At 33.8% G+C, this 57,671-nt stretch carries 53 protein-coding genes and 1 tRNA gene (1 of these 54 only partly in view); 36 read left to right on the forward strand and 18 right to left on the reverse strand.

The annotated features are described in order from the left end of the window. The first annotated feature begins 144 nt into the window (after positions 1-144). Complete coding sequence (locus BM289_RS12770; RefSeq protein WP_091494013.1) at positions 145-1,455, forward strand: hydroxymethylglutaryl-CoA reductase, degradative; 1,311 nt, start codon at positions 145-147, stop codon at positions 1,453-1,455. Positions 1,456-1,547: 92 nt separating this feature from the next. Continuing rightward, positions 1,548-2,456: a GYDIA family GHMP kinase gene (locus BM289_RS12775; protein WP_091494015.1), complete on the forward strand. Its 909-nt coding sequence runs from the start codon at positions 1,548-1,550 to the stop codon at positions 2,454-2,456. 25 nt (positions 2,457-2,481) lie between these two features. Here the strand turns inward: BM289_RS12775 and BM289_RS12780 are convergent, their stop codons facing one another. The 7 genes from BM289_RS12780 to BM289_RS12810 form a co-directional block, all read right to left on the reverse strand. Then, positions 2,482-2,931 (reverse strand): hypothetical protein, encoded by a 450-nt coding sequence (locus BM289_RS12780; RefSeq protein WP_091494018.1) that lies wholly within the window; start codon positions 2,929-2,931, stop codon positions 2,482-2,484. Positions 2,932-3,212: 281 nt separating this feature from the next. Continuing rightward, positions 3,213-5,312, reverse strand: coding sequence for a peptidylprolyl isomerase (locus tag BM289_RS12785; protein WP_091494019.1), 2,100 nt, complete (start codon positions 5,310-5,312; stop codon positions 3,213-3,215). 107 nt (positions 5,313-5,419) lie between these two features. Further along, positions 5,420-6,676, reverse strand: a complete 1,257-nt coding sequence (locus tag BM289_RS12790; protein WP_091494022.1) for a hemolysin family protein — start codon at positions 6,674-6,676, stop codon at positions 5,420-5,422. 2 nt (positions 6,677-6,678) lie between these two features. Beyond that, positions 6,679-6,873 carry a hypothetical protein gene (locus BM289_RS12795; RefSeq protein ID WP_091494024.1) on the reverse strand — a complete coding sequence of 65 codons (195 nt, stop codon included), beginning with the start codon at positions 6,871-6,873 and terminating at the stop codon, positions 6,679-6,681. 8 nt (positions 6,874-6,881) lie between these two features. After that, a complete protein-coding gene (gene lptC / locus BM289_RS12800; RefSeq protein WP_091494027.1) occupies positions 6,882-7,436 on the reverse strand; it encodes an LPS export ABC transporter periplasmic protein LptC in 555 nt (184 codons plus the stop codon). 51 nt (positions 7,437-7,487) lie between these two features. Further along, on the reverse strand, positions 7,488-8,717 hold the full coding sequence (locus BM289_RS12805; RefSeq protein WP_091494030.1) for a BamG family beta-barrel-assembly machinery protein: 1,230 nt from the start codon (positions 8,715-8,717) through the stop codon (positions 7,488-7,490). Beyond that, the gene (locus tag BM289_RS12810) at positions 8,710-9,444 is read right to left on the reverse strand and encodes a type III pantothenate kinase (RefSeq protein WP_091494033.1); all 735 of its coding nucleotides are present in this window, start codon (positions 9,442-9,444) and stop codon (positions 8,710-8,712) included. The genes BM289_RS12805 and BM289_RS12810 overlap by 8 nt, the downstream gene beginning before the upstream one ends. Positions 9,445-9,547: 103 nt before the next feature. Here BM289_RS12810 and BM289_RS12815 point away from each other — a divergent pair. After that, positions 9,548-9,620 (forward strand) — tRNA-Phe (locus BM289_RS12815). Positions 9,621-9,871: 251 nt separating this feature from the next. Here BM289_RS12815 and BM289_RS12820 read toward each other — a convergent pair. Beyond that, positions 9,872-10,501 carry a hypothetical protein gene (locus BM289_RS12820; RefSeq protein ID WP_143102078.1) on the reverse strand — a complete coding sequence of 210 codons (630 nt, stop codon included), beginning with the start codon at positions 10,499-10,501 and terminating at the stop codon, positions 9,872-9,874. Between the two features lie 167 nt (positions 10,502-10,668). Here BM289_RS12820 and BM289_RS12825 point away from each other — a divergent pair, with 167 nt between their 5' ends. Then, the gene (locus BM289_RS12825) at positions 10,669-12,162 is read left to right on the forward strand and encodes an MFS transporter (RefSeq protein ID WP_091494039.1); all 1,494 of its coding nucleotides are present in this window, start codon (positions 10,669-10,671) and stop codon (positions 12,160-12,162) included. Positions 12,163-12,172: 10 nt separating this feature from the next. Continuing rightward, the gene (locus BM289_RS12830) at positions 12,173-12,397 is read left to right on the forward strand and encodes a DUF6814 family protein (protein ID WP_091494042.1); all 225 of its coding nucleotides are present in this window, start codon (positions 12,173-12,175) and stop codon (positions 12,395-12,397) included. A gap of 110 nt (positions 12,398-12,507) precedes the next feature. Here BM289_RS12830 and BM289_RS12835 read toward each other — a convergent pair whose 3' ends face one another. From BM289_RS12835 to BM289_RS12850, 4 genes are all read right to left on the reverse strand, one after another. After that, positions 12,508-15,378 (reverse strand): alpha-amylase family glycosyl hydrolase, encoded by a 2,871-nt coding sequence (locus BM289_RS12835; protein WP_091494044.1) that lies wholly within the window; start codon positions 15,376-15,378, stop codon positions 12,508-12,510. Positions 15,379-15,459: 81 nt separating this feature from the next. Then, positions 15,460-16,203 (reverse strand): SusE domain-containing protein, encoded by a 744-nt coding sequence (locus BM289_RS12840; protein WP_091494047.1) that lies wholly within the window; start codon positions 16,201-16,203, stop codon positions 15,460-15,462. 10 nt (positions 16,204-16,213) lie between these two features. Then, entirely contained in the window at positions 16,214-17,779 is a 1,566-nt protein-coding gene (locus BM289_RS12845; RefSeq protein WP_091494049.1) for a RagB/SusD family nutrient uptake outer membrane protein, read from the reverse strand. Between the two features lie 15 nt (positions 17,780-17,794). Next, positions 17,795-20,863: a SusC/RagA family TonB-linked outer membrane protein gene (locus tag BM289_RS12850; protein WP_091494052.1), complete on the reverse strand. Its 3,069-nt coding sequence runs from the start codon at positions 20,861-20,863 to the stop codon at positions 17,795-17,797. Positions 20,864-21,098: 235 nt separating this feature from the next. On the opposite strand from BM289_RS12850, the gene BM289_RS12855 reads away from it, so the two are divergent. The 13 genes from BM289_RS12855 to BM289_RS12915 all read left to right on the forward strand — a co-directional run bounded on the left by BM289_RS12855 (position 21,099) and on the right by BM289_RS12915 (position 38,070). Further along, on the forward strand, positions 21,099-22,130 hold the full coding sequence (locus tag BM289_RS12855; protein ID WP_091494055.1) for a LacI family DNA-binding transcriptional regulator: 1,032 nt from the start codon (positions 21,099-21,101) through the stop codon (positions 22,128-22,130). 174 nt (positions 22,131-22,304) lie between these two features. Next, positions 22,305-23,660, forward strand: a complete 1,356-nt coding sequence (locus tag BM289_RS12860) for an MFS transporter (protein ID WP_091494057.1) — start codon at positions 22,305-22,307, stop codon at positions 23,658-23,660. Between the two features lie 18 nt (positions 23,661-23,678). Next, a complete protein-coding gene (gene pgmB / locus BM289_RS12865) occupies positions 23,679-24,332 on the forward strand; it encodes a beta-phosphoglucomutase (protein ID WP_091494060.1) in 654 nt (217 codons plus the stop codon). Positions 24,333-24,408: 76 nt separating this feature from the next. Continuing rightward, positions 24,409-26,712 carry a glycoside hydrolase family 65 protein gene (locus BM289_RS12870; protein ID WP_091494063.1) on the forward strand — a complete coding sequence of 768 codons (2,304 nt, stop codon included), beginning with the start codon at positions 24,409-24,411 and terminating at the stop codon, positions 26,710-26,712. 212 nt (positions 26,713-26,924) lie between these two features. Beyond that, a complete protein-coding gene (locus tag BM289_RS12875; RefSeq protein WP_091494065.1) occupies positions 26,925-29,039 on the forward strand; it encodes a glycoside hydrolase family 97 protein in 2,115 nt (704 codons plus the stop codon). A gap of 144 nt (positions 29,040-29,183) precedes the next feature. Further along, positions 29,184-31,043: a glycoside hydrolase family 13 protein gene (locus BM289_RS12880; RefSeq protein WP_091494068.1), complete on the forward strand. Its 1,860-nt coding sequence runs from the start codon at positions 29,184-29,186 to the stop codon at positions 31,041-31,043. A 267-nt stretch (positions 31,044-31,310) separates the two neighbouring features. Then, positions 31,311-32,972, forward strand: coding sequence for an alpha-amylase family glycosyl hydrolase (locus BM289_RS12885; protein WP_091494070.1), 1,662 nt, complete (start codon positions 31,311-31,313; stop codon positions 32,970-32,972). Between the two features lie 230 nt (positions 32,973-33,202). Beyond that, positions 33,203-33,880, forward strand: a complete 678-nt coding sequence (locus BM289_RS12890; RefSeq protein ID WP_091494073.1) for a glycerophosphodiester phosphodiesterase — start codon at positions 33,203-33,205, stop codon at positions 33,878-33,880. A gap of 200 nt (positions 33,881-34,080) precedes the next feature. Next, the gene (locus tag BM289_RS12895; RefSeq protein WP_091494076.1) at positions 34,081-35,289 is read left to right on the forward strand and encodes a BaiN/RdsA family NAD(P)/FAD-dependent oxidoreductase; all 1,209 of its coding nucleotides are present in this window, start codon (positions 34,081-34,083) and stop codon (positions 35,287-35,289) included. A gap of 6 nt (positions 35,290-35,295) precedes the next feature. Then, positions 35,296-35,943 (forward strand): HAD family hydrolase, encoded by a 648-nt coding sequence (locus BM289_RS12900; RefSeq protein ID WP_091494079.1) that lies wholly within the window; start codon positions 35,296-35,298, stop codon positions 35,941-35,943. Between the two features lie 4 nt (positions 35,944-35,947). Then, positions 35,948-36,520 carry a Crp/Fnr family transcriptional regulator gene (locus BM289_RS12905; RefSeq protein WP_091494082.1) on the forward strand — a complete coding sequence of 191 codons (573 nt, stop codon included), beginning with the start codon at positions 35,948-35,950 and terminating at the stop codon, positions 36,518-36,520. A gap of 61 nt (positions 36,521-36,581) precedes the next feature. Then, on the forward strand, positions 36,582-37,256 hold the full coding sequence (locus BM289_RS12910; protein WP_091494084.1) for an MBL fold metallo-hydrolase: 675 nt from the start codon (positions 36,582-36,584) through the stop codon (positions 37,254-37,256). A gap of 73 nt (positions 37,257-37,329) precedes the next feature. Continuing rightward, positions 37,330-38,070, forward strand: coding sequence for a hypothetical protein (locus BM289_RS12915; protein ID WP_091494087.1), 741 nt, complete (start codon positions 37,330-37,332; stop codon positions 38,068-38,070). Positions 38,071-38,088: 18 nt separating this feature from the next. On the opposite strand, the gene BM289_RS12920 is transcribed toward BM289_RS12915, so the two are convergent. Then, positions 38,089-38,565 (reverse strand): TspO/MBR family protein, encoded by a 477-nt coding sequence (locus tag BM289_RS12920; RefSeq protein WP_091494091.1) that lies wholly within the window; start codon positions 38,563-38,565, stop codon positions 38,089-38,091. Positions 38,566-38,829: 264 nt separating this feature from the next. Between BM289_RS12920 and BM289_RS12925 the strand changes: the two genes are divergently transcribed. From BM289_RS12925 to BM289_RS12950, 6 genes are all read left to right on the forward strand, one after another. Then, positions 38,830-39,930: a diphosphomevalonate decarboxylase gene (locus BM289_RS12925; protein WP_091494094.1), complete on the forward strand. Its 1,101-nt coding sequence runs from the start codon at positions 38,830-38,832 to the stop codon at positions 39,928-39,930. Between the two features lie 45 nt (positions 39,931-39,975). Next, entirely contained in the window at positions 39,976-40,230 is a 255-nt protein-coding gene (locus BM289_RS12930; protein ID WP_091494097.1) for a hypothetical protein, read from the forward strand. A gap of 40 nt (positions 40,231-40,270) precedes the next feature. Further along, a complete protein-coding gene (locus BM289_RS12935) occupies positions 40,271-41,209 on the forward strand; it encodes a mevalonate kinase family protein (protein WP_091494099.1) in 939 nt (312 codons plus the stop codon). Between the two features lie 140 nt (positions 41,210-41,349). Next, positions 41,350-41,940 (forward strand): DUF502 domain-containing protein, encoded by a 591-nt coding sequence (locus BM289_RS12940; protein ID WP_091494102.1) that lies wholly within the window; start codon positions 41,350-41,352, stop codon positions 41,938-41,940. A 60-nt stretch (positions 41,941-42,000) separates the two neighbouring features. Next, positions 42,001-42,957 carry a geranylgeranylglycerol-phosphate geranylgeranyltransferase gene (locus BM289_RS12945; RefSeq protein ID WP_091494104.1) on the forward strand — a complete coding sequence of 319 codons (957 nt, stop codon included), beginning with the start codon at positions 42,001-42,003 and terminating at the stop codon, positions 42,955-42,957. Positions 42,958-43,529: 572 nt separating this feature from the next. Then, positions 43,530-44,438, forward strand: coding sequence for a pseudouridine synthase (locus BM289_RS12950; RefSeq protein ID WP_091494107.1), 909 nt, complete (start codon positions 43,530-43,532; stop codon positions 44,436-44,438). Between the two features lie 60 nt (positions 44,439-44,498). Here BM289_RS12950 and BM289_RS12955 read toward each other — a convergent pair whose 3' ends face one another. Further along, a complete protein-coding gene (locus BM289_RS12955; protein WP_091494110.1) occupies positions 44,499-45,101 on the reverse strand; it encodes a DUF937 domain-containing protein in 603 nt (200 codons plus the stop codon). 292 nt (positions 45,102-45,393) lie between these two features. Next, a complete protein-coding gene (locus BM289_RS12960; RefSeq protein WP_091494112.1) occupies positions 45,394-45,894 on the reverse strand; it encodes a DUF456 domain-containing protein in 501 nt (166 codons plus the stop codon). A 46-nt stretch (positions 45,895-45,940) separates the two neighbouring features. Between BM289_RS12960 and BM289_RS12965 the strand changes: the two genes are divergently transcribed. Continuing rightward, positions 45,941-46,324 (forward strand): hypothetical protein, encoded by a 384-nt coding sequence (locus BM289_RS12965; RefSeq protein ID WP_091494115.1) that lies wholly within the window; start codon positions 45,941-45,943, stop codon positions 46,322-46,324. 34 nt (positions 46,325-46,358) lie between these two features. Next, positions 46,359-46,844, forward strand: coding sequence for a hypothetical protein (locus BM289_RS12970; RefSeq protein ID WP_091494243.1), 486 nt, complete (start codon positions 46,359-46,361; stop codon positions 46,842-46,844). A 112-nt stretch (positions 46,845-46,956) separates the two neighbouring features. Here BM289_RS12970 and BM289_RS12975 read toward each other — a convergent pair whose 3' ends face one another. Further along, positions 46,957-48,060, reverse strand: a complete 1,104-nt coding sequence (locus BM289_RS12975) for a glycosyltransferase family 2 protein (RefSeq protein WP_091494117.1) — start codon at positions 48,058-48,060, stop codon at positions 46,957-46,959. After that, positions 48,057-48,998, reverse strand: a complete 942-nt coding sequence (locus BM289_RS12980) for a lysylphosphatidylglycerol synthase transmembrane domain-containing protein (RefSeq protein ID WP_091494120.1) — start codon at positions 48,996-48,998, stop codon at positions 48,057-48,059. Before BM289_RS12980 ends, BM289_RS12975 begins: the two co-directional genes overlap by 4 nt. A 201-nt stretch (positions 48,999-49,199) precedes the next feature. On the opposite strand from BM289_RS12980, the gene BM289_RS12985 reads away from it, so the two are divergent. The 10 genes from BM289_RS12985 to BM289_RS13030 all read left to right on the forward strand — a co-directional run bounded on the left by BM289_RS12985 (position 49,200) and on the right by BM289_RS13030 (position 56,636). Further along, positions 49,200-50,909 (forward strand): WG repeat-containing protein, encoded by a 1,710-nt coding sequence (locus tag BM289_RS12985; RefSeq protein WP_167365422.1) that lies wholly within the window; start codon positions 49,200-49,202, stop codon positions 50,907-50,909. Next, complete coding sequence (ruvC, locus tag BM289_RS12990; protein ID WP_091494125.1) at positions 50,906-51,460, forward strand: crossover junction endodeoxyribonuclease RuvC; 555 nt, start codon at positions 50,906-50,908, stop codon at positions 51,458-51,460. The genes BM289_RS12985 and ruvC overlap by 4 nt, the downstream gene beginning before the upstream one ends. Before the next feature lie 148 nt (positions 51,461-51,608). Further along, positions 51,609-51,986, forward strand: a complete 378-nt coding sequence (locus tag BM289_RS12995) for a four helix bundle protein (protein WP_091494128.1) — start codon at positions 51,609-51,611, stop codon at positions 51,984-51,986. A gap of 123 nt (positions 51,987-52,109) precedes the next feature. Then, positions 52,110-53,237, forward strand: coding sequence for a radical SAM family heme chaperone HemW (gene hemW / locus BM289_RS13000; protein WP_091494131.1), 1,128 nt, complete (start codon positions 52,110-52,112; stop codon positions 53,235-53,237). A gap of 117 nt (positions 53,238-53,354) precedes the next feature. Beyond that, entirely contained in the window at positions 53,355-53,732 is a 378-nt protein-coding gene (locus BM289_RS13005) for a GxxExxY protein (RefSeq protein ID WP_091494133.1), read from the forward strand. Between the two features lie 51 nt (positions 53,733-53,783). Then, a complete protein-coding gene (locus tag BM289_RS13010) occupies positions 53,784-54,551 on the forward strand; it encodes a cyclase family protein (RefSeq protein ID WP_091494136.1) in 768 nt (255 codons plus the stop codon). 172 nt (positions 54,552-54,723) lie between these two features. Then, positions 54,724-55,125, forward strand: coding sequence for a GNAT family N-acetyltransferase (locus BM289_RS13015; RefSeq protein WP_091494139.1), 402 nt, complete (start codon positions 54,724-54,726; stop codon positions 55,123-55,125). After that, positions 55,122-55,472, forward strand: coding sequence for a DUF4260 domain-containing protein (locus BM289_RS13020; protein ID WP_091494142.1), 351 nt, complete (start codon positions 55,122-55,124; stop codon positions 55,470-55,472). The genes BM289_RS13015 and BM289_RS13020 overlap by 4 nt, the downstream gene beginning before the upstream one ends. Before the next feature lie 6 nt (positions 55,473-55,478). Then, the gene (locus tag BM289_RS13025; RefSeq protein WP_091494144.1) at positions 55,479-55,850 is read left to right on the forward strand and encodes an MmcQ/YjbR family DNA-binding protein; all 372 of its coding nucleotides are present in this window, start codon (positions 55,479-55,481) and stop codon (positions 55,848-55,850) included. A gap of 72 nt (positions 55,851-55,922) precedes the next feature. Next, positions 55,923-56,636 (forward strand): PH domain-containing protein, encoded by a 714-nt coding sequence (locus BM289_RS13030; protein WP_091494147.1) that lies wholly within the window; start codon positions 55,923-55,925, stop codon positions 56,634-56,636. 132 nt (positions 56,637-56,768) lie between these two features. Here the strand turns inward: BM289_RS13030 and BM289_RS13035 are convergent, their stop codons facing one another. Further along, positions 56,769-57,671, reverse strand: partial view of a DUF4407 domain-containing protein gene (locus tag BM289_RS13035; protein WP_091494149.1) — the 3' portion only. 198 nt of this gene lie beyond the right edge of the window; 903 of the gene's 1,101 nt are visible here — the last part of the coding sequence; its start codon lies off the right edge, out of view — the gene reads right to left on this strand; its stop codon occupies positions 56,769-56,771.

Here is a 57,671-nt window from a genome sequence, read left to right on the forward strand (position 1 = left end):
TAAAAAAAATAAACATAATACACATTTTAAGTGTTAAATGTTAAAAAAAATAACGATTGCGCAGACTCCATTTTTAAAATACATTTTAAACAAAACTCTTAAAATGGTATATTTGCCGCAACATTATTATTTAATATACTGAGAATGAACAACGCTGTTGCTGGATTTTCTAAATTATCCAAAAAAGAAAAAATCAACTGGATTGCAAATGAATATTTTTCGAACCCTGATGAGGCTCAAAATATTATAAGAAATTACTGGAATTCAGACGAAAAGCTTCAGCAATTGCATGATGAATTTATTGAAAACACCATTACAAACCTTTATATCCCACTTGGAGTTGCTCCCAACTTTTTAATCAACGGAAAATACAAAACCATTCCGATGGCTATTGAAGAAAGTTCTGTGGTTGCCGCAGCTTCTAAAGCAGCAAAATATTGGTCCACAAGAGGCGGTTTTAAAGCAACAATTATCAATACAGAAAAAATTGGACAAGTTCATTTTACCTATAATGGTGATGCCGAAAACCTAAAAAGTTTTTTTGACGAAATAAAACCAAAGTTTTTTTCAGAAACTCAAAACATCACCAAAAACATGCAGCAGCGTGGCGGTGGTATTTTGGATATTAAATTAAAAGACAAAAGAAGTTTATTAGAAAACTATTATCAGCTTCATGCTACTTTTGAAACTAAAGACAGCATGGGAGCAAATTTCATAAATTCTTGTTTGGAGCAATTTGCTTCCACCTTAAAAGAAGAAGTTCAAAACTCTGATTTATTGAAAAATGACGAGCTGGAGGTTATCATGAGTATTTTGTCTAATTATGTTCCAAACTGCCTTGTCAGAGCTGAAGTTTCTTGTCCGATTGAAGATTTAGCCGAAAAACATATTACAAATCCACAAGAATTTGCAGAACGTTTTGTGCGGGCTGTTCAGATTGCAGAGGTTGAACCTTTTAGAGCGGTTACCCATAATAAAGGAATTATGAACGGTGTTGATGCCGTTGTCTTAGCGACAGGAAACGATTTTAGAGCCGTAGAAGCCGGCGTTCATGCGTATGCTTCAAAAAACGGCCAATACTCAAGTTTATCTCATGCTAAAATCGAAAACGGAATTTTTACTTTTTGGCTTGAAATTCCATTGGCATTAGGAACTGTTGGTGGCTTAACTTCTTTACATCCTTTAGTAAAACTGTGTCTAGATATTTTAGAAAAACCATCTGCGCAAGAATTAATGGAGATTGTTGCCGTTGCTGGCTTAGCACAGAATTTTGCTGCTTTGCGTTCCTTAACGACTACAGGAATTCAGGAAGGACACATGAAAATGCACCTGAACAATATCATCAATCAATTTGAAGCTACCGACGAAGAGCGTCATTTAATTAAAACGCATTTTAAGAAAACAGCCGTTTCTCACAGCGCTGTGGTAGATTTTATTGAAAACTTAAGAAAATAAATCAATAAATTCCAACATTGTAAATTCCAAATTCCAATGTTGCGGATTGGAGTTTAAAATATTGGAATTTTTATAATACTATAAAGACAATTATGTCAACAACCTTTTACAGTAACGGAAAACTTTTTATCGCTGGAGAATATCTAGTTTTAGATGGAGCTGATGCTTTTGCATTGCCAACAAAATTTGGCCAAAATTTAGTTATTGAAGATCATGAAAACAATCAAATTGAATGGAAAAGCTATGATTCTGATGAGCATTTATGGTTCGAGGAAACTTTTACATTTGAGGAAGTTACAAAAGGTTCAAACACGCAAGTTGATACTGTAAAATCGACTTTAATTAACATTCTGCACGAAGCTTTTATTCTTAATCCAAAATTTATTGATAACGCTAAAGGTTACAAAGTAAGCACACATTTAAGTTTCCCAAGAAATTGGGGACTAGGAACTTCTTCTACCTTAATCAATAATATTGCACAATGGACAGAGGTTAATGCTTTTACGTTATTAAATAATAGTTTTGGAGGAAGTGGCTACGATATTGCCTGTGCACAAAATAACACTCCAGTATTATACCGCATTAAAGACAATCTTGTAGAACAGGTTGAATTTAATCCAGATTTTAAAGACCATATCTATTTTGTTTATTTAAATAAAAAGCAAAACAGCAAATCGGCTATTTATGCTTACAACAACAATAAAAATAATCATTTAGCCCAGAGCGTTGCTGAAAACAACAAAATCACCAATGCCATCCTTAATGCCAAAACATTAAAAGAATTCGCGTCGGCTGTACAGAAACATGAAATTCACTTGAGCAACATTTTAGAAATGCAAACTATAAAAGAAGCTGTATTTCCAGATTTCAAAGGTGTAATTAAAAGTCTTGGAGCCTGGGGAGGCGATTTTGTAATGGTGGTTTCTCAAGAAAATCCGAAAGAATATTTTGCTAAAAAAGGTTACGAAACAATGCTGACTTACGAAGAAATGATTTTATAATGCGTAAGCAATTCAAACAAAAAGATCAATAATTTACTTTCTTGTTATTATTCTTATCCGATTTTGTTTCTAGTCGACGAACAGACTTACTGTCTTGTTCGTTAGATTCTATAAGTCTATTATGTAGACGTTCAGCCATTTTCTCGATGCTGTTGGTTATCGAATCATAAACCACTTCCATTCTGCGGTGTTTTTCTTCTTTTACAGCACGTAAAACATCCTCAACAAAAAACTTATCATATTTCTCTGCTACAGAATCGTGGGTATTTGTTAATCGGATGACGTAATCGTTACTTAAGATGGTAACTTTAAAATGCTGTTCTTCGTTACTCAAATAATACTTCCCTCCCAATTCATCTACGTTGATGTCGGTGCTGGCAACTTTTAAAAGCTCCGTAATAATTCCAAAAATATGGCTTTCTATTTTGGTATAAACTCTTGGCTTCTTTTTAAAAATTTTTAAAATAAAAAACATTAAATGTTTGATGTTTAGGTATTTGATTTTGGGTCCAGTTTTTTGAATTTACTCTAACATTTTGGAAATCAGAAAGAAATGTTAAATTAAAAATTCGGACAAATTAACTGCAATATTTTGAATATCACAAATTTTTTAGATTAAATCTCTATTTCCCCTACAGAGTATCAAAAAATTAACTAAAAAATATTACAAAGTGAAATTAATTATTCGGGGGAATAAAAAAGAAAACCCGAAACATCAAAGACGTTTCGGGTTTTTATGGTATTGATTACTGTTTCTTAGTAATTGAACTGCAATCTGTTATCTTCTATTTTTGCATTGTTTTTTAACGCTGGCAATACTCTGCTTGCATCATTTGCACTTTGAGCTTTTACTTTTTCTACATAAGCAGCATGATTAGCAATTGCAGGAGCTTTTACAGTTTTAGTGTTTTTCACCACATAAACTCCAGTGTTACCTTCAATTGGAGCAGAAACTTTGTTTGCAGCCAAAGCAAATGCATTACCTACAACTCTTGGCTCTTGTCCAACTCCACCAGGTAAAACTGGATTATCTAAAGTTACGTCTGTAGCTTGTTGAACTGCAACACCAGCAGCTTTAGCAACAGCTTCTAGGCTTGATCCAGTCATTTTAGCTTTTAACAATTCTGCTTTTTTCTTGTTTTTCAAGATTGGTTCAACATAAGGTCTTGCCATATCAACAGAAACTAAACCTGATTCGTTCTCTCCTTTATATTGAGCGATAACATGTCCAATGTTAGCGATTTCAAAACGTTTTACATCACCTTTATCAGTTTCTTTATCAAAAGCCCATCTTACGATGTTACGTTGATTTCCTAATGGACCAAATGCCTCATCCATAGCTTTAGCATTTACAACAGGAGCAACTTTTAATCCTAATTCTTTAGCCGCCGCTGCAAAATCTTTATTAGCAGCATCCATTTCGAATTTAGTTGCCAAAGTAAATACTTTATCAGAAGTAGCTTCAGATGGCTCAATTTTCTGAGCAATTGTAGCTAAACGAATTCCGTCTTGTTTGTCAGTAACTTTAATAATATGGAATCCGAAAGGAGTTTCTACTAAACCAACTTTTCCAATTCCGTTATTGAATACAAAATCATTGAATGGTTTTACCATTTGACCTTGACCAAAATATCCTAAATCACCACCTTGTTGTGCAGATGAATCATCAGAACTTGTAAAAGCCAACATCATAAAACTATCTGGATTAGCTTGAACTTGAGCTAAAATTTCTTCAGCTTTAGCTTTAGCTTCTTCTTTAGTTCTTTTTTCTTTTTGGTTTGGAGTTTGAGATCCTTCGTAACCAATTAAAATGTGGCTTGCTTTTGCATTAACTCCAGATTTAAATCCTTGAGATTTAGAAATTGCATAATATCTTCCGTAAACATATGGTCCGTAGATTGCACCGGCTGGTAAGCTGAATAATTTATCAGCATCAACTGCTGGCAAAGCATTTTTTGGAACATAAGTAGAATCGTAAGGAACATCAGAATTTGCGTTTACAAATTCAGCAATGTTTGTTGCGTTTCTAAATCCTGGCAATGTATCATTTTTACCAGTTTTTGCATTGTAAACAACACTTCCTGATAACAATGCAGTTAACTTAGCTTTAATTTCAGCCTCATCTTCTTTAGAAGCTTTGTCTTCTACTAAAACATATTGAATTTCACGAGTTGCATCCGCTTTGAATTTTTTCTCGTTTTTCTTCATATAATCTACGATATCAGAATCAGAAATTTTCACTTCACTGTCTTTGATAGAAGAATATGTAGCTGCAGCATAAGCAAAGCTTACTTTGTTAGCTTCCATTTCGTACTTTAATTTTCCTTCACTAGCAGTTGTGTAAAGTCCTGACTTAATTAAAGTATTATAGATTTGAAATTTAGCATTCAATTCAGCATCTTTCTCTTTTTGAGCGATGAATTCTTTTGCTTCTGGATTTGAGTTGAAATAGTCGTTAAACTTAACTTCATCAAAAATTCCTGCTGCATTTAAGAACATTGGGTTTTTACCAATATTTGGATCTGATTTTAAAACCTCAAGTAAGTGTTTTTTACCTACTCTCAATCCTAATTTTTCAAATTGAGTTGACAATAAAGCGATTGAAACTTCTTGATCCCAAACTCTGTTTGCAGCTTCAGTGGAAGTTATGCCCTGCCCACTTTTTTCAACATTACTAACTTTAATTCTAAAGTCTTCAAATGAAATATCTTTTCCGTCGATGCTTCCTACATCTTTTGAACTTTGACTAAATGTTCCCTTACCGATTAAGTCTTGTATTATAAATGCAAATAATGCAAGTGCAATAACTCCTATCAATAAAGCGGAACGCTGTCTAATTTTTGCTAAAACTGCCATTTTATTATCGTTAATTTTATATTCAGTTTGCGAAAATACAATTATCTAGTTAATAACAATACAACTAGCGTTTTATTTTACACATTTTTTTTTATTAATTTAAAAAATCAATCTTTAATTGTCAATTTGACTAGTTCTATTTTCTTATTTGACGCCTCTTTTATAAAAAAATGATACTTATCAATTACAATTCTATCTCCTTTTTGCGGTATTTCTTTGGTATGATTCACAATAAAACCTCCCAATGTTCCATACGAATCTTCTTCGGGAATCATTAATTTGTAGGTTTCATTCAAATACTCCACATCTAAGCGTGTAGAAAACAAATATTTACCTTCGCCTATTTCTTCTTCTATTAATTCTTCGTCAAGATCGTGTTCATCTTCTATTTCTCCAAAAAGTTCTTCTACAATATCTTCAATGGTAATAATCCCAGAAGTTCCACCATATTCATCTAAAACGACCGCTACATTCTTACGTTTTTTAATTAATAAGTTCAACACATCTTTTATCAAAATGGTTTCTGGAACAAATTCCACTGTCATTAAAACCGATTTTATTGTCGATGGTTTTTTAAACAAATCAAACGAATGCACATAACCCACAATATCATCTAAAGAATTCTGGCTTATAATGATTTTAGAATATCCTGTTTCAATAAACATTGCTTTAAGATCATCAACAGTATCAAAAAGATCCATGTCAACAATTTCTGTTCGCGGTGTCATAATATCTCGTGCCTTCACACCCGAAAATTCTAATGCATTTTGAAAAATTTGAATTTCAGAATCTACTTCTTCATCTTCTTCAACAGTGCTCATCTGCTCCGTAATATAGTTTCCGAGTTCAATCCTGCTGAACAAATGAATCTGACTTCCTTCTAACTTAAAAAATTTACTCAACACAAAATCAGCAATCCAGATAAAGAAAGAAGAGATATAATAAAACAATCTGTAAAACAAATATGCAGGAAGCGCCAAAATTTTGATTAATGAATTGGCGTAGATTTGAAAAAATACTTTCGGAAAAAATTCTGAAGTCAATAAAACTATAGAAGCGGCAAGAAGTGTTTGAATGAGAACATCCCACCAATCTGGAACAAACAAACCCAGACGAGTCATCCAATTTAAGATTAGATCACCCATAAAAAAACCGTAAATCACCAAAGCCACATTGTTGCCAATCAGCATGGCAGCAATAAATTTGGATGGATTTTCGGTAAGTTTAGTTAAAATTCGAGACAAGAAATCGTCTTGTTTCTTTTCTATTTCAAGATAAATTTTGTTTGCGGAAATAAAAGCGATTTCCATCCCAGAAAAAAATGCAGCTAGTATTAAACATATTATTATAATACTAATTTCCATTTTTACTGATTTTTGTTTCTATTATTATGTTTATTGATAAATCGCCTTCTAAAGAAAAACATAAAAGCCGACATTCCTGCAATTACAAAATAGAAAGGATAGCTTTCGTCGCCTTCATTTAATTTCACTATAGCATCGTAAGTAAAAAAAAGTGCTATAATAATGTAAACGTATTGTGTATATTTTAAATACCCCATAATCTTATTTATTCTTCATCAGATTCAATTTCACCGCTTATTCGCTGTGAATTAATCACTTTAAAATCTTTACTAAAATCTATTCCCTGACCGTGAGAAACACCTTTTGCATCGGTAAGTTTAAATTTTCTCTCCGTATAAAACCATTCGTTTTTCTGATCAAAGTATAATTGCTCTGTTTCCAAAACCTGTCCTGCCTCAGAAGTAATTTTGACTTTTCCAATCAAATCAATGATTCCGGTATTTTTATACGAAACGGCATAATTGCCTTTTATAAAAGTACGTTTTTGTTTTTTATCGTATAAAGTAACATCTATTCCTTTAGGAAATTCTGTAAAAGGAAAATCAAGATTAGCATAGTCCAGCATTTTAGGACTAATCAAAACACCTGTAATACGACCAGAATCTGTGTACTTAATATTGATTGTATCAGCATCACTGGCAGGAACAAACTCAGAGAAGTTAATTTTCTGAACTTCTTTAAAATTACTTTCGCATCCAAAAAACAGTGTCACAGCAAAAACTGTGACAACCATTAGACTATATCTCTTTGGTAAATTCATTTGCCAAATGTAGTAAATTGTAATGAGCTTAAAAAAGATAAAATATGATGTTTATTGGAATTTGCTCTTCACAAACCATTTATCGTTGAAAGAGAAACTCAAACTAAAATTCACATAGTTTTCTTGTACTAAATTTGAAGAAACGGTACCGCGTTTACCAAATTCAATTCCAAAATTCACATTTGAAAAAGATCCTGGGATAGGAATTCCTGCCCCAAGTGTCATTCCCACATCTTTAATAGATTCGTTATTTACTATCAAACCTATTTTTTCATATTTAATACCGGCTCTATAGGTAATTCTGCTCATATAACTTGTAAAAGAGTTGTAATTAGGAAGATAATATCCTCCAAGAGCAAATTTTGAATAATTTTCGTAACTCACATTATCAGCAGAATTATAGTAATTTGCTAATTGCCCATCACCTTGGAAAGTCATATTAGCTCCTACCAACCACTTTCTGGCTTCTCCAACTCCTAAACCAATACTTAATTTATTTGGAAGTTTTAAATTTGTTGAATTAGCTGGATAAGCATAAGGATCTGGATCTCCTTGAACCGATATTACCCTTGTATTATCTGAGCTCAAGTTACTCGCAAAGGAATAGCTCAAACTAGAAAATATACTCATTTTTTTATAGATTTTTCTTTGATACATGGTTCCAAAGCTAAAAGCCATTCCAGAAATTTCTGAAGTATTTACTTCTGCAGTACTGTTTTGAACACCTGTTATACTTTCTAAACTTGTCGTTGTGATTTTTCCGAAGTTATATTGTGCATCTGCACCAATATTCCAGTGACGCGTAATTTTATAACCTAACCCGAAATATACCTTGTTCACCCCACCTTTTCCATCAAGTTGCGAACTTGTAGCTCCTTCTGTAGCGGTATTATCATTAAGAATTTTATATCCTACGGAAGAAACTGGTATTAAACCAAATGAAGCACCAAATTTTCCCATCGGAATTCCTAATGCCAAATAATCAAAAGTAGTACGTTGCGCTTTTTCTGATTGAGAACTTGTTTTTAAATTAGAAGTTGCAAAAGTTCCCCCAACAGTAAAGGTTGTTTGTATCAAGCTGGCGTAACTAGCAGGGTTTTCTAAATTTAAATGAATCGTATCCTGCTCCACTGCAACTCCGGCCATTGATCTGTTTTCAAGAGTTCCCTTGAATCTCACATCTCCTATTCCGAAAAAAGAATATGGAGAAGCTGTACCTTGTTGCGCGAATGAAACGAACGATATAAGCAAACAAGCGCTTATTAATACTTTTTTAATCATTGTCGATTTTATATTGATATGTTTGGTTCAAACTCTCCAGAAGGAAATTTGAATTGGCAAATATGGTATTTTTTAATCGTTTAGCCAAAAAATCTGCATCGCCTCCCGTTAAAATTATGATAAAATTTGAAAAGTCCCTGCGATAATCATCGATAAAACCGTCAATCTCATAGACGAAACCGTTGACAACACCAGAGTGCATGGCTTGTGCCGTCGAGTTTCCAATATAAGATTCAGGCACTTCTAATGTCAGCAAAGGCAGTTTGGCAGTGTAATTATGCATTGACTCATAACGCAAACGAAGCCCTGGAGAGATTGCTCCTCCTAAATAATTGTCGTTTTCGTCGATAAAATCGTAGGTAATGCAAGTTCCTGCATCAATAACCAATCGGTTTTGTTTTGGAAATTTCAAAGTGGCTCCCGCCGCTAGAATCATGCGGTCTATCCCTAAAGTTTTTGGGGTTGCATACTTATTATGGAATGGGAAAACATCTTCGTGTGTAAAAAAATGCACATTGAGTTGATTTTCGAATGTTAAAAAAGCTTGTTTTTCGATATTCCCAACCGAAGCAACCACCAAATCGGAGCAATTTGGAAACTTTTCTAAAATATTTTTAATTTTTTCTACAAGCTCTTTTTTCTCAAAAATGAAATTCTCCAGAGCAGTACTTCCCTCAAAGACAGACGCTTTAATTCGAGTGTTTCCAACATCAACCGTTAAAACCATTTTGCATTTTTGTTTTTGCGAAGATACGAATTGATTTTTTTTCTAAAATGTTTTGGAGAAACGGAAAATGATTCTATCTTTGCACCCGCAATACGCACAAAACGGTACCTTAGCTCAGATGGTAGAGCAATGGACTGAAAATCCATGTGTCCCTGGTTCGATCCCTGGAGGTACCACAAAACCCGAATAGAAATATTCGGGTTTTTTGTTTTTTAATATTTTTTTGTTTTTTAAACCGCAAAGAGGATCAGGTTCAAAAGTTGGGGATTAAGCAAAAAGATTGGATAATCTGAATAAGAAAAAATGGATCAGGTTCAAAAGTTGGGGATTAATCAAAAAGATTGGATAATCTGAATAAGAAAAAATCTATATTCCTGACTCCTCTGAAAAGAGCGCAAAGATTTAGATTTACAAAGGTTCGCAAAGCTTAATTTTTGCGAACCTTTGCGATTTTATTTGGTTTAAAATCTTTGTATAAAGCTTGATCCATTATACTAAAGATTTCCTGAATTAAATAAATATTACTATCAGTTGTTTTTATCTCATAAGGATGATTCATTGGAGAATAATACTGCGCTTTCATTTCATCATTACACCTTACAACCAATATATATAAAATGGCATGACCATGATCTTTCCTACATCTCTGATAATAACTTTTCTTCTCTAAAATCTCCGAAGCAAACTTTAATTTCTTTTGATCTCCTACTAAGAAATTTACTTCTTTGCTTAATTTTTCCGTTTTCAATATAGCACTAAAGTTTTTATCAAAATCGACAATTAAAAACTGACCTCTTTCATGCCCTTCCTGCCATTTATAAAGCAACACTCCATTTTTTATTTTAACAAAATTGGCAAATTCACTTTTATAATAAATTGAATCTTTTCTCATATCAATATACTGCCACTGCAAAACTTCTGAAGCAATGGGAACTGCTAAACATTCACTTTCACCAGAAACATTTACTTTCTGGCTTTGACAAACTACAAAACTCAAAAAAAGAATTAATCCAAAAATCTGCTTCATATAATTATGTTTGACAAAAATAGATTTCAAATATAAAGATTCCTTTACTTTTAAAATTCAGCAAAAACCTCAATTCAAAATGTCAACAAATAATTAGTTTTTGTTAAAAAAGTATTGACTGAATAAAAAAATATCTTCTATATTCGTAAAACTATAATTTTATCTTTCATTTACTAATAAGATTCCAAAGCAGTTTTATGAGCAAAACTTCGACTAAAGGCATTTGGAAAGTAATTTCTGCCTCTTCTATGGGGACCATGATCGAATGGTACGATTTTTATATTTTTGGCAGTTTAGCCGTTGTTATTTCAACAAAATTTTTCCCCAGTGATAATCCCACCGCAGCATTTTTATCGACTTTAGCCACATTTGCAGCCGGATTTGTTGTTCGCCCATTTGGCGCTTTATTTTTTGGAAGGCTTGGTGATATTATTGGCCGTAAATATACTTTTATGGCTACTTTATTATTAATGGGAGGTTCTACTTTTTTAATTGGCTGTATTCCGAGTTATGAAACAATTGGTTTTTTAGCTCCTTTGTTGGTTTTGATTTTACGCTTACTGCAAGGACTTGCTCTTGGAGGTGAATATGGTGGCGCAGCGACTTATGTTGCTGAGCACGCTCCTGCAGGCCAAAAGGGCTATTGGACTTCTTGGATTCAGACTACTGCTACTGTTGGTTTGTTTATTTCTTTGATGGTTATTCTTGCTACAAAAAGCATGCTTTCGCCGGAAGCTTTTGATCTTTGGGGATGGCGTGTTCCTTTCTGGGTTTCGGTTGCTATGGTTGGTGTTTCGTATTTGATTCGAAAAAATATGGATGAATCACCTGTTTTTGCAAAAGCGAAAAAAGAGGGAACAACAAGTGCAAATCCGTTAAAAGAAAGTTTTGGAAACAGATACAATTTAAAGTTTGTTTTACTAGCTTTATTCGGTGCAACAATGGGACAGGGAGTTGTCTGGTATACAGGACAATTTTATGCGATGAGTTTTATGAAAACGGTTATGAATGTTGATTCTTCTCAAGTAGATGAATTATTAGGAATTGCTCTTTTGATTGGAACTCCTTTTTTTATTATTTTTGGATGGCTGAGCGATAAAATTGGTCGTAAATATATTATGATGTTTGGGATGTTACTGGCGATTCTATCGTACAGACCTATTTACAAAATGATGTACGATACTACTGATATTACCAAAAAAACTGAAATTGTAGAAATACCACAAGTTACAACTGAAAAAAAGGCTGATGGAAGTTCTGTTGCCACAACACAAAAAAAATATACAGATGGCACATCCGTAGTGGAGAAAAAAACGTACATAGACAAAAAAGATGCTCAAACGAGCATTTCAATAACAATCAATTCAAGCGATAAATGGACCTTAATTTTTCTAGTTTTTATTCAAGTACTATTTGTAACAATGGTTTATGGTCCTATTGCCGCTTTCTTAGTCGAAATGTTTCCAACTAAAATTAGATATACTTCTATGTCGCTGCCTTACCACGTTGGAAACGGAATTTTTGGAGGTTTACTTCCTGCTATTTCTACTTATTTTGTATCTCATGCCAAAACAGCTGGCAAAACCGATTTTTATCTTGATGGATTATGGTATCCTATTATTATTGCAGGAATCTGCTTTGTAATTGGAATGATATATATTGACAACAAAAACGAAACTACTCACCTTTAAAATTTAAAAAATGAATGCGATTAAACAAGTTTTAGGGGCTTTATGGATTGCTTTAGCGGCGGCTGCAGCTTATTTTTGTGTGTTTGAATTTGGTTTACCCAAACTGCTTTCAGACCAGCAGGACGATTTGGTATTTGGTGCAATTATTCTATTTATATTAACCCCGCTCATTGTTATGGGTTTGGGAACATTTGGATACTATTCCTTAATTGGAGAATATAATAAAAAGAAATAAATGAGATAGAAAACTACTTAATCAAAAAGGCTGCCTACAACAATGTAGAACAGCCTTTTCTCATTACTAACCTAACCAAACTTTTTATCCGTTAAGATTTTTTTTTCAGTTTATTTTTTAATAAACTTCATAATCTGTGTTTTACTGTTTTCATTAGAAGCTTTTACTATATATAGCCCTGCTTGTAATTCGCTTACGCTGAATTGAAAATCTGGGTTGCCCTTTGAAGCAAAACTTTTGACTAATTGCCCTGAAACGGAATAAATTTGAACTTTTGTGAAACCTTCATTCAGCGTAAAGTAATCTGCAACTGGATTTGGATATAAACCCACTGTATTTCCTTTTTCAAACTGGTCTATTGCTAAGTTTGCCGTTTTATTTCCATAAATTCTATATTCTCCAGCCGGCAGATTTATTGGAGCGTTTACATCTGTAACATTAATAGTACTATTGTCCATTAAATTGTACCAAGTTCCTGTATACGGAAAACCTGTCGCAACGTTTTGAGCCGTCGTATCGAAATTTGCCAAGATTAAAACATCTTTTAATTGTGATGAAGACAAATTGGCATCTGTTATTTTGATGTTTACAATTTTTGAATTTGCATTTGTTATAGTTGAAGTTCCTAAGAAAACCGGTTCTGCTTTTTTAAGTGTAATCATTTTTGCCCAATCGTTATAAATTTTATTACGATTGGAATCTCCCAACCAGTTTTCCGTCCATTGAGGCTGAGGCTTTGTATCTAATTTACAATCTCCTGGAGTTGTACCTGAAGTATCGTTTACCGTACCATTGTTGCAAGTATAAATAGAGTCATCCATACCTAACTCGCCAAAATGCCAGATCATTTTTGGCCCAGGAACTAATAACGAAACTGCTCCAATTGCCGACATTCTCGACAAGGCTGTATTTAATGTTTTTACGTTGTAAGCTCCATTTGTTGCTCCATATTGTACATTTTTATACATCAGTCTTTCTTCATCATGACTTTCAGCATACCCAATCAAACGATTAGCTGTAAATCCTCTGCTTGAACTAGACATTCTGGTAATATTACTACTATATCCCATCGACAATTCATTGTAAGGATCAGTCATTTTTCCCCACATCATAATTCCTTTGCTTGGCGTTTCTGCAACTCTATAATCTGCCCATTGTTTTTCTTCATTGTCAGTTCCTAAATGCTCAAAAATGGTATAATGCGTCGGGTCTAAACTCCAAGAATAATCAGCATATTTCTTCAAAATATCTACTCTATCCTGCTGATATGCATTGGTACAAGATTCATCTGATGCTGTACAATTTTGTGTAAATCCTTTGGTTAAATCCCAGCGGAAACCGTCAATTTTATATTCTTGAATCCACTGTTTAATCACTCTTTCAACGTAATATTGTGTTTTTGCTGATTGATGATTAAAATCTTCTCCAACACTGTAAGTATGTTTTGCTACTGTATTGAAATAAGGATTTTCGGTAGTTGGCGATCCAAAACCATCTCCATCAGGATCATTCATCCACATCCTCACCATCGGATTTCTTCCGAAAGCATGATTTAAGGCTACGTCAAGAATTACTGCGATTCCGTTTTGGTGGCATAAATCAATAAATTCTTTTAACTTATCCGAAGTTCCATAAAACTTATCCAACGCCATATGAAATGAGGTATTGTAGCCCCAGCTTTCATTTCCTTCAAATTCCATAACCGGCATTAATTCGATTGCATTAATTTTTAAATTCTTAAAATAATCCATTCTATCAATTAAGTTTTGATAACTTTTGCCTGCATCAAAATCACGAACCAAAACTTCGTAAATGACCAATTTTTCTTTTTCAGGTTTTACAAAATTAATTACCTGCCAATTATAAGGAGTCTGACCTGTTTTTAAAACAGTCACTTCAAAACTCTGTCCTGTTGGATAAACTGGCATGTTAGGATATTTTGAAGTAGGAATCCAAGGATCATCATAAGGAGACAAAACTAAGGTTGAATAGGGATCGGCCGTTTTTACCATTGCGGGTGAATTGGCAAGAGGCGTTGTATCTACAACCCAATATTGATACATATTATTTACACCCGAAACCAATCCTGTTAATTCCAGCCAGAATTTTCCCGAAACTGGATCTTTTTTCATGGCATAAGCCGATGTTGGTAGCCAATTATTAAAGCTTCCTGCCACATAGACAAAGTCTTTTAAAGGTGCATCTAAAACTAAAGTTGCTCTTGTGACATCTGCCGAATTATAATTAATACCATCCACTAATCCCGCAGGCATAGTTTCTGAAACGGTATTTGGATTTACAACAACCGAGAATTTCTTAGAAATTGTAGTCGCCCCCTGTGTTGCAATTAGCTCATAACTTTGATTTCCCGTAATATTCGTATGTGTATAAGAATAATTCGAGGTACTTGCATTTGTATTGATTGTGATACCATTTGCTTTTAAAGTATAACTCCCTGCGCCACCAGTATTTGTTGCAGTAACAGTAAAATTTGATCCTGAATTAATAATCGTAGTACTATTTTCGGCCGGAGAAGTTAATGAAACTTGAAAAATTCCTACTTCAACCAAAATATCTTGCGATTTCTTATCGCCTGTTCCATCTTTCGCTTTAACCAAAAAACCAATTCTTCCTATTCCGTTTCTTGCGAAATACGTAGAAGGGGTAATTGTTTTAGTATAAGTATCGGTTCCTGCGTTATAGGTAAATTTACTTGCTTCGTTTGATGATGTCCAAGTTCCATTAGAAGGACTATCTGATTGATTAGTATCGTTTACATCATAAGACCAAGACCAAAGATATAATGCATGAGTAGCATTAATTCCCCATGAAGTCTCATTAACACTATTCCCATTAATGGTAATAGTAATAGGCGTCGTATCTTCAAAAGTAGAAGGATTTATTGAATAAGTAACCGTTTGCTGCTGGGCAAAAACGGTCACTGCCATCAATAAAAATATTGATAGTAAAGTTTTTTTCATAATAGTGTGGTTATCTGGTTTAGTTAGTCGATTAAAAAAGGGCTATCTGGAGATAGCCCTTTTTTGGTTATGCAAAAAACATTAGTTTTTAGTAATCGTGTATTTTTTCGCAGCAAAGTCTACAATGATTGTATAGTTTCCTGCTACTGTTACAGGAATATTAGCTCCTCCGGCTTCTAATGTTAAATCATTACCATCATCACCATAGTTAGTATCCCATTTATCATCCAGTCTGAATTTGTATTCTCCAACTAATAACGGTCCAGTATAAGAGTACTTTTTAGTTGCTATATCGTAGTCTAAATTCGTATCTGGATCGTTCCATCCGTTAGGTGTTGCAGAACCAATTAATCCCCAGTTATCCCAAGCTGAATATGCTGTAACCGTTAATTTAATAACATTAGAATACTGAACAATTCCATCTTCTCCAAGATATGATTTGATACGAATATCTGCATCCTGAGGCACAAATGGTGTTAATCCGCAGTTCATGGCTGCCGAATTAAGTTCACCAACAGTCAAAGCTTTTGTAACATCTGTTGTTACAGCTACTACGGCAGCATTTTGAAAATTTGTTCCTGATTTTGCCATTTCAATCTCGTAATTTACAACAATTGGCGCACCATCATATTGTGCAGCCGACCATTTAAAAGTTGCCGCAACTTCAGTAGCTTCTGTTTTATCAAAAACAAAAACTGTTCCTTCTGCAGGGGTAGCCAATACAGCTGCTTTTGACGGTTTTAATACCGTAATATCATCTGAATTACATGCTCCTGCCGACATTAACAGCATCGCAAAGATGCCTAGTTTGAATATATTTTTCATGTTTCTGATATTAGTTTGAGAACCCAGGATTTTGAGTTAATTTTGGATTAGCCTGTAATGCACTTGTAGGTATTGGATACAGTTTGTAAGTATCTGGAATTGCAACTCCATCTTTTACCCCACCTTTCCATGGCCATAAATAAGATCCACCAGTAAATTTTCCAAAACGGATCAAATCTTGTCTTCTGTGTCCTTCAAGATTCAGCTCTCTAGCTCTTTCATTTAAAATGAAATCTAAATTTAATTGCCCCGCAGTAATTGCTCCTCCATGAGATCTGTTTCTAACAGCATTCACATAATCCAAAGCTAAACTTGCAGATCCGCCAGTAGCTCCTCTTAGTACACACTCTGCATACATTAAATAAGCGTCTGCCAATCTGAATAATGGGAAATCAGTATTGGAGAAACTTGTTGAGTTAGATGTTCCTACGAAATTTTTATTTCTAAATTTGATACTAGGATACCCATCTACCCATTTCTTATAATCATTCATTTCGTATGAATGACCAGTTGTCCAGAATAATTTTGCTCTATCATCTGGAGAAGCTACCAAATTACCATTATTAAATAGACCATACCAAGCTTTAGTCGCTCTGTGTCCTCCCCAACCGTCAGTAGCACCAAAATCATTAGGATTCATAGTCTCTGTACTTAGGTTTCCATTAACAATATAAGTGGTATTACCATATGCCTGACTCACAACTGCATCTGCAATTAAAGTGTAAATAATCTCTGGTGAGGTATCATTATCTCCAGAAAAAACACTCACAAAATTTGGAGCAAGCGTGTAACCGCCTTCATCGATTACTTTTTTAGTATACGTTAATGCATCATCATATCTTTGCGTTCCTGTATAAACTTCTGCATTCAAATATAATTTTGCCAATAACATTCTAACAACATTTCTATCTGCTTTACCATAAGATTTTGTTGGAGTAATAACCCCTTCAATATCTTTTAATTCAGATTCTATAAAATTGAAAAGCTCAACCCTTGTAGATTCGTTCTTTGGTGTTGGCGTATTAATATCATCTTCAGTTGTAATAGCACCTTTACCAAAACAATCTGTTAAATAATAATAAGCTAATGCTCGTAAAAAACGCAACTCTGCAATATGATTTTCACGGTTTGGAATATTAGCCGATGATGTTTTTAAAACTTTAATCAAATTGCTTGACTGAGAAATAGTATAATAAGCTCTATCATATAAATATCTGAAAAACTTATTGTTTGGTGTCCATCCGCTTGTTGTAGTCAACTGATCTAGACCATCATCTCCCCAACGGTTTTTCATACCATCAGCAGAAAAATCCTGTAGGTTTATGATTGCTCTAAGAAAAGCAGCTTCTCCCGGGTCTGGCGTAACTATATCTGTAGAACCTGGCCCATCTGGTCCTGAAAGAGCAAAAGTTCCATAAATTTTAGAAACTAAACCATCTACAGCATTTGGATCTTGCTCTAAAAGCTTATCCAAGGTCAATTCAACTTTTGGTTCTGTATTCAAATCATCCACACAAGAGGCGAAAAAGAATAGAACTAAAAATGCTCCTATAATCTTAAATTTAAACTGATTCATCTTTATATTTTTTTATTAAAAATCTAAGTTCAGACCAAAACTGAAAGTTCTAGATCTTGGATAGAAATTATTATCAATTGCATTGAAATTCTCTGGATCTACTCCTGTATAATCTGTTACAATAAATACATTGTTAGCTGCTGCATATAATCTTAAAACGGCACCTTTAATAGCATTATCAAAATTATACCCTAGAGTGATGTTTTGGCAACGTAGGAAACTAGCGTCTTCTAAATAAAAATCAGAAAAAGGAACATTTCCGTTGATGGTTTTAAAATCAAACTCTGTATCCAAAACATTTGTCAAACTTATTGAGTTAGCTGGTAATGCCTTATCAATAAAACCTGATTGTAATTTTCTTGCATTATATACTTTACCTCCAATTTGTCCATTAAAAGTTGTTGATAAGTCAAACTTTTTATAGTTTGCCGTAAGTCCAAAACCGTAAGTCCAGTTTGGTCTTAAAGCCACATAAGATCTGTCGCTGTCATTAATAACACCGTCCCCGTTTTTGTCAACAAAAGCATTTTCAATTGGTCTATTGTTTGAATCATAAACTTGTTGAAAAACCCATGCAGAATATGGTTGCTGTCCTACAGTATTGTAAGCAATTTTCTGACCTGTTCCAACTGGAATATTAGATGCATTATCCACATTTGTTGTTCTATTGTTCAAGTCTGTAATTTTACCAATGTTATAAGCTATGTTTCCATTAACAGATAAATTGAAATCTTCTTTTCTTATTACTTTAACATTTAAGTTTGATTCGAAACCTCTGTTTTTCATACTTCCCACATTCGAAACAAATTCATTTGTCAATGCTTGACCTGGAGAAGCCGAAACTACAGAAAGCAAATCTTTTGTATATTTTTGATAAGCATCGATAGAACCTGTAACGATATCATTTTCGAATAATCCGAAATCAATTCCTACGTTATAAGTAGTGGTTTTTTCCCAAGTAAGATCTTCGTTGTAAGGTTTTGCATAATATCCGTTAACTCCTGGAATGTATGTACTTGATGCACTAGTTGGTGCAAACAAAGCACTGTATGGATAAGATCCTGCAACTCCTGTAATATCCTGTTGACCAGTGATACCATAACCTAATCTTAATTTTAAATCATTGAATGTTTTTGAGTCTTTCAAGAATGTTTCATCTTTAACTCTCCATGCAAATCCAGCAGCTGGGAAATACCCCCATCTTTTATCTTCACTAAATAAAGACGATCCGTCTGCTCTTAAAGTCAATGTAAATAAATATTTATCCAATAAATCGAAATTACCTCTACCAAAGAACGACTGTAAGTTTCTCTCGTTATAATATCTATTGTTTGGGTTTGAAGGATTTGGCGTAACCTCTCTTAAACCATTTGAAGTATTATATCTAAAAATTTCTTTATTTCCGTCTGTAACAAAGTTTTGATAAGAATATCCAGCCTGGGCATCTACTCTGGTAACAAATCCGCTTAAACTTTTGTTGTAAGCAAAATAAGCGTCTAAAGTTTTGTTATTAACTGTCTGATTTTCGGCATAATTCAATCCTGGATTAAAAACATAAGTTGGCGGATTTGTTCCTGCAGAGTTATCTATTTGATACGTCTGAATAGCATTATCACTGTAAACTTCTCTAATTTTCGATTTAGAAACTTCAAGACCTCCATTAACAACAGCTCTTAAACCGTCTACAAATGGTAGTTTATAATCTAATTCAATATTTCCTAATAATTTCTGAACTTCCTCAGGACGAGATCTCTGATTTAAAATTGCAAGTGGATTTTGTGCACCACTAATAGAATTATTAGCATTAAGCAATTGATAATACCCTCCAAATATATTGCTTGACGCTCCTGGATTATCATAAGCAGGTTTCGTTGGATCCATTCCTAATGCGCTACCAATAACAGCATCGGCATCAATGGCATTCTTTTTAACAGAAATACCTTTCGCATTAAAATCAATTTTCAAACTATTATTAAATAAAGTTGGCGAAAGTTTAATAGATCCAGTATATCTTTCCAAATCATTCGTTTTAACAACACCTTCATTTTTAGCGTATCCAACCGAAGCTCTGAAAGGAACTTTACCAAATAAGTTAGCTCTTGCGCTAAAGTTATTGTCTGTAGAAATTGATTGTCTGTAGATTAAGTCCTGCCAATCTGTATTATATAATGTTCTACCTTCGATTTCAGGAGTTGCCGGATTATCAATAACAGCAGTACCGTTTGGCACTCCCAATAAACTAGTATATCCTGGGTGGTACTTTTGCATGAAAGCTGTAAATTGTGGCCCTGACATCATATCAACAGGATTATTTACTTTTCCAGTTGTAATAGTTGATGAGAAGTTGAATTTTGGAGCACCACTAACACCTTTTTTAGTCGTAATGATAATTACACCATTTGAAGCTCTAGAACCATAAATAGCTGTAGCAGATGCATCTTTCAAGATAGCAAACGTATCAATATCATTTGGATTGATTAATGTTAACGGGTTAGCAATTCCCGCTGGATTAGTGTTATCAATTGGTACTCCATCAATAATAATCAATGGATTGTTATTTCCAGATAATGAACTTCCTCCTCTAATTCTAATATTTGGATTAGCGTCTGGCTGACCACCATCGGTAGTGATTCTAACTCCGGCAGCCCTACCTACAAGCAGCTGATCTGCCGAACCTACTGGTCCTTTATTAAGTTGATTTGCAGATAAAACGGCTACCGCACCTGTAGCATCCTTTTTCTTAACAGTACCATAACCTACTTGAACTACAACTTCTTGTAATTGATTTGTATCTTCGCTTAAAGAAACAGCTAAGTTTTTTTGACCATTAAATGCGATAGTCTCTGTTTTGTATCCGATAAATGAAACTAAAATTTTGTCTCCATTTTTCAGATTAGGTAATTGAAATTTACCATCAAAATCAGTAGAGGTACCTCCTACAGCACCTTGTACATTTACATTTACTCCTGGAATTGGCTGACCCGTGGCACGATCAGTTACTGTTCCACTTAAAGTGCTTTGAGCTAACACAGTAAACGGAAGCAGAAGGAATAAAAATAACAACTTTTTGTAAATTGTTTTCATACTTTTTGTTTAAATTAGTTTGAGTTTGTGAACGTTAGTTAAGTTTTTAATTTTACTTCGAATTTCAAAATTATGAATTTATTAACATGCTCAACCACAGACAATTTTTATTGCGTTACGAAAACGTGGTAGTGTTGAAAACTTTCTATTTTTTGTAATCTTTTCGTATGAAAATTGTCAATTGTAAAAAATTAGGATACCTTTATTATTAATTAGATTTTTTTTAGATTCCCACATGAAACGTAAAATAACCCTAAAACAGATCGCAAAGGAACTTGATGTATCGATTTCAACTGTCTCAAAATCACTTAGAAACAGCCTTGAAATTGGCGAAGAAACGAGACTAAAAGTTCAGGCTTTTGCTAAGTTTTACAACTATAAACCAAACAATATTGCTCTTAGTTTAAAAAACCGAAAAACAAAGAGTATCGGCATCATTATTCCCGAAATTGTACACTACTTTTTCTCTACTGTAATCAACGGAATTGAGCAGGTTGCAAACGAATACGGATACAGTGTTGTTATTTGTGTATCAGACGATTCTTTTGATAAAGAAGTCTTAAATATGGAGATGTTAGCCAACGGAAGTATCGATGGATTTATCATGTCACTTTCCAAAGAAACTCAGTTTAAAGGCGACTTTCATCATATAACAGAAGTTATCAATCAAGGGATGCCGGTTGTGATGTTTGACCGTGTTACGAACGATATATTATGTGACAAAGTAATTATTGATGATAAATCTGCAGCGTATGAAGCCGTTCAGAGTTTAATTGACAGCGGACGTAAAAAAATTGCACTCGTAACTACAGTTGATTATGTAAGTGTCGGGAAACTAAGAACTGATGGTTATGAAAAAGCTTTATTGGATAACGGATTACCTTTTAATGAAGATTTAATCATAAAAATTGAAGATGTAGATACCTGCGAAATTACCATCAGTCAGCTCTTACATGATCGTGCTTTTGATGCTGTTTTTGCTGTAAATGAGCTTTTTGCTGTTACGATTATCAAAACAGCCAATAAAATGGGATTAAAAGTTCCCGAAGATTTAGCTGTAATTGCTTTTACTGACGGAATTATCTCTAAATATTCGACTCCAACTATTACAACGGTAAGCCAGAGCGGCGAAAAAATGGGAAACAAAGCGGCTAAAATGCTTATAGAAAGAATTGAAGCCGAAGAAGATGACGACGAAGAACATAACGAGAACTATATAACAGAAGTCATAGAAACTCATCTTATAAAACGAGAATCTACTGACTAATTTTCTAAATATCAATACATTCTAAAGCCGTAAAAAATATTTATGGCTTTTTTATTAGCATAAATAAAAAAATAATTTATAATTTTACGCCCGTCAAGGCTTTTTAGTTTTACTTCGAAAGAAACAAAGTTTTGATAAGCAAAGCGCTTATCGTATAATTTTCAAATTACGATAATGGAAAAGCGTAAATTAAGTTTCTGGGAAATTTGGAACATGAGTTTCGGTTTCTTGGGAATACAAATGGGATTCGCACTTCAAAATGCAAATGCCAGCAGAATTCTTCAAATTTTCGGTGCCGACGTACATGAACTCTCATGGTTTTGGATTATTGCTCCTTTAATGGGATTAATAGTGCAGCCTATCATTGGTCATTACAGTGATAAAACCTGGGGAAGATTCGGCAGACGAAAACCTTTCTTTTTAGTGGGAGCCGTTTTAGCTTCGGTAGGATTAATTCTAATGCCGCAAGCTAACATTTTCATTTCTGTTTTACCTGCCTTATGGGTTGGAGCTGGGATGCTAATGATTATGGATGCCTCTTTCAACATTGCGATGGAACCTTTCAGAGCACTTGTTGGAGACAATTTAAGAACAGATCAGCGTACTGCAGGATTTAGCATCCAAACTTCTTTAATTGGTTTTGGAGCCGTAATTGGTTCTGCATTGCCATACATTCTTACGAAATATTTTAGCGTACCAAATAGCACAGTTCCTGGAAGCGTTCCATTAAACTTGACGTTATCATTTATCATTGGCGCGGCAGTTTTAATTGGTTCAATCTTGGTTACGCTATTTACAACCAAAGAGTATTCGCCAGAAGAATTGGCAAAATTTGAAGATCCTCAAAATGATGCGATTTCCGATTCTGAAGAAAAATCAAAAATTACAGACATCTTTACCGATTTTGCAAAGATGCCTGTTACAATGCGCCAATTAAGCTGGGTCCAGTTTTTCTCTTGGTTTGGGTTGTTCGGAATGTGGGTTTTTACTACTCCAGCCATCGCGCACCACATTTACGGATTGCCATTAGAAGATACTTCAAGCCAGCAATATCAAGACGCTGGTGACTGGGTCGGAATCCTGTTTGGTGTTTACAACTTAGTTTCTGCCATTGTCGCTTTGTTTTTCTTGCCTTATATCGCTAAAAAAATTGGAAGAAAAGCAACACATTCTCTTTCATTGGTTATTGGAGGAATTGGTTTAATCTCCATTTATTTCATGCCAAATGAAGACTGGGTTGTACTGCCAATGATCTTAATCGGAATTGCTTGGGCGAGTATCCTAGCAATGCCTTACGCTATTCTTGCGGGTTCAATTACACCTAAAAAAATGGGAGTTTACATGGGAATCTTCAACTTCTTTGTTGTTATTCCTCAAATTGTAAACGCTCTAATTGGTGGTCCAATTGTAAAATACCTTTACAATGGAGACGCTATTTACGCCTTAGTTACTAGTGGAGTTAGCTTTCTAATTGCTGCTGCTTTAGTATCTAAAGTGAAAGACGTAGACGACTTTACTCAAAAATCATAATTAAGAATTTTCCATACAATGAGCAAAAAAGCATTCATCTTCGATCTTGACGGCGTGATCGTTGATACCGCTAAATACCACTTTTTAGCTTGGCAAAAAATTGCCAAATCGTTAAATATAAATTTTACACACGAAGACAACGAACTTTTAAAAGGCGTAAGCCGCGTTCGTTCCTTAGATATTATACTTGGATTAGGAAATGTTCAGGCTTCTCAGGAAGACAAAGACAAATGGTTAATCCAAAAAAACGAAGATTATTTATCTTATTTAGTTGACATGGATGAAAGTGAGATTCTTCCAGGGGTTTTAAAAATTCTAAAATTATTAAAAGAGAAAAATCAAGGAATTGCATTGGGCTCAGCGAGTAAAAATGCAAGACCAATTCTAGAAAAAACAGGAGTTCTATCTTACTTCGATGTTATTGTTGACGGAAACGATGTCAGCAATGCAAAACCAGACCCTGAAGTATTCTTAAAAGCGGCTCAATTATTAAACATTGATCCAAAAAATTCAATTGTATTTGAAGATTCTGTTGCCGGAATTCAGGCAGCAAATATTGCAGAAATGGTAAGTGTGGGAATTGGTGAGGAAACAATTTTACATGAAGCTGACTATATTTTTAAAGATTTTACCCAAATCACAGCAGACTTTATAGAAAAATTAATCAATTAGAAAATGTGCCAATTAGATAATTTCTGAATCGTGCAATTATCTCATTTTCTAATTAACTCATTATCAAATTAAACAAATGAATCAAGATTATATAAAACCAGACAATTGGTCAATTATCGAAGAAGGATTTGACGCAGAACGCGTAAAATCTTCTGAAAGTCTCTTTAGTATCGGAAACGGTGCTATGGGACAACGCGCCAATTTTGAAGAAACATACTCAGCAGAGACTTTCCAGGGAAGTTACATCGCTGGGATTTATTATCCAGACAAAACAAAAGTGGGCTGGTGGAAAAATGGATATCCGAAATATTTCGCCAAAGTATTAAATGCTCCAAACTGGATTGGAATTGACATTGAAATCAACGAAGAAAATCTGGATCTAAATACCTGCACCGAAGTTAGAAACTTCCGCAGAGAATTGAATATGAAAGAAGGATGGTACAACCGTTCTTTTGAAGCAGTTTTGAAAAACGGGACTGAAATCGCGGTAAATGTTCGTCGTTTTCTTTCCTTAAATTTAGATGAAGCCGGAATTATTAAATACGATATTACACCTTTAAACAAGGATGCAAAAATCGTTTACAAACCTTATGTTGACGCTGGAGTAACCAATGAAGATGCGAACTGGGAAGAAAAATTCTGGGAACCGCTTGAAGTAAAAAAAGGCACAAACGAAGCTTTTGTAACCGCACAAACGTTCAAAACGCATTTTAAGGTTACGACTTTCATGCACAATACGATTTTGGCAAACGGAGAAAACATCAATGTTTCGCCATCAACAATCGATTCAACAATCGATAAAGTTCAGTACACTTACGGAACTATTATCGCAAAAGGACAAACTTCATCTATCCAAAAAATTGGAGGTTATACAGTTTCTTTAAATCACGAAAATACTTTGGCTGGAGCCGAAAAAGTAATCAAATCTGCTGTTGCTTTAGGTTACGAAACCTTGCTTCAAAACCAAATTGAAGCTTGGGCAAAAATCTGGGAAATGTCAGATATTACAATCGAAGGCGATATAAAAGCACAACAGGGAATTCGTTTCAATATTTTCCAATTAAACCAAACGTATTCAGGAAAAGATTCTCGTTTAAATATTGGTCCAAAAGGTTTCACCGGAGAAAAATACGGCGGATCTACTTATTGGGACACTGAGGCATATTGTATTCCGTTTTACATGGCTACAAAAGACCAGCAGGTTGCGAGAAACTTGTTGACGTATCGTTACAATCAATTGGACAAAGCGATTGAAAATGCTAAAGACAATTTAGGTTTCAAGAACGGTGCAGCTTTGTATCCGATGGTTACCATGAATGGTGAAGAATGTCACAACGAATGGGAAATCACACACGAAGAAATTCACAGAAATGGTGCGATTGCTTTTGCGATTTACAACTACAACCGTTACACGGGCGATTACTCTTATATTCCAGAAAAAGGTTTAGAAGTTTTAATCGGAATTGCGCGTTTCTGGCACCAAAGAGCTTCTTTCTCAAAAGATAAAAATCAATATGTGATCTTGGGAGTTACAGGTCCAAACGAATACGAAAACAACATCAACAATAATTTCTACACCAATTATATTGCAAAGTGGTGTATTGATTTTGCTGCGGAACAAATCGAAAAAGTAGCTTCAGAATATCCTGCAGACCATAAAAGAGTTCTTGAAAAAGTTAGCCTTTCGGCGAATGAAATTCAGGAATGGAAAAAAGTAGCTAACAACATGTATTTCCCTATTTCTGAAGAACTTGGAATTTATTTACAGCAAGATGGTTTCTTAGATAAAGAATTAGTTCCTGTAAAAGATTTAGATAAATCACAGCGACCAATCAACCAAAAATGGTCTTGGGACCGTGTGTTGCGTTCGCCATACATCAAACAGGCTGACGTTTTACAAGGTTTCTATTTCTTCGAAGATCATTTTTCGAAAGAAGAATTAAAACGCAACTTCGAATTTTATGAATCATTTACCGTTCACGAAAGTTCGCTTTCGCCTTGCGTTCACTCGATTCAAGCTGCAGCTTTAGATAAAATGGATATGGCTTATACCTTTTATTTAAGAACTTCTCGTTTGGATTTGGATGATTACAATAAAGAAGTAGAAGAAGGTTGTCATATCACGTCAATGGCCGGTACATGGATGAGTATCGTAGAAGGTTTTGGAGGAATGCGTGTGAAAAATGATCAGCTTCATTTCTCTCCAAAAATTCCAAAAGAATGGAAAGGTTATTCGTTTAAAATCAATTTCAGAAACCAAATTTTGAAAGTGGCTGTAAATCATAACGAAACAACATTTACTGTAGATGGCGATCAAGATTTAACAATTATCGTTAACGGAAAACCTGAAATTGCAAGTAAATTTGTACAAATAAATTAATACAATAAACCATTAGGGATAATTAACTAACAATAGAAACATAGATTTAGAGTACTCAAAAGGCGTTTCACTTATTTAAAATAAACATAGTTGGCTATGTGAAAGAAACAGGTTTCTCTTTATTCTCTTTTTTTAAAATAAAATCTATGTTTCTATGTGTTAAAAACAATTACACCACCAATACGTTACTATAAATTTAAAATCTAAAAAACATGAAAAACTTATTTTTCGCAAGTTTAATTTTGTTTGCGTTCAGCACCGTTGCAAAAGCGCAGCAATTAAAATCACCCGAAGGAAAGTTCGTAATGGAATTTTCTCTTCAAAACGATGGGACTCCAACGTACAATTTAAAATACAAAAACAAAGAAGTTATTAAAACAAGTAAACTAGGTCTTGAACTTAAAGATGACAAAAAATCTTTATTGAACGACTTTACTGTTGTGGATACTAAAACTTCAACTTTTGACGAAACTTGGAAACCAGTTTGGGGAGAAGTAGATCACATCAGAAATCATTATAATGAATTGGCTGTAACGCTGAACCAAAAAGGAACAGACAGACAAATCGTTATCCGTTTCCGTTTATTCGATGACGGTTTAGGATTCAGATATGAATTTCCAGCGCAAAAGAATCTTACTTACTTTGTAATCAAAGAAGAAAGATCTCAATTTGCCATGACCGGAGATCATACCGCGTTCTGGATTCCTGGAGATTATGATACTCAGGAATATGATTACACAAAATCGAAATTATCAGAAATTAGAGGTTTATCTCAAAAAGCATATACGGCAAACGTTTCTCAAAAATCTTTTTCTCCAACAGGAGTTCAGACTTCTTTGATGTTAAAAACAGCTGACGGAATCTACATCAACTTACACGAAGCGGCTTTGATTGACTATTCATGTATGCACTTGAATTTAGATGACAAAAACTTAGTTTTCGAATCTTGGTTAACGCCAGATGCAAAAGGAGACAAAGGTCACATGCAGGCACCAAATCATTCGCCTTGGAGAACGATTATGGTAAGCGATGATGCTAGAGAAATCTTAGCTTCAAAAATGACTTACAACTTAAACGATCCATCAAAAATTGATGATACTTCTTGGATTAAACCAGTAAAATATGTTGGCGTTTGGTGGGAAATGATTACAGGAAAAAGCTCTTGGTCATATACTAACGATTTCCCAACGGTTCAATTAGGTGTTTCTGATTTCTCAAAAGCAAAACCAAACGGAACACACGGTGCAAACAATGCTAACGTAAAAAAATACATTGATTTTGCTGCAGCAAATGGTTTCGATGCTGTTTTAGTTGAAGGATGGAACGAAGGTTGGGAAGACTGGTTTGGTCACTCAAAAGATTATGTTTTTGATTTCTTGACGCCTTACCCAGATTTTGATGTAAAAGGTCTTCATGAATATGCTAAATCAAAAGGTGTAAAAATCATTATGCACCACGAAACTTCAGGATCTGTTCGTAACTATGAGCGTCATATGGATGCAGCGTACAAATTCATGAAAGATAATGGTTACGATGCTGTAAAAAGCGGTTACGTAGGTGATATTTTGCCAAGAGGTGAAAATCACTACAGCCAATGGATTGTAAACCACTATCAATATGCAATCGAAAAAGCAGCTGATTACAAAATTATGGTGAATGCTCACGAGGCGGTTCGTCCAACAGGAATCGCAAGAACATACCCGAACTTAATTGGAAACGAAGCCGCAAGAGGAACAGAATACCAAGCGTTTGGTGGTTCTAAACCAAATCACGTTACGGTATTACCATTTACACGTTTAATTGGTGGTCCAATGGATTACACTCCGGGAATCTTCGAAATGGATATCAGTAAAATGAATCCTGAGAACAAATCGCATGTAAATAGCACAATCTGTAACCAATTAGCATTATACGTTACTATGTACAGCCCATTGCAAATGGCTGCTGATACTCCAGAAAACTATAACCGTTTTCCAGATGCATTTCAATTCATTAAAGATGTGGCTGTAGATTGGTCAGAAAGTAAATATATTGAAGCTGAACCAGGAGATTTTATCACTGTTGCCCGTAAAGCAAAAGGAACAAACAACTGGTTCGTTGGAAACGTAAACGGAGAAACTCCGCGTACATCAAACATCGATTTCAGTTTCCTTGAAAAAGGTAAAAAATATACAGCTACAATTTATGCTGATGCAAAAGATGCGCATTACAAAACAAATCCGCAGGCTTACACGATTAAGAAAATTGCTGTAACAAACAAATCAAAATTATCTCAGTTTTCTGCTCCAGGCGGAGGATATGCGATAAGTATTATTGAAACCAAATAACACCCTAAAAAGACAAGTAGTTTCCCCCAGAATTGCTTGTCTTTTTTTTAATCAACATCTTTTTGTCACATCGAGCGGAGTCGAGATGCTACAAAGGTTCTCGACTCCGCTCGAACTGACAATGAAGAATAATTTCTTATTACTATGAAAAACCCAAAAACATCATTTATCTATAAATTAGTTCTATTGGTCTTATTGTTTTCCGCTTCCGCGAAAGCGCAGATCCAAAAAGTAGAACCACCTTTCTGGTACGCCGGAATGAAAAATCCGGAACTTCAGATTATGTTCTACGGAAAAAATATTTCACAATACGAAGCTTCGGTTTCGAATAATGTGACAATCAAAAATGTTGAGAAAACAGAAAACCCAAATTACCTTTTCGTAACAATTGATACAAAAGACGTAAAAGCTTCTGAACTGGTTTTCTCTTTCAAAAACAATAATAAAGTAGCCTTTAAACAAAAATATGTTCTGAAAGAAAGAAGAGCTAATTCGGCAAACAGAAAAAGTTACGATTCATCTGATTTGATTTACTTAATCATGCCGGATCGTTTTGCTAACGGAAATCCGAAAAATGACAGCGATGCAAATTTAACTGAAAAAGGAAACCGCGCAGAGCCGGGAGGACGTCATGGCGGTGATATCGAAGGAATTATTAAAAACCTTGATTATATTTCGTCTCTTGGTGCAACCACAATCTGGAGCACGCCTTTGTGCGAAGACAACGACAAACAGCATTCGTATCACGGATATGCACAATCTGACGTTTACAAAATCGATCCACGTTACGGAACGAATGACGATTACGCTCGTCTTTCAGCAGAAATGCACAAAAAGAACATGAAACTGGTGATGGATTATGTGACAAATCACTGGGGAATTACACATTGGATGGTGAAAGATTTACCAACAAAATCATGGCTTAATCAATTTGAAAACTACACACAAACACACCACAGACGTGAAGTAATTACAGATATTCACGCTTCAAAAATTGATCAGGAAGTTTGTATTGATGGATGGTTTGTACCTTCTATGCCAGACTTGAATTTAAGAAATCCGTTAGTAGCAAAATACTTAACGCAAAATGCGATTTGGTGGATTGAATTTGCCAATCTTGACGGATTCCGAGTAGATACTTATAACTATTCAGATAAAACTGCGATGGCAAATTGGGCAAAATCTATTACAGATGAATACCCAAACTTTAATATTGTGGGTGAAATCTGGATGCACAATCAGGCGAATTTAGCTTTTTGGCAGAAAGACAGTAAAATTGGTGCAATTGAAAACTACAATTCAAACCTCCCAAGTGTAATGGATTTTACGCTTCAAAGTCAGATTACTTCTGCTTTCAGTGAAGATGAACCAAACTGGGACAGCGGATTGATTAAATTCTACAACAATTTTGCAATGGATTTTCTATATCCAAACACGAATAATATTTTAGTTTTTTCAGAAAATCACGATACAGATCGTATGAACGAAAAGTTCAAATATGATTTGTCAAAATACAAACTGGCTATGACTTTATTGGCAACCGTTCGTGGAATTCCGCAGATTTATTACGGTTCAGAAATTGGAATGGGCGGAGACAAAGGCAAAGGTGACGCTGATATTCGTCAAGATTTCCCTGGCGGATGGGCTGGCGACAAAAACAATGCTTTTACGGCAGCAGGAAGAACGACTCAACAAGCTTCTTTCTTTGATTTCAGCTCAAAATTATTCAATTGGAGAAAATCAAATGAAGTAATTCACACAGGAAAAATGACGCATTATATTCCGGAAAACAATACTTATGTGTATTTCAGATATAATGACGCCAAAACCGTAATGGTAGTTTTCAATAACAATGCAAAAGAACAAGTTGTAAAAACAGCTCGTTTCAAAGAAAACATCAAAAACTTTAAATCAGGAAAAGATGTTATCACAGGTAAAACATTTGATTTAGCTACTGAAATCACTTTAGAACCAAAATCAGCTTTGGTTTTAGAATTGGAATAAAAATATTTTTTCTCTCGCAGATTGAGCAGATTGAGCAGATTGAGCAGATAATTAAAAAAAATCTGCCGAATCTGCGAGATCTGCGAGAGACATTTTTTTTCCGCCACGAATTCACGAATTATTTTTTGACAATCTTTGAGAATAAAATTCGTGAATTCGTGGCTATTTTTTTTTTAGCACAAAGTATTTCACGAATTATTTTTGACAATCTTTAAGAATAAAAATTCGTGAATTCGTGGCTATTTTTTTTAAACAAAATCTTAAATAATGAAAAAATACACTTTCCTTTTTTTATCTTTAGTATACTTAACAATGAGTTGTTCTGGCTCAAAATCAGTTACAATGAATACTACTTCGAAAACACCTTTCGTTTGGGAAGGGGCAAATGTTTATTTTTTGCTTACAGATCGTTTTTACAACGGAGACAAATCAAACGACGTCAACTTTAACCGAACCAAAACTCCGGGAAAATTACGCGGATTTGAAGGTGGTGACATCATCGGAATCACTAAAAAAATCGAATCAGGATATTTTGAAAAACTAGGAATAAATGCCATTTGGCTTACGCCGATTGTTGAGCAGATTCACGATGGCGTCGACGAAGGAACTGGATTGAGTTATGGTTTTCACGGTTATTGGGCAAAAGACTGGACGGCTTTAGATCCAAACTTCGGAACAAAAGAAGATTTGGCCAATCTAGTTAAAAAAGCACACGAAAAAGGAATCAGAATAATTTTGGACGGCGTAATCAATCATACCGGACCAGTAACTCCAGAAGATCCTGTTTGGCCTTCTGACTGGGTAAGAACAGGCGTGGTTTGCGATTACAAATCGTTTGACAATACTACAATGTGTACCTTGGTTGATAATCTTCCGGATGTACGAACTGAAAGCAATCAGGAAGTACAATTACCTCCATTTTTAATTGAAAAATGGAAAAAAGAAGGCCGTTACGAAAAAGAAATCGCCTCATTAGACGAATTTTTCAAAAGAACAAATTATCCAAGAACACCAAAATATTACATCATTAAATGGCTTACAGATTATATTTTAGAATTTGGAATTGATGGTTACCGAGGAGATACTGTAAAACATACCGACGAAAACGTTTGGGCCGATTTCAAAAAAGAATGCGAATATGCTTTTGAAACTTGGAAAAAACATCACCCAATGCAGGTTTTAGACCAGAATCCGTTTTACACCATTGCCGAAGTTTACGGTTACGGCATCAGTGGCGGTCAAGATTATGATTTTGGAGATCGAAAAGTAAATTATTTCCAGAATGGCTTCAACAGCATGATCAATTTTGAATTCAAATGGAATGCTGGACAAAACGATTATGAAGGTTTATTTTCGAAATATTCGAATCATTTAAATAATGACTTAAAAGGATATTCTGTCCTAAACTATATGTCTTCGCACGACGACGGACAGCCTTTTGATGCCAATCGAACAAAAAGCATTGAAACAGCTAATAAACTATTACTTTCTCCAGGAATGTCTCAGGTTTATTATGGAGATGAATCGGCAAGATCTTTAGTTGTTGAAGGCACTCAGGGCGATGCCACTTTGCGTTCAAATATGAATTGGGATGATATTCAGAATAATCCTGAAACACAAAAAACACTTTTGCATTGGCAGAAATTAGGGCAGTTTAGACGAAACCATCCTGCTGTTGGAGCTGGTGTTCATAAACTTATTAATCCGTATCCTTATACTTTTTCTAGAACGTTTACTCAAGGTAATTTTACAGATAAAGTTGTTATGGGGTTAGATCTACCAAAAGGTAAAAAAGAACTTCCGGTTGGCGACATCTTTCCAAACGGAACAAAACTTAAAGACACTTATTCAAATCAAGAAGTTGAAGTTATTGATGGAAAAGTGATTATAGACAATGATTTTGATATTGTTTTACTGGAATTAATTTAACCGCAAAGTTTTTTTAGCCACAGATTATAAGGATTAAAAGGATTTTTTATTTCGCCACAAATTTCACAAATTTTCACAAATCTAAATATGATAAAAATAATTCGTGGAAATTTGTGAAATTCGTGGCAGATAAATCTGTGTTAATCCTTATAATCTGTGGCTAACTTTTTTGACAATCCTTGCGTGCTTTGTGTAAAACTTTGCGACCTTTGCGGTTAAACTCGCAATACATGCTAAAAATAGCTCACAGAGGTGCAAAAGCTTACGAACCTGAAAACACCTTACAAGCTTTTCAAAAAGCCTTAGACTTAAATTCAGATGGAATTGAACTCGATGTTCATTTGAGTTCGGATGGGCATATAATCGTAATTCACGACGAAACCATCGACAGAACAACCAACGGAAAAGGTCTTGTAAATGATTTTACTTTAGCAGAATTAAAATCATTTTTGATTGATGGAAAATATCAAATTCCAACGCTAAATGAAGTTTTCGATTTGGTTGACAAAGAATGTCTTATCAATATTGAATTAAAAGGTTTAGGAACTGCCCCAAAAGTTGTCACATTAATTGAAGAATATATTGCAACAAAAGACTGGAAATACGAGCATTTCATCATTTCAAGTTTTGATTGGAACATGTTAGAAGAAACATCAAAACTAAACTCAAATATCCCGATTGGTGTTTTAACAGAAGAAAATATTGACCTTGCTTTGGCTTTCGCCGAAAAAATAAAAGCAAAAGCCATTCATCCCGATTTTCAATTATTAAACGCTGAAAATGTAAGCGAAATGCAGAAAAAAGGTTTTCTAGTTTTACCGTGGACAGTAAACTCCGAAGAAGACATTCAAAAAGTAAAAAATTATCAAGTAAACGGAATTATCTCTGATAATCCAGACAAAATATAAGAATAGCCACAGATTAAAAGGATTAACACAGATTTGTTTGCCACGAATTGCACGAATTTTCACAAATTTAAAAATGAATAAATTAATTCGTGAAAATTCGTGTAATTCGTGGCTAAAGAAAAAATCCTTTAAATCCGTGTAATCTGTGGCAGAAAAAAAATTAGTGCCAATTCGTATAATTCGTGGCAACCCAAAAAAATATGATTAAAAATTTCGACATAATCATCGTTGGCGGAGGCGCAGCCGGTTTTTTTACCGCAATTAATATTGCAGAGAAAAATCCGAAACTGAAAATCGCCATTTTAGAAAGAGGAAAAGAAGTGCTTTCTAAAGTCCGCGTTTCCGGAGGCGGACGATGCAACGTTACGCACGCTTGCTTTGAACCAACCGAATTAGTAAAATTTTACCCTCGCGGAGAAAAAGAACTTCGTGGCCCATTTCACCAATTTTGTTCGGGTGATACAATTGAATGGTTTGAAAAACACGGCGTAGAATTAAAAATTGAAGAAGACGGCAGAATGTTTCCCGTTTCTAATTCGTCACAAACCATAATTGACTGTTTCCTTAAAGCAACTGAAAAATTAGGCATAAAAGTATTGACGGGTCAAAGCGTTCAGTCGATTTTCAAAAAAGAAAATCATTGGAAAATAGATACACAAACTGATAATTATGCCACCGAAAAATTAGTAATGGCAACAGGAAGCAATCCTAAAATATGGGAAATGCTTCAAGAGCAAGGACACGCCATTGTAAGCCCCGTTCCTTCCCTATTTACTTTCAACATCAAAGATTCCAGAATAAAAGAATTACCAGGTGTTGCGGCGCAAGTTTCAGTAAAAGTCAAAGACACCAAATTAGAATCGACAGGACCTTTATTAATTACACATTGGGGAATGAGTGGCCCAGCAATCTTAAAACTTTCAGCTTGGGGCGCAAGAATTCTGCACGACAAAAATTATCAATTTACCATTTTTGTGAATTGGCTAAATGATGTTGATTTTGAAGATGCCGAAAAAATCCTAAAAGACTTAAAACAGGAACACGCTAAAAAAGCGGTTTCAAAAAAATCGCCTTTTGACTTTCCGAATCGTTTGTGGGAAAGTTTGGTTTTGGCTTCAGGAATTAATTCAGAAACGAAATGGGCAGATTTGTCTAAAACCCAATTGCAGAATCTAACTTCACAATTAACAAAAGCCGAATTTAAAGTCAACGGAAAAAGTACTTTCAAAGAAGAATTTGTAACCGCCGGCGGAATCGATTTAAAAGAAATCAATTTCAAAACCATGGAAAGCAAAATTCACGAAAACCTTTATTTTGCTGGAGAGATTGTAAATATAGACGCTATTACAGGCGGATTTAATTTTCAGAATGCCTGGACAAGCGGGTTTATTCTGGCTCAAAATATTTAATACAAAATGAAATTTAAAGGAATTATTTTTGATTTAGACGGAACTTTAGTTAACTCATTACACGACATTTCAGATGCGATGAATAAAGTGCTTACTGCTCTAAATTATCCTACACATAGTTACGACACTTATCAATATTTTATCGGGAGCGGTTTACGAAATTTGGTAAGCAAAGCTTTACCCGCTGCAAACAGTTCTGATGATGAAATCGAAAGTTGTTTTGAATGCATGGTCGATGAATATACTAAAATCTGTACACTGAAAACAAAACCGTATGACGGAATTGTCGAACTGCTTGACAAACTGACTTCTCAAAACATCAAAATGGCGGTTTTCTCTAACAAAGCCGACGAGTTAACTAAGAAAATAGCTTATGAATTATTTCCTGAACAATTTGACGCAGCGATTGGTTTGAGCACGGAAGAACTGAAAAAACCAAATCCGTTTGAAGCGATTGAAATCAGTAAAAAATGGAATTTAAACCCAGAAGAAATTCTTTTCGTGGGCGATTCTGATATTGATATGAAAACGGCTTTAAACGCAAATATGTATCCGGTTGGGGTTACATGGGGCTACAGAACCGAAGATGAATTGAAATCTAGTGGAGCAAAAGTGCTTATTAATAATGCTTTGGAACTGATTACTATTTTATAAAATCATGAATCCTTCTTTAAAAAAACAAATACAAGCAATCACTTCGTTTTCTGAAAAAGAAATCCAAACGATAGATTCTTGTTTTGAATATGAAAGTTTTAAAGCGAAAGAATTACTTTCTTCAATGGGGAAAATCAGCAACAAGATTTTCTTTATTGTTGAAGGTCTGGCTCGTATTTATTATCTAAAAGACGGAAAAGAAATTACCACTTATTTAAGCTGCGATGACGGTTTTATTGCTTCGTATTCCAGTTTCATTAATCAGTCTGTTTCTTTTGAAAATATTCAGTGTATTGAAGATTGCGAAGTCCTTTCGATTACTTTCGAAAAAATGCAGTTTTTGTATAACGAAATTCCGAATTGGGAACGTGTTGGAAGAATTCTCGCCGAGCAGAATTACCTTTGTATGGCAGACAGGGTTTTAAAACTTCAAATGATTCCTGCAAAAGAAAAATACCAGACATTTTTAGCATCGGCTCCAGCCAAAATAATACAGCGGACACCTCTAATTTATATCGCTTCTTTTCTCGGAATTACACCAGAATCGCTGAGCAGAATTCGTCAGGATATTTCTTAACATTTATCAAGTGAGTTGAAAAACGGAATTCAAATCTTTGCCAAAATAAAACTTGAAAAAGATGAAGAATATCGCCAAAGACGTTTACCAAATTCCCTTATTTCCAAGAAATGCCATTAATTGTTACTTGATTGAAGATGTTTTAATTGATGCCGGAATTCGAAGTTCATCAAATACAATTTTTAAAGCAATTAAAGACAAAACCGTCAACAAACACGTCTTAACACACGCTCATGCTGATCATCAGGGAAGCAGTAAAACAATCTGCGAAACCCTAAATATTCCGCTTTTATGTAGTGAAGCTGAAAAAGAGTTTGCTGAAAGCGGTAATGTATTTACAGAATACCCAAATCCGAATCATATTATTTCGAAATTTCAGAAAAACTTTTGGGCAGGGAAAGGACATTCAGTTGCTAAAACTTTAAAAGAAGGTGATCAAATTGGTGGATTTACGGTTATTGAAACTCCAGGACATTCGAGTGGTCATTTGTCTTTTTTCAGGGAAAAAGACGGCATTTTGATCGTTGGCGATGTGATGACCAATATGAATTTGCTGACTACAAAAGTTGGTCTGCATGAACCTCCTCATTTATTTACTGCAGATCAGGAAATCAATAGAAAATCGATACTAAAATTAGCTTCCTTACAACCCAAAATATTGTGTTTTGGCCACGGCCCAGTTTTAGTTAATACTGGTGAATTGGGGAAATTCAAAAACTCGATTCGGTTTAATTAACAAGAATTTACAGATTCTGTAAGTTTTCATTAAGACTATTCTAATAATTTTACTCTCAACTAATCAATCCTATATGAGAGTAAAATTACTTACCACAATTTCTATTTTCACTTATCAATTTAGCGTTTCTCAAACCGAAAAAGCATTGAACGGAAAGGTTCTTTCGCAAAATATTCCACTCAACAAAGTCGAAGTAATCAATAAAACGGCCAAAACGAGTACACGTACAAACGAACTCGGAGAATTCTCTATTTTGGTTCGCCCAAAAGATAGTCTGTTGTTTTTCTCCAAAGATTATTTCTTCAAAAGACTTAAAATTTCTCAGGAAAATATAGATCAAAACAACATCGTTGTGAATATGATTCTGAAACCTGAAGAATTGGATGAGGTCTTAATCACAACTATAAAATTCCCACACGTAGGTCCAGCTGCAGAAGTTTCAGATTCGATTGCATTACAGAGAGCATCTCGTGATTTACGAAAATATACGGGAGTTTATGACGGCACCATTTCAAATGGAATGAATTTTGGCGCTATGGGAGCAGGCCTTTTAAGTTTGTTTAAAAAAGATGATAATGCCAATAAAAAACCTAAAAAGAAAACTCCTGAATTAGATTTCAAAACATTCGTGGAATCAACTTGTCCTTTAGATTTCTTTACGAAAGATTTAAAATTAAATCCTGATGAAAAAGCTCTTTTCCTAGACTTTTGTACAGCCGATCCGCAATCGGAAATTATTCTGAAAAAGAAAAATTTACTTTATACAATGGATTTTTTGTTTGCCAAAAATGAAGAATTTAAGAAGCTGAAGTAGCTCAACTTGAAACAAAACTTATTTATTCAACCACCAAATACTGGCATTTAAAACCGTTGCAAACGCTACCCAAGCTAAATACGGAATCAATAAATAACCCGATATTTTATTGATTTTAATGAACTTCAAATAGGTTTCATAAATCATCAGCCATAAAAGAGCAATTTCTATTAAAGCCAACATCGGATTTTTTAGTCCGAAGAATAAATAAGACCAAATCGCATTTAAAATCAATTGAATAATGAAGAATAATAATGCTTTCTTAACTTCTTCTGTCTGCTCTTTAATTTTATCCCAAACTAAAGCTGCTGCAACAGCCATAAAAATATAAAGCACTGTCCAAACTGGCATAAAAATCCAATTTGGCGGATTAAAAACTGGTTTTTCCAAATTAACATACCATGTCTCAATACTTGGTCTTGTAACCAAACTTGCAGAATACCCAACTGTTAAACAAATTACTAAAGCTATAGCGATTTTTACGAACTTATTCATTTTATTACATTTTGAATTCAAAAATAGTTAAAAGAAAGGTTTAAACCATATAAGTGATAGAAGTTCATTTGAAGGATTCAATTCAGTGTCAAGCTGAACGGTCCCGAGGCTTCGGGAGAAGCCCTTTACAATTCATAAGCCTTCGACTCCGCTCAGGATGACAATCATGTCAAAGTTCATTTTTAGTAAACCATACTTATAATTTCTTAAATAACTTATATGGTGAAAAATGAAAAAGTTATCTTTGCCAAAATTTTATAATTCATGTTTACAGCAGCCGATTTTATTCCAAATAAATATACTTCAACAGTCGAAAACGGAAACTTTGAATGGAGCGCTCCCAGCAATATTGCATTAGTGAAATACTGGGGAAAAAAAGACAATCAGATTCCGGCAAATCCATCAGTAAGTTTTACTTTGAATAATTGCAAAACGATTACAAAATTAGGTTTTGAGAAAAGAGACGCTTCGACTCCGCTCAGCGTGACAAATGGTTTTTCTTTTGATTTACTTTTTGAAGGACAACCGAAAGAAGATTTCAAACCAAAAATTCAGAAGTTTTTGGAAAGAGTTGAGGTTTATCTACCGTTTTTAAAGGATTATCATTTTACGATTGATACTCAAAATACATTTCCGCATAGTTCTGGAATTGCTTCTTCGGCTTCTGGAATGGCGGCTCTAGCAATGAATTTTATGAGTTTGGAAAAACTGCTAAATCCAGAAATGACTGAGGAATATTTTTACCAAAAAGCATCTTTTCTTGCTCGTTTAGGTTCAGGAAGCGCTTGTAGAAGTGTAAAAGGGGAAGTCGTAGTTTGGGGAAATCAAACCAATATTAAAGGAAGCACTGACTTGTTTGGAGTGGAATTTCCATACGCAATTCACGAAAATTTCAAGAATTATCAAGATACCATTTTATTGGTTGACAAAGGCGAAAAACAGGTTTCGAGCACAGTTGGACACGATTTGATGCACAATCATCCTTATGCAGAAAGACGTTTTGCGCAAGCGCATGAAAATCTGGATAAATTGATTGCCATTTTTGAAAGTGGAAACGTAGCAGAATTTATTAAAGTTGTGGAAAGTGAAGCTTTGACTTTACATGCTATGATGATGACCTCAATGCCTTATTTTATTTTGATGAAACCAAACACGCTGCAAATCATAAACGCGATATGGAAATTTAGAAACGAAACCCAAATTCCAGTATGTTTTACACTTGATGCTGGAGCAAACGTGCATGTCCTTTATCCCGAAAACGTTACCGAAAAGGTGCTTCAATTTATTCAAGACGAATTAGTTGTATTTTGTCAGAATAGTCAATACATTTGCGACAAAATTGGAGAGGGAGCTATTGCATTATAATTTTCCGTATCTTTATATTCATAATACATATTTTTAAGTCAGGACATGAATACTGCAACTATAAAACTTTACGATTTATTTAGAAAAGAACTTAATCTTGATGAGAGTAAGGCTAAAGAATTTGTCGAAGCTATTGACAGAACGATCAGCGAAGAAATACGACAAGATAAAACCGAGATAGCTACTAAAGATTTTGTAAAAAAAGAAATTGTAGATGCTAAAAATGATATGATAAAATGGTTTGTTGGTCTATTTTTTGCTTTGGCAATGATGATTATTGGATTATACATAAAAGGCTAAACAAAACCCAAATAAAATAAAAAAAGACATAAAATAAATCATGAAAGGACCCTTATTTTACTCAAAAATATTACTTTTTGGAGAGTACGGAATTATCCGCGATTCAAAAGGGCTGGCTATTCCTTATAACTTTTACAATGGCGCTTTAAAAAAGTCTGAAGAGCCTTCAGACGAAGCTATCGCATCAAATAAAAGTTTAAGAAGTTTTGCTTCCTATCTTGAAGTTCTACAAACACAACAGCCAGAATTGGTTACTTTTGATTTAGAAAATCTTAAAAACGATGTCGAAACCGGAATGTATTTCGATTCTAGTATACCTCAAGGATACGGCGTTGGAAGCAGCGGTGCACTTGTAGCGGCGATTTATGATAAATATGCGGCTAACAAAATTACGGTTTTAGAGAATCTAACACGCGAAAAACTACTTCAGTTAAAAAATATATTCTCTCAAATGGAGAGCTTTTTCCACGGAAAAAGTTCTGGTTTAGATCCGTTGAACAGCTATTTGAGCATTCCGATTTTAATTAATTCTAAGGATAATATCCAAACAACTGGTATTCCAACTCAAAGTTTGGACGGAAAAGGTGCTGTGTTCTTGCTAGACTCTGGAATTATTGGAGAAACGGCTCCAATGATCAGCATTTTTATGGAAAACCTGAAAGACAAAGGTTTCCGTGCCATGCTTAAAAACCAATTCGTAAAATACACAGACATCTGCATCGACAACTTTTTGCATGGCGACATGAAGTCTTTGATTGGTAATACTAAAAAACTTTCTAAAGTTGTTTTAAATAACTTCAAACCAATGATTCCGGAACAGTTTCATGCTATCTGGCAGAAGGGAATCGATACCAACGATTATTACCTAAAACTTTGCGGTTCTGGTGGAGGCGGTTATATTCTTGGTTTTACAGAAGATTTAGAACGTGCAAAAGCCTCTCTGAAAGACTTCAAATTAGAAGTTGTTTATCAGTTTTAATTTACTTAAAAGCCGAAGTTATACCGATTGGACAAAATATATAGTCCAAAAAACTGAACTATTATTGTCCTAAATAACATTTACATGTGGTATTATTTGAGTAGATTTTTATAAGTTTTCATCCTAAAAAGTTATTTATTATGAAAAGTATTTTTAAAATAATCAAAGCAACTTTTTTAGGAGGAATTCTCTTTTTAGCGCCTTTAGTGGTATTGCTTGTTATTCTTGAAAAAGGATATGGCATAATTCAGAAAGTCACTCTTCCATTGGTCAATAATCTTCCAAGAGTACATGTTTTAGGAATTGCACTTCAGGAACTTGTTGGTATCGTTATTATTATTCTGATTTGTTTTATCGCTGGTTTACTGGCAAGAACTGCTAAAGCAAAAAATCTAATCCAAAAACTAGAAGACGGCATTTTAAGTTTTGTTCCCGGATATTCGTTTATGAAAAGCATGAACGAAAATATTATGGGAATTGAATCTAAAGAAGATTTAAAAGTAATTCTCGTTCCTACTGATGCAGGCTTACAGTTTGCTTTTTTAATCGAACAAATAGACGACAACAACTTTACGGTTTTTGTTCCAGATGCGCCAAATCCTTGGAGTGGTTCGGTGGTTTTTGTGGAGAAAAAAGATATCAAAGAAATTGATATGACGCAAAAACAAGCTTTGGCCTGTATTCGAAAATTAGGTTTTGGGTCTAAAGAATTGTTAAAAAATAAACTCTAAATTTTTAAAACCAAAAATATCTTTTAACTTCCCTTATCTAAACCATCACAAATTTTATCTATGCTAAGCAGACAACATAAACTTTTAATAATGAAAATTGTTAGTCTGTTTTCTGTTGTTAGAGGTTACAACATTCCTATAATTGTTTTAGCGCAGTATTTATCTGCTATTTTTATTCTGGCTCCAGAAATTCGAGCGCTGGATATTCTGCTAGACTTTTATTTGTTCCTGATTGTTTTCGCTTCGGCTATTACAATTGCTTCCGGTTATATTATCAATAATTTTTATGACAGCCAGAAAGACTTAATAAACAGACCAAATAAGTCAATGCTGGATCGTTTGGTTAGTCAGAAAACAAAACTGAATGTTTATTTCTGTTTAAATTTTCTTGCTGTTTTAATGGCTTCCATAGTATCTTGGCGCGCTTTCTTATTCTTTTCTGTCTATATTTTCATGATTTGGTTTTATTCTCATAAGATCAAAAAATACCCAATTATCGGAAATCTTATGTCGGCGTTGTTGGCAGTAATTCCGTTTTTTGCCATTTTATTGTATTTCTATAATAAAATTTCGTTTGAAGAAATTGAGAATCATATGAGTCATTTTGTGGTAATTTCGGCGCATGCGGTTTTCTTGTTTCTGCTTTTATTGATTCGCGAAATGATTAAAGATCTGGAAAATCTAAAAGGCGACCTAGTAAGCGATTACAGAACAATTCCTGTTTTGTATGGCGAAAAAATCTCGAAGCAAATTATAACTATTTTGACGCTATTAACTGTTTTACCTGTTTATGTATTGGTGAATGTTTATGATGTGGGTTATATGGACATTTATTTTTATGTCTGTTTTGGGGTTTTACTTTTCTTCCTGATTTACTTGTGGAAGTCTGATTCTAAAGAGCAATATTTAAGACTTCATAATGTTCTGAAATTCCTTATTGTCTCTGGCGTATGCTGTATCGTTCTGATTAATCCGAGTGTTTTGTGGCATGGAAGGGAATTGATTTCTAATTACTAATTTTTTTTATGCCACAGAGATTCGCGAAGATTTCTCAAAGATTCACAACGTTATTTATAGAGCTTTGCAAGCAACCAAATACTTATTATTTTTTTCACGCTTCCGGTACTTATACTACAATGTGAACACAAAAATTCAGATTGATTTTCGCCACAAATTCCACAAATTCCACAAAATTTTCACAAATTACAATCTCTAAACTGTTAGCGCAATTAATTTCACTACTAAGAATTCGTGTTTTTTTACTTGTCTATCGAGATTACAGATTTAACAGATTCTTTTTCTTTGTGCAACTCTGTGCAATCTTTGTGAATATCTGTGAAATAGCACGCCCTAAATATATTTAAAAGAAGCCTATTGTTTGAAGCTAGCCCCGATTAAAGTGGAAATCTTTTTATTTTTTTGCTGCCAAAAAAATAAAAAATTGGGAACGAAAAGCGGGAAACCATGTCTCAAAAAAATGCAGAATGTATTGCTTCTAAAACTCTTAGAACAAAATGCTATCAATCTAAGAACATTGAACTTAAGATTATTAGCAGGAAAAAACTATCTTTGCACAAATTAATGATTTTATGAACAACAAGGAAGGCAATAATAAGAGAGGCGGATCAAGACCAAACAGCTCAAGATCAAACTCTAGTAAGCCAAAACCTCCTATGGCGAAACGTGCGCAAGGGCCTAAAAAAGTAAAACCTGAAGTTAAAGCCGCACAAGAAGCTGCTGCTGAAAAACTTAGAAAACAAAACACTCCAGCAAAGAGACAGAAAGCTTCTGACGAAATTCGTCTGAACAAATATATCTCGAATTCTGGTGTTTGTTCTCGTCGCGATGCGGATATTTATATTCAGTCTGGAAACGTTAAAGTGAACGGGGTTCCTGTAACTGAAATGGGGTATTTGGTAAAATTAAACGATGTGGTAAACTTTGATGGTGTTGTGCTGACTCCTGAAAAGAAAGAATATATTTTATTGAATAAACCTAAAAACTTTACAACGGCGCTTGATGAAGGTCAAGAATATCGTAACGTTCTAGAGCTTGTTCGTGGTGCAACCAATGCAAAAATCTCTCCTATCGGAAGAATGGATAAAAACACAACAGGTTTATTGGTCTTTACAAACGACAACGATATGATTCGTAAGTTTACGCTTCCAAACCAAAAGTCTCCTAAAATTTATCAGGTTTCTTTAGACAAGAATTTGAAATATGAAGATTTAGAAAAAATTGCTAAAGGTCTTGTTTTAGACGGACACCGCGTTTTTGTTGAAGAAGTAAGCTATATTGATAACGAACCTAAAAGTGAGATTGGTTTAAAATTACGTACTGCAAATGTAAAAGTGGTACGCTCTATTTTTGAGTCTTTTGACTACAATGTATTGCGTATTGACCGTGTGTCATTTGCAGGTTTGACCAAAAAGAATCTTCCAAGAGGAAACTGGCGCTTTTTGACCGATCAAGAAATTATCAATTTGAAAAACATGTAATTGTTTCTCCAATTAAAATTATACTAAATCCTGTTTTCTTGAAAACGGGATTTTTTATTTTTAGAAACTAAAAAAATTGTGTCCGAAAAGTGTAAATATGGATCTTCCCATAGATTGGCTTTTTTCTTCGACTGTTTCGTAACATGAAAAACCAAGGATGATTTTTATTCCGGGCGGAATACTGTTTAAGATATCTCTTTTTTGATCTTCAAGAAGTAATTTTACGCTTTCTAATAATTGAAGATTATTTCTTAGGTAAGACATCACAAGAAGGGCTGAAAAGTTAAGTATTTCTCTGGCCGTTTCGCTTTTGATTCCAACTTCGTTTGAAATCATTTCTGAAATTCTTCCTTTTTTGTTGGCGAACAGTTCTTTAAGATAAGTATTTCCTTCTAAACGGTAGCAGTCATCAACTGATAAGATTCTGCCCGCATTAAAATCGATTTCCTGGTAAAAAGTCGAATCTTCTTTCATCATCGAGACGATTTCTGTGTAGAAATCAACTTCTTCTGCTTTGTTGTAGAGTCCCATTAGAATTGTTCCGATTGAGACATCAATTCCCTTTATCAAAAGAGCATCATTTTCGAAATAAAACTTGTTTAGCTTGGAGACAACATTAGATGAAATAAAACGTCTAAGTTCAATTTGTAGGTTTGGGGTCATACGTTTAACTTATTTTAGGGGGAAACAATTATTTAAACTTATTCAAAATAACCGACAAAGTGAGGCTTTTTATCGTTTATTGGGATAAAAATATAAAATATATTAACATTTCCAAAAAATAAGTTAATTTTTTAGATGGTCGATTTTCAAGTATTTAGCTTAGAAAATTAAAGACATCAACAAATATAAAGCTTAACGCAACGTATAAGACACAAAATTATTTTTAAAATTTTAAGAGTTTTTTCTAAAAATTAAAAAATATAAGAAAAAGCTTAAAGTCAAATTAACTATATTAGAAAATTAATGCTCTATTTTGCCATAGAACGGTAAGAAAAATACCAAGGTAAATTATCGAGAAAAGAAAGTTCACAAAACTTGAAGCCAAGAATCCGAGAACAGAACCTGTTGCTGCTTTTAAGGCACGTTTATGGTTTTGAGAATCATAAAGCAGTTCGCCTATAAGCGCGCCTACAAAGGGACCAATTACAACTCCAAACGGAATTGGAGCCAGAATTCCGATAATTAATCCAATGTTGGTTCCCCAGACTCCATAAGAACTTCCACCAAACTTTTTGGTTCCTTTGGCAGGAATTACATAATCTAAAATGGTGATAATTACCATTAAAACGAAAGTGATTCCTAAAACCCAATAATTGTTTTCTACTGCTTTGGTAAGATACAAAAGCAACAAACCAACCCAACAGCTTGATAACCCCGGCAATACAGGAAGAAAACTCCCAAAAACGCCTACAATCATGCATATAAAACCCAGCAGTATTAAAAGTGAATCCATAATATTTTTGTAAATTAGCACTTACAATTTAAGCAATTTTAATAATATGAAAACCAGTTTGAAAATAGTTTTCTTTCTTTTACTTGTCTTTTCAATCGGTGAAAATACATTTGCACAATCTAAGAAACTTTCTGTAGACGACAAATTATTGCAGGATAGTCTTTACAATGGCAACAAGAAAAAAGCCATGAATTTTTCTATGAAAGATTTTGACAAACTGTTTTTTGAGTTTTTTAATAAAAAGAATGATCCTGATGTCGTTTTGACCAAAACTGAATTTTATACTTACACTGTTCAGATAGCCGCTTTTTCAGATAGGCTTATCAAATTATACCCTGAACAAAAGGAAGTTGCAGAAAAAAACAAAGAAAATTGGCTTTCTGAAAACTATGAAGATTATTTGGAATACAAGGCTTCTCAAAAAAAATAATCGTATTTTTGTTCTTTCATTCAATTCTAAAACTTTGAGGCAGTTTTTTCCTATTTTTATTTGTATTGTTTTTAATTCTTGTCAATATTTTGAGAAGCAGGTTCCGTCTGAAAAAGAGTTGCTTCAAAAGGAATTAAAATCAATCAATTGGAAAGAAGTAGACGAATATCCATCTGTTTCGAACTGCGAAAAAATTGCCGATAAAAAACTTCGCCAGCAATGCTTTTTTGAAGTAATGTCAAATCTTATTGAAGAAAAATTAAACGTTGACACTTTATCTATTTTATATCCAGAATTGGATACCATCGAAGTAAAAGTAACTGTTTTTCCAAACGCTACAATTAAATTTGAGCCTCAGTTTCCAAAAGATTCCGTAGCTTATGACACCATTAAAATTGATAGTATTTTACACGCTCGTCTGGTTGATTTTCCCAAAATAAATCCAGCCATAAAACGCGGTATTCCTGTAAAAACCCAATTTATTCTTCCAGTTATTTTAAAAGCAAAAGACGAGAAATAGTTTAATTAAATCAAGGAGCTCATTCCTGCTGTCCACTATATCTTTTGTGGTGAACCCCACCACAAAAGGATGCCGCTCCCATCAGGGCTAGGACATTTGTTTTCAAAAGAGTTTACTTTTTAAATTGCCGACCTTTCCATTCATAAGAACCAAAAAAACTATACAACGCTACAATTGAACTAAAAAATGGGTAAAGCAAACTGCTTAACAACAAACTTTTTATTCGAGTTCCTGTTAAAAATTGATTGGTTATGGATAATAAAATAAAGTCGGTTAAAAACTTAAAAAAGGCAAATAAAACCAAAATTGGATAACTTAGAACTCCAAATAAGAATAAGAAAAAACTAACGACTAAAGTTAGATTACCGAAGAAAACAATCAAGCCTAAAAACTTTCCGAAAGTACTTCTATATGAACCTGTTTTAGCCGCCCAGCGCACTCTCTGGTAAAAAAGAGCTTTCCAGTTTTCGGTTGGTTTTGTTGTTATAATTGCTTCTTTTGCTTTTAGATAACGAACTTCATCTGGGAATTTCTCCATTGCTTTTTGCAGTAAAAAAACATCGTCTCCGCTGGCGATTTTATCATTCCCTTCAAAACCGTTTAGATTTTCAAACAATAATTTTGTGTATGCAAAATTGGCTCCATTGCACATAAAGCCTTTATTTAAACCAAAACTTCCAATTGACGCGCCTTGTAAACTCGTTAAATCCAATTGCTGAAAATGATCTAAAAAAGAATTGTCGCATTGGTATGAAACTGCTCCGGCAAGCATCAAAACTTTATTCTGCTGCATATAATTATCGTAAGTCAAAAGCCAGTTTTCGGGAACAATGCAATCGGCATCTGTTGTAATTACCCAATCGGTTTTTACAGACTTCATAGCTGTCGTGATTGCATCTTTTTTGGGAGAATTGGATACTCTAACATTATCAATTATAGAAACTTGGAATTTGGATTCTAAAAATTGGGATTTCTCATTAGAGTTATCATCAACCAAAATAACCTCAAATAAATCTGTTGGGTAATTGAGTTTCGAAATACTATTTAACAGGTTTGGCAAGTTATCCTCTTCATTCCTAAACGGAACAATTATGGTAAAACTCGTTTTTGGTTTTAAATCTGTTTTTTGATATTTTCTGACTTTTAAAAAACCATAAATCAGCAAACTAATACTAATTATATAAAGGATCAATATTCCAGATAAAGCAGAAATCATGCTGTTTTGGTTTTAAAATTAAGCACAAAATAACTTCCTAAAATCACCGGAAGCACCACATTCAAAAACCACATTAAAGTACTAATAAAAACAACAATCCATTCGTTTACGCCTAGAATTCCGAAGAAATACATCGCAACACTTCCTTTTACGGCAAAGTCCAAAAACTGAAATGTTGGTAATGAAGAAGCTAGAAAATAAACCGATGTCACAGTTGCAATCAAAATGGAATAAGGTAAATCGACATCAAAAGCCAAAAACAAAAAGTAATACTGATGCGAAAAAACCAAATAACGTAAAATGCCTAAAACAATATTTTTCCGATGAACCGTTTTCGGAATTTCATTGATTTTATGAATCAGTTTTTCAATCGAATATCCTTTGATTTTGATTTTCTTTAAAGAGAACAAAACAATCAAAAGCAATACAAATCCGCCAAACAAAATGGCTACTGTTTTGGTTGTAATAATGTGGTATTGTGCATTGAAATACATCAAACCAAATATTCCAAAAATGACCGTTAAAATCATCTGGATTCCGTTGCAGATTAAGTTCAGGAAAACGACTCTTTTAGCTTCCGATTTTGGATAATACAATGCTTTTCCAGCGTACTCACCTACCCCATTTGGCGTAAAAATTCCAGCTGTCAACGCGGCTAAAACCTGTTTTGTGGCTTCGTAAACAGATATTTTATGAATGACCTGAGCCAAATTCTGCCACTTCAATATCTCGAAATAACGATTCAAAACACTCAAAAGAAGAATAAACGAAATCCCTAAAACCGATTGGTTTTTCTTGAACAAGACAATAAACTTCTGCCAGTCTAATTTGTCGTTGTTAGCCAGCTGATTATATATAAAATAAAATGCGCCGCCAACAATTAAAAGTTTGGCCAGAAGAACTAGGAATTGCTTAGCTTTGTGAGGAATTGAAATCATGCCGCAAAAGTAAAGCTATTTCGCAAAGATTCACGAAGAAATCACAAAGATACACGGAGAAAATAAAAACTTTGTGAATCTCTGTGGCAACTTGGCGAAACTTGGTGTAACCAACAAAGAATGACACAAGAACGCATCATATTATTTTTTTCATTGTTATTAATTTTATCATGTAAAAAAGTTGATCAAAATTCAGCAAAAATGTATGTTAGAATTATGGGCAAAGGTTCTTGGGGTTATAATGATGAAAAAGGAAATGTTGTTATTCCGTTAGGAAAATATAAATTCCTAAATCCAATGGATGAGAAAGGAATGATTTTAGCCGAATTAAGAAACAAACACGGCTATATTGACATTCATGAAAATATAATTGTTCCATTTTATTTTGATGACATTGCTTTGTTTTCCGAAGAACTAGCTTGTGTAAAAAAAGACAAGAAATATGGATTTGTTGATCGAAGCGGAAAAATCGTAATTCCAATTCAATTCGAAGAGGAAACCGATTTTCAGAAAACTGGATTAGCACTTGTGAAGAAAAATAACCTCTATGGTTTTATAAATCAACAAGGAAAAGAGATAATTCCAATTATTTATCAAAATGCAAAGGAAAGTATTGCTGATAGTTTAGTCTGTTTATATAAAAAAGGAAAATGGGCATTTTTTGATTCGTTTGGAAAGCAAAAATCTGATTTTATTTATGATGAAATTGCTTTAACGGACATCGATATCAAAGGAGAAAATAAAAGTACTTTTTGGAAAAATGGCTTAATACTAGTTCGGAAAAATAATAAAAAAGGATATTTAAATAAAGAATTAACAGAAATGATTCCATTTGGGAAATATAGCACTGCTGAAATATTTAATCAAAACAGAATTGCAATTGTTTCTAAGAATAATAAATACGGAATTATAAATGAATTTGGAAAAGAAATAGTTAAACCAGAATATGACACTATTGAACATCCTGAAGAATCTTATCATAAATCTGAAATTTTTCTTGCTAAAAAGGGCAAAAATCTTGTTTTAATAGATGAATATGGGAAGAAAATTTATGACAAGATAAAAGGCTTCTCTTTTGATTACTGTCGTTTAAATAAAAAAATTGAAAAAATCTATCACGTTCAAGATTTGAATGGAAAATACGGTGCGATAGACACAAAAGGAAAATTGATAATTCCTGTTGTATATGAGGAATTTGAGGATTTTGGAAGCAACTATAATGCAATTGTAAAATATAAAGGAAAGTTCGGACTGATTGATTCTAACAACAAAGTAACTTATCCAATTGAGAACAAAGCAATTTATAGTGACAGAAGAGAACTGGATTATTATGTTATAAAAAACAAAGACGGCAAATTTGGCATAATAGATAAAAACCTAAAACCTATTTTTAATTTTGATTTTCAGGATTTATCCCCTTGTATTTACGATCAAAAAAATAGATTTATTGCCAAACAAAATGATAAATATGGCGTTATAGACAGAGCCGGAAGAATAATTATCCCTTTTGAATATAGCGAAATGTCAAATTGGGTTGAATATGGACCAGGTGAAAATTATCATTTTGTTATTAAAAACAATAAAAGAGGTTTGATAACTAAAGAAGGAAAAACTATTATTCCTCCAATTTATGAAAACTTATTTTATCATAATGAGAAGACGATTGTATTATCTAAAAATAATAAATATGGAGTTGTAAACATTCAAAACAAGATTATTATTCCTTTGATTTACGATAAAATTTATGCTGATGTTCATTACTTTGACCCTCAAAAGAAAGAAGCTGAATTTTATGTTTTAAAGAATGGTAAATATTCAATCCTAAATAGTAAAAAAGAAATAATTAAAACTAATGTTTCTAAAGAAGAAGTTGAAAACAATTTTCCTTTAGAATTTAAAAAACACACTTGACAAAAGAACGCATCATATTAGGTATTGACCCTGGAACCACGATTATGGGTTTTGGATTGATTAAAGTCACCAATAAAAAAATGGAGTTTCTGCAATTGAATGAATTGCAGCTTTCCAAATACGATAATCATTACCAAAAACTAAGAGTCATTTTTGAAAGAACGATCGAATTAATTGAAACACATTGTCCGGACGAAATTGCTATTGAAGCACCTTTCTTTGGCAAAAACGTACAATCAATGCTGAAATTAGGTCGCGCGCAAGGTGTTGCAATGGCTGCCGGACTTTCAAGAGGAATCCCTATTACAGAATATGAACCAAAAAAAATAAAAATGGCGATCACAGGAAACGGAAACGCCAGCAAAGAACAAGTCGCCAAAATGTTGCAACAACTTTTAGGCTTAAAAGAATTACCAAAAAATCTCGATTCAACAGATGGTTTGGCAGCTGCGGTTTGTCATCACTTTAATTCTGGGAAAGTTGTTGCGGGAAAAAGCTATTCGGGTTGGGATGCTTTTGTGAAACAAAACGAGGATAGAGTTAAAAAGTAAGTGTTCAGTAGTCAGATTTTTAGTGGTCAGTTGATTTTGAAAATCTACAATGATTCGTTTTTTTAGTATTCTGATGTTTCTGAAAAACGCTTATTTAAAAAGAAAGCTTTTTCTTATATTTATTTTTTAGTCATAAATAAAAAACATAATGAGATTTCAAGATTTACTAGCTTACAAAAAGTCGTTTTCATTAGCAATGAAAATATTTAATATTACAAAACAGTTTCCAAAAGAAGAAACATATTCATTAACCGATCAGATTAGACGTTCATCCAGAAGTGTCCCTGTTACGATTGCAGAGGCTTACAGAAAACGTATTTATCCAAAACATTTTTATAGTAAATTGACTGATTCTGATGGAGAAAATTCTGAAACACAAGTCTGGCTGGAATTTGCTCTTGCATGTAAATATATTTCAACCGAATTTTACAGTGAACTTTTATCAGAAAGTATCGAAATAGGAAAACTAATAAACTATATGCTTTTAAATCCAGAGAAGTTTGGAGTTAAGAAAAGTGATCAGTGATCAGGTTTTTAGTATTCAGTTTTTAGCTTGAGGAATACTGACCACTAAAAACCTGATCACTGAATACTAAAAACTGAATACTAAAAACTGAATACTAAAAACCTGAACACTGACCACTAAAAAATGAGCGGCATCTACATTCACATACCTTTTTGCAAGCAAGCTTGTCATTACTGCGACTTTCATTTTTCTACTTCAATAAAAAAGAAAGACGATATGGTTTTGGCATTAGCCAAAGAAATTGCTATGCGCAAAACCGAAAGTGATGGTAAAATTGAAACTATTTATTTTGGTGGTGGAACTCCTTCAGTTTTATCAAATGACGAAATCAACTTTTTAATTTTAGAAGTTTATAAAAATTATAAAGTTGTCGAAAATCCGGAAATAACTTTGGAAGCCAATCCAGATGATTTGTCTGCGGAGCGAATTCTGGAATTATCAAAAAGTCCGATAAATCGTCTGAGTATCGGAATTCAGTCTTTTTATGAAGAGGATTTAAAAATGATGAATCGCGCTCATAATTCGGCGGAAGCCAAAAAATGTCTGGAAGAAGCAACTAAATATTTTGATAATATTTCACTCGATTTGATTTATGGAATTCCAGGAATGAGTAACGAAATGTGGAGACAGAATATTCAAACCGCTTTGGATTTTGGTATTCCTCATATTTCGAGTTACGCTTTGACGGTTGAACCGAAAACGGCTTTAAGTAAATTAATTCAAACTGGAAAAATTGCTGAACCGCAAGACGAAGTGGCTTCGAATCATTTTATGATTTTGGTTGAAATGCTTCAAAAAAATGGTTTTATTCATTATGAATTATCCAATTTCGGAAAAGAAAATTATTTCTCCAAAAACAATTCGGCGTATTGGTTGGGCAAGAAATACATCGGAATCGGGCCTTCCGCGCATAGTTATGACGGCATAAAAAGAGGCTGGAATATTGCGAATAATTCACTTTATCTAAAAGCAATTCAAAACGACGAACTTCCGATTGAAACAGAAAGTTTAACCATTTCAGATCGTTATAATGAATATATTATGACAGGTTTACGAACCATTTGGGGCGTTTCATTAGAAAGAATTAAAAATGAATTTGGATCAGAATATTTGACTTATTTACTGGAACAATCTCAAAAATTCGTAAACGACGATTTGCTTTCAATCGAAAACAACATTTTAAAACCAACTCCAAAAGGAAAATTTTTAACGGATGGAATTGCTTCAGATTTATTTTATCTAGAATCTTAAAGTTTAACCGCAAGGTTCGCTAGGAATTACGCAAAGAACGCTATTTTATTTTTTGTAGGAATAAAATTATATTTTTATTGCTTAAGTATTTATATTTGAACTTTAAAAATTGATTTTATGTCTGAAAATGATTTATCGCGAATTGTGTTTCATTCAGCTTTGAAAGTTCATCAAACTTTAGGGCCGGGGCTTTTAGAAAGTGCTTATGAAGAATGCTTATTCTATGAGTTGAAAAAACTAAACTTATTGGTTGAAAAACAAAAGGCTCTCCCTCTAATTTACGAAGAAGTAAAATTAGATGTTGGTTATCGATTAGATATTTTAGTAGAAAATAAACTAATTTTGGAGATTAAGTCTGTAGATTGTCTAAATGAAGTTCATTTTGCTCAACTATTGACTTACTTAAAACTAACAAATTGCAAACTAGGATTATTGATAAATTTTAATGTCGCATTATTAAAGCATGGAGTTAAAAGAATAGCAAACAATCTTTAGTAAAATCCTTGCGACCTTTGCGTAAACCTTAGCGAACCTTGCGGTTAAATTATGATAGCAAAAATCAACAACTTCGAAATCGACTTATCAAAACCCATTGATATTTCTATTCCATTAACCAATACCGATGAAAACCCAATCGCTTGGTACATCGAAAAACCAGTTATAGAACCTGTAGTTTTTGGTGATTGGATTGGAAAAGTTTCGGAAGGAAAATCATCTACCAATTTCAATAATATTTTCTTCAATCCGCATGGACATGGAACACATACAGAATGTCTGGGACATATTACGAATGATTTTTACAGTATTAATCAATCTCTAAAACAGTTTTTCTTTTTTGCTAAATTGATTACGATTGAACCTGAGAAAATTGGGGATGATTTTGTGATTACGAAAGAGCAAGTTCAAATTGCGTTGAGCACTTCGACTTCGCTCAGTGTGACAAACGATGCCTTAATTATCAGAACACTTCCAAATTCAAAAGACAAAAAATCAAGAAAATACTCGAATACCAATCCGCCGTATTTATCTGAAGAGGCTGCGGTTTTCATCCGCGAAAGCGAAATTCAGCATTTACTGATTGATCTTCCTAGCGTTGACAAAGAACATGACGAAGGAAAATTGTTGGCTCACAAAGCATTTTGGAATGTAAAAGACACAGTAAATCTAAATGCTGATGCACGGTTAAATGCTACAATTACAGAAATGATTTATGTCTCGGACGATATTAAAGATGGCGATTATATCCTAAATCTTCAAATCGCTTCGTTTGAGAATGATGCAAGTCCGTCAAAACCAATTTTATATAAAATTTAAAGGTTGCCACGAATTACACAAATTTGCACTAATTTCTTTTTTTATTTTGCCACTCCCGATAGCTATCGGGATAAAATGATTTCCACAGATTTAATCATTTTTAATCCTTTAATCTGTGGCAAAAAATAATTCGTGAAAATTCGTGTAATTAGTGGCAAAAAAACTAAACAATATGATTACCGTTTCAACAGATAAAACTAAACTCGACGTTCCGTTTATACAAAACTTCCTAAAAGATATTTATTGGGCTGCGGGACGAACTATAGAAGAAGTGCAAACAACCATTGATGCTTCAATTTGTTTTGGAATTTACTTGGATGAAAAACAAATTGGTTTCGCACGTGTGATAACCGATTATGTAGTTTTTGCTTATTTGATGGATGTTTTTATTGATGAGAAACATCGCGGCAAAGGATATTCGTCCCTATTAATTGACACCATGATGAAAGAACCGCAATTGCAAGAAGTCAAAATCTGGCGATTGGCCACAACTGATGCTCACTTTCTATACGAGAAATTCGGATTTACAAAACTGAATCATCCTGAAAAGATGATGGAAAAAATAGTGAAATGAAAATAGTCTTAAAACTCGAAGAAACGGCTTTATTTATTTTGGGAATATTTCTTTTTAATCGTTTAAGTTACGATTGGTGGTGGTTTCTAGCTTTATTATTGACTCCAGATTTGTCGATGATTGGCTATGCTTTTGGGAATAAAATTGGAGCTTTGGCTTATAATATCTTTCATCATAAAGGAGTTGCACTTTTAATTTATGGCATCGGATGTTATTTAAGTATTGAAAGTATTCAATTAGCCGGAATTATTTTATTTTCACATTCGGCAATGGATCGAATTTTCGGTTACGGATTGAAATATGGAAAAGGGTTTAAATACACGCATTTAGGTGAAATTGGAAAATAAAAAGTTATGAATTTAGAAACGTTTTACGAATATTGTCTATCGAAAAAAGGCGTCAGCGAACATTTTCCTTTTGATGAAGATACGTTGGTTTTTAAAGTAGGAGGCAAAATGTTTGCTTTGTCTTCTTTATCACAATGGGAAAAAAACGAGCAGTCTGTCAACCTAAAATGTGATCCAGACCGTGCGCAGGAACTTAGGGCAGAATATGATGAAATACAACCCGGATTTCATATGAGTAAAGTACATTGGAATACGGTATCCTTAAACGGAAATTTACCCGTAAAATTTGTCAAAGAATTGATAGACCATTCGTATGAATTGGTTTTCAAAAGTTTGACAAAGAAAATTCAAAATGAAATAACCGAATTAGAAAATTAGGCATTACATTTGCAACGTTAGAAAAAAAACTTAGCAACTTAGTTACTGTGTAACTTAGCAACTTATAACACCATGAAAGAACAATTTAAAAAATTTCTGAACGAAGAACAAGATCCAAAAGCGATTGAAAAAATCACTTCTAAACTTACAGATTTATTGATGAAAGGTGAAGAAATTGGTTATATCGCAGTACAAAAAAAACCTGCTATTACTGTTTTCCCTGACAGTATTGTAGTAACAAACAAACGTATCATTATCTGTGAACCTAAAAACTTAGGTCTTTCAATGAACTTTACAGATTATGCATGGGATGATATTGCCAGTACTTTTGTAAAAGAAAATATCTTAGGTTCTGAATTTTCATTTGGTACCAAGACAGATTTAGCAGTTACTATTGATTATATTCCGAAAATTCAGGCTAGAAAAATTTATACTTACGCTAAAGAACAATTGGATTTATTTAAAAATCCAATAACTAACGCTGCACCAACTCCAGAAACTGTTGAACCGGTTTTTGAAGAAGAAGCTGAAGAAGAAGTTGAGGAAGTAGAAACAGAAGAAGTAACTAGCTTTGCTGAAATTTTACCTTCTGCTCCTACTGTTACAGAAACGTATGAACCGCTTCCAACACAGCCGACACAACCTGTGGGAGAACGCAGATTAAGTGATTTATCTAAAGAAGAACTTTTCGACAAATTACAGAACTACAAAAAACTTCTTGATAATGGTTTAATCATGCAGGGAGAATATGATGCTTACAAAAAAGAGATTTTAAGTTATATGTAGTTTTTAAAGTACAAAGTTCTGAGTACAAAGTACAAAGATTATTGACTTTGTCTAAAATAAAAAAAGCCCGAAATAGAGATTCTATTTCGGGCTTTCCCTTTATAACTTTGTGCTTAGAAACTTTGCACTTATTTACAAAGTTGCTTTCTGTTTGTCTAAAAAGCTGTGTGATTGTAACTCCAATAACTCTTTTGCATTTTTTCTTTGCAAATCGTAAAGTGCCTTATCTTCTGCAATATCAGCGTATACTCTATCATGCATTTCGGCACTTGTTTTCACTAATAAATCGCGTTGGTATTTGTTTTGTGATAAAGTTGCTTTCATTGCTGTTTCGGCTTCTTCCTGCTTGAAATCGAATTCTCCTTTTGGAGCTAATAATTTGGCAATAATCGGCGATGTTTCGATTGCTAAAAATAACAACATTATAAAAAATGACGGAAGCCAAGGCAGTTTGTTCAAGGCATTAATACGCGCCATTAATCCGTCGAAACCTTCAATGATGGGTTGTGTCTGCGAAACTTTTTTGTCTAAGTCGGCTTGTAATTGTATACCTGCTTTTTCTTTTTCGGCAATTTTGGCTTCGTTGGTCTTTTTCAGCGTTTCGAATTCTTTAAGAGCGGCATCGTGTTTTTCGCGTTTTTCTTTATAAACTGGGCCTTTTCCTAATTTCTTAGTTCCGCTAGTTCCCTCAGCTTCGGTGATATAAACAGAATACAAATCGTTTACTTCTTTTTCTTTCTTTACAATGTCAGCTTTTAGAGCAGCAATTTCAGCCTTATTTTTATCTAAATCTGTTTTGAAATAAGTACCAATTTGTTTTTTATTGGCCAATTCCATTTCATTTTTCTCTTTCAATAAAACGGTATTGATTTCTTTTTCGAAGATTTTGATTTCCAAAGGCTTTGAAATTACAATAGCAATAATAATGGCCAAAGCAATACGCGGAGTCGCCTGCAGGAATTCATCCATAAAACGATCTCTTTTCTTAATAGTAGAAACGATAAAACGGTCTAAATTAAAAATCAGCAAACTCCA

The organism is Flavobacterium phragmitis (genome assembly GCF_900112575.1).
GTDB classification, from domain to species: Bacteria; Bacteroidota; Bacteroidia; order Flavobacteriales; family Flavobacteriaceae; genus Flavobacterium; species Flavobacterium phragmitis.

Excerpts from the sequence above, each read along its gene's own strand:
- BM289_RS12790 (WP_091494022.1), bottom strand. The coding sequence starts at position 6,676 with ATGGAAATTAGTATTATAATAATATGTTTAATACTAGCTGCATTTTTT.
- BM289_RS12795 (WP_091494024.1), bottom strand. The coding sequence starts at position 6,873 with ATGGGGTATTTAAAATATACACAATACGTTTACATTATTATAGCACTT.
- BM289_RS13025 (WP_091494144.1), top strand. The coding sequence starts at position 55,479 with ATGAATTTAGAAACGTTTTACGAATATTGTCTATCGAAAAAAGGCGTC.
- BM289_RS12930 (WP_091494097.1), top strand. The coding sequence starts at position 39,976 with ATGAATACTGCAACTATAAAACTTTACGATTTATTTAGAAAAGAACTT.
- BM289_RS12805 (WP_091494030.1), bottom strand. The coding sequence starts at position 8,717 with ATGATTAAAAAAGTATTAATAAGCGCTTGTTTGCTTATATCGTTCGTT.
- BM289_RS12835 (WP_091494044.1), bottom strand. The coding sequence starts at position 15,378 with ATGAAAAAAACTTTACTATCAATATTTTTATTGATGGCAGTGACCGTT.
- BM289_RS13010 (WP_091494136.1), top strand. The coding sequence starts at position 53,784 with ATGATAGCAAAAATCAACAACTTCGAAATCGACTTATCAAAACCCATT.
- BM289_RS12780 (WP_091494018.1), bottom strand. The coding sequence starts at position 2,931 with ATGTTTTTTATTTTAAAAATTTTTAAAAAGAAGCCAAGAGTTTATACC.
- BM289_RS12960 (WP_091494112.1), bottom strand. The coding sequence starts at position 45,894 with ATGGATTCACTTTTAATACTGCTGGGTTTTATATGCATGATTGTAGGC.
- BM289_RS12920 (WP_091494091.1), bottom strand. The coding sequence starts at position 38,565 with ATGAATAAGTTCGTAAAAATCGCTATAGCTTTAGTAATTTGTTTAACA.
- BM289_RS12875 (WP_091494065.1), top strand. The coding sequence starts at position 26,925 with ATGAAAAACTTATTTTTCGCAAGTTTAATTTTGTTTGCGTTCAGCACC.
- BM289_RS12845 (WP_091494049.1), bottom strand. The coding sequence starts at position 17,779 with ATGAATCAGTTTAAATTTAAGATTATAGGAGCATTTTTAGTTCTATTC.
- BM289_RS12810 (WP_091494033.1), bottom strand. The coding sequence starts at position 9,444 with ATGGTTTTAACGGTTGATGTTGGAAACACTCGAATTAAAGCGTCTGTC.
- BM289_RS12995 (WP_091494128.1), top strand. The coding sequence starts at position 51,609 with ATGAGATTTCAAGATTTACTAGCTTACAAAAAGTCGTTTTCATTAGCA.
- BM289_RS12895 (WP_091494076.1), top strand. The coding sequence starts at position 34,081 with ATGATTAAAAATTTCGACATAATCATCGTTGGCGGAGGCGCAGCCGGT.
- BM289_RS12830 (WP_091494042.1), top strand. The coding sequence starts at position 12,173 with ATGAATGCGATTAAACAAGTTTTAGGGGCTTTATGGATTGCTTTAGCG.
- lptC (WP_091494027.1), bottom strand. The coding sequence starts at position 7,436 with ATGAATTTACCAAAGAGATATAGTCTAATGGTTGTCACAGTTTTTGCT.
- BM289_RS12770 (WP_091494013.1), top strand. The coding sequence starts at position 145 with ATGAACAACGCTGTTGCTGGATTTTCTAAATTATCCAAAAAAGAAAAA.
- BM289_RS12885 (WP_091494070.1), top strand. The coding sequence starts at position 31,311 with ATGAAAAAATACACTTTCCTTTTTTTATCTTTAGTATACTTAACAATG.
- BM289_RS12910 (WP_091494084.1), top strand. The coding sequence starts at position 36,582 with ATGAAGAATATCGCCAAAGACGTTTACCAAATTCCCTTATTTCCAAGA.
- pgmB (WP_091494060.1), top strand. The coding sequence starts at position 23,679 with ATGAGCAAAAAAGCATTCATCTTCGATCTTGACGGCGTGATCGTTGAT.
- BM289_RS12840 (WP_091494047.1), bottom strand. The coding sequence starts at position 16,203 with ATGAAAAATATATTCAAACTAGGCATCTTTGCGATGCTGTTAATGTCG.
- BM289_RS12940 (WP_091494102.1), top strand. The coding sequence starts at position 41,350 with ATGAAAAGTATTTTTAAAATAATCAAAGCAACTTTTTTAGGAGGAATT.
- BM289_RS12870 (WP_091494063.1), top strand. The coding sequence starts at position 24,409 with ATGAATCAAGATTATATAAAACCAGACAATTGGTCAATTATCGAAGAA.
- hemW (WP_091494131.1), top strand. The coding sequence starts at position 52,110 with ATGAGCGGCATCTACATTCACATACCTTTTTGCAAGCAAGCTTGTCAT.
- BM289_RS12775 (WP_091494015.1), top strand. The coding sequence starts at position 1,548 with ATGTCAACAACCTTTTACAGTAACGGAAAACTTTTTATCGCTGGAGAA.
- BM289_RS13005 (WP_091494133.1), top strand. The coding sequence starts at position 53,355 with ATGTCTGAAAATGATTTATCGCGAATTGTGTTTCATTCAGCTTTGAAA.
- BM289_RS12905 (WP_091494082.1), top strand. The coding sequence starts at position 35,948 with ATGAATCCTTCTTTAAAAAAACAAATACAAGCAATCACTTCGTTTTCT.
- BM289_RS13015 (WP_091494139.1), top strand. The coding sequence starts at position 54,724 with ATGATTACCGTTTCAACAGATAAAACTAAACTCGACGTTCCGTTTATA.
- BM289_RS12945 (WP_091494104.1), top strand. The coding sequence starts at position 42,001 with ATGCTAAGCAGACAACATAAACTTTTAATAATGAAAATTGTTAGTCTG.
- BM289_RS13030 (WP_091494147.1), top strand. The coding sequence starts at position 55,923 with ATGAAAGAACAATTTAAAAAATTTCTGAACGAAGAACAAGATCCAAAA.
- BM289_RS12890 (WP_091494073.1), top strand. The coding sequence starts at position 33,203 with ATGCTAAAAATAGCTCACAGAGGTGCAAAAGCTTACGAACCTGAAAAC.
- BM289_RS12955 (WP_091494110.1), bottom strand. The coding sequence starts at position 45,101 with ATGACCCCAAACCTACAAATTGAACTTAGACGTTTTATTTCATCTAAT.
- BM289_RS12925 (WP_091494094.1), top strand. The coding sequence starts at position 38,830 with ATGTTTACAGCAGCCGATTTTATTCCAAATAAATATACTTCAACAGTC.
- BM289_RS13020 (WP_091494142.1), top strand. The coding sequence starts at position 55,122 with ATGAAAATAGTCTTAAAACTCGAAGAAACGGCTTTATTTATTTTGGGA.
- BM289_RS12900 (WP_091494079.1), top strand. The coding sequence starts at position 35,296 with ATGAAATTTAAAGGAATTATTTTTGATTTAGACGGAACTTTAGTTAAC.
- BM289_RS12850 (WP_091494052.1), bottom strand. The coding sequence starts at position 20,863 with ATGAAAACAATTTACAAAAAGTTGTTATTTTTATTCCTTCTGCTTCCG.
- BM289_RS12860 (WP_091494057.1), top strand. The coding sequence starts at position 22,305 with ATGGAAAAGCGTAAATTAAGTTTCTGGGAAATTTGGAACATGAGTTTC.
- BM289_RS12985 (WP_167365422.1), top strand. The coding sequence starts at position 49,200 with ATGTATGTTAGAATTATGGGCAAAGGTTCTTGGGGTTATAATGATGAA.
- BM289_RS12980 (WP_091494120.1), bottom strand. The coding sequence starts at position 48,998 with ATGATTTCAATTCCTCACAAAGCTAAGCAATTCCTAGTTCTTCTGGCC.
- BM289_RS12825 (WP_091494039.1), top strand. The coding sequence starts at position 10,669 with ATGAGCAAAACTTCGACTAAAGGCATTTGGAAAGTAATTTCTGCCTCT.
- BM289_RS12950 (WP_091494107.1), top strand. The coding sequence starts at position 43,530 with ATGAACAACAAGGAAGGCAATAATAAGAGAGGCGGATCAAGACCAAAC.
- BM289_RS12855 (WP_091494055.1), top strand. The coding sequence starts at position 21,099 with ATGAAACGTAAAATAACCCTAAAACAGATCGCAAAGGAACTTGATGTA.
- BM289_RS12935 (WP_091494099.1), top strand. The coding sequence starts at position 40,271 with ATGAAAGGACCCTTATTTTACTCAAAAATATTACTTTTTGGAGAGTAC.
- BM289_RS12880 (WP_091494068.1), top strand. The coding sequence starts at position 29,184 with ATGAAAAACCCAAAAACATCATTTATCTATAAATTAGTTCTATTGGTC.
- BM289_RS12965 (WP_091494115.1), top strand. The coding sequence starts at position 45,941 with ATGAAAACCAGTTTGAAAATAGTTTTCTTTCTTTTACTTGTCTTTTCA.
- BM289_RS12975 (WP_091494117.1), bottom strand. The coding sequence starts at position 48,060 with ATGATTTCTGCTTTATCTGGAATATTGATCCTTTATATAATTAGTATT.
- BM289_RS12785 (WP_091494019.1), bottom strand. The coding sequence starts at position 5,312 with ATGGCAGTTTTAGCAAAAATTAGACAGCGTTCCGCTTTATTGATAGGA.
- BM289_RS12915 (WP_091494087.1), top strand. The coding sequence starts at position 37,330 with ATGAGAGTAAAATTACTTACCACAATTTCTATTTTCACTTATCAATTT.